This is a genomic window from Pseudomonas jessenii, from assembly GCF_002236115.1.
GTDB lineage: Bacteria > Pseudomonadota > Gammaproteobacteria > Pseudomonadales > Pseudomonadaceae > Aquipseudomonas > Aquipseudomonas jessenii.
Map to the genome: position 1 here is coordinate 1 of NZ_NIWT01000001.1, position 57,671 is coordinate 57,671.

Genomic DNA, 57,671 nt, shown 5'->3' on the forward strand with positions numbered 1-57,671 from the left:
CAGCTTCTTGATGGTTTCCGGGGTTGCAGCAACCCGTGTTTCACCGGTCTGGGTTTCGAGAGGAACACCAATGTGCACGTCAAATCTCCTGCGTGATCTTATTGAGTAAACCCATGCACTACGGATGAATGGGGCGGCAGGGACGTCCTGTCAGCACGATTGCGCCAAGTCGAAACGATCAATCATTCGAACACTGGCAAAAGTCGATTCGTTTCGTGCCTGGTCGAGCGCTGTCAGTGGTTTAGTTGATGACTGCTGCTTAGTCGCAAGCGTTGCCGGTTTGCGACTCATGTCAGAGCCGGAACGCTCGTCGCTTGGTGGAACACCAAAGTACTCGCGATAGCACTTGGAAAAGTGTGGTGTGGACACGAAACCGCATACATACGCCAGCTCAATGATCGACAATGATGTTTGCTTAAGCAGTTGTCGCGCTCGAACAAGACGTAACCTTAAGTAGTAGCGTGACGGCGTACAGTGAAGGTATTTCTGAAATAGCCGTTCCAGCTGTCGACGTGACAGATCCACGTATTCTGCAAGGTTATCCAGGTCGATCGGTTCCTCGAGATTGGCCTCCATCAACGCGACGATCTCCTGCAGCTTAGGCTGGTGAGTTCCCAGCACATGCCTGAGCGGAACCCGCTGATGGTCCTGTTCGTTGCGTATGCGCTCGTAAACAAACATCTCAGAGATGGCTGCGGATAGTTCACGACCATGATCGCGACCAATCAGGTGCAGCATCATGTCCAGCGGCGCGGTGCCGCCCGAACTGGTGAAACGGTTTCGGTCGAGGGTGAAGAGACTCGCGCTGATACTGACTCGCGGGAAAGCTTCCTGCATGGCAGCCAAGAATTCCCAATGCACGCTGCACTCGTAGCCGTCGAGCAGCCCGGCTTTGGCGAGCGCCCAGCTGCCGGTGCACACACCTCCCAACCGTCTGGATTGACGCGCCAAGGCTTGCAGCCAGGTAATGTGCTCGCGGGTAATCACGTTCTGGATTCCAACACCACCGCACACGATTACAGTGTCCGCCACTAATGGATTGTTCCACGAAGCATCCGGAGTGATCGGCACGCCGTCACTGGCCCAGACAGGCTCTCCATCGGGGCTGAACGTATGCCAGCGATATAGCTCTCGTCCCGACAACTGATTGGCCATGCGCAGTGGCTCTACTGCGGACGCCAGGGAAATAAGTGTGAATTTATCCAACAGCAGAAAACCAACGGATTGAGTCGTACCGTCGGATACGGTGGAGTTCGATGACATCGTGGTCATGTCCTCACAGAGAGCAATTACGGCCTGAGACGCAGGAGCTGGTAATACTCCCCAGCCTTGGCGTAGGGAGTAGGTTTGGTGCAAATACCTCCTTGGTTTATCCCACTGACGTCACCCTCGCAGCCTGCGCAGGGTGACGGGACGTCACAAGTCCGATAAAGGAAATCGCCAGCGCCAGTCCAATGGTTGTGCTGACTTCGGTACGGTGCTCCGGGGTGATCATCATGACTGCCAGCGCTGCGCAAATGAACGCAATCACCAGCCAGGTCAGCCATGGAAACAGCCACATGCGAAAGGTCAGCTCAATGTTTTGCCGACGCAACATCCGGCGCATGCGCAGTTGCGACACCGCAATGGCCAGGTACACCAGCAAGGCAATCGCGCCGGAGCTGGCCAGCAGGAAGTTAAACAGCCCGGCGGGCATGAAGTAGCTCCACACGGTGATCGCCGCGCCCAGCACGGTGCTGGCGATGACTGCTGTACGCGGCACGCCCTCGGAGGAGGTCGCCTTCAGCGACTTCGGCGCATCGCCACGACGACCCAGCGAGTACAGCATGCGCGAAGCAATGTAGATCGAGGAGTTCATGCAACTGGCCACGGCGATCAGCACCACCACGTCCACCATGAACTTGGCGTGGGGAATGTTCATGATTTCCAGTGCACGCTGGTAGGAGCCTACCTGGGCGAGCAGCGGATCGTTCCAGGGCACCACGGAGATGACCACGAAAATCGACAACAGGTAGAACACGCCGATGCGCCAAATCACCGAACGCGTGGCCTTGGCAATGTTCTGCGAGGGATTGTCGGATTCAGCGGCGGCGATGGTGACCGCTTCAGTACCAATGAAGCTGAACATGATGGTGATGAAAGCGCCGACTACCGCCGACAGGCCGTTGGGGGCAAATCCGCCATGCTCGGCCATCAGTCCGCTCAAGCCGCTGACTTCCCGATCGGGAACCCAGCCCATCAGCACGGCAAAACCCACGCCGATGAAACCGATGATCGCCACCACCTTGGCCATGGCGAACCAGAATTCGAATTCGCCGTACTTGGAGACACTGAACAGATTGGTGATCACCAACGCAATGATCGACACCAGGGCGAACAGCCAGGCATCGATCTGGGGAAACCACTGGTTCAACACATGGCCGGCGGCCAGTGCTTCGATAGGGATCACCAGTACCCAGAACCACCAGTACAGCCAACCGATGGTGAAGCCTGCCCAACGACCTATTGCCTGGTCGGCATAGGTGGAGAACGAGCCTGTGTCCGGGTTGGCCACCGCCATTTCACCGAGCATGCGCATGACCAGAACGACAAGCAGGCCTGAGAATAGGTAGGCCAGCAGGACGGCCGGGCCAGCAGCTGCAATGGCATGTCCTGAGCCAACGAATAAACCGGCGCCGATAATCCCGGCGATTGACAGCATTGTTACGTGACGAGGCTTGAAGCCCTGTGCCAATTGGCCATTCGAATCCTTGGAGCTCGGGCTAATCATCGGGTTTTTTTTCTCTGCTGATCGACATTTAAGCGAATTGATGGGGGCAACGGATCATCATCGTTTCCTGCTGCCGCTTCCTGAAAGTGGCACCCTTCAAACGCTGCCGTACTTATCAAACCCATCGTCGCGATGTGGTTTTTTCCATGAAAAGAGGCGCCACCTTACCCGGCTTGTTCGATAATTCAGTTACCTGTTCACGCCACCTCCTTGCCTGATATCGACACGTGCCAACTTAGCGTTCACAGCGAATACCAATCGGTCACGAATTGGCCAGGTGGAATCGTTTTGTTTTTTTGAGGATTCTGCTAAAGCAGCAACGAATGGGGATTGCCTGGAAGGTTTAAACGGCCGAGAAGGTTTCGGGCCGAGGGCCGCGAGATCTCTCCGGGAAGAGCGGATTGGACGATTACTGCCCGTCGCGACCGGCTAAATCCATAGCCGTTTACTGTCGGTCAAGAAGGTCAGCTGGCGACCTTTTCCCTGTAGCGGCGCTTTCAGCTTGGTCGAGGGGTTACCAAAAGGTTTTGTAACGGCTCTGAAAAGCAGCACCGATTCCCAAACCCCAGAAACGACAAAGCCCTGAATAATCAGGGCTCTATCGGTACAAATATGGCGGAGGCGATGGGATTCGAACCCTTATCATAGGTTCCCCCTCGTATCTGCAGATTTCAACAGTGCTTTGCCCGCCTATCTATCCTCGAAAGTCTATATAAATCAAGACTTTCACGCTAGCACCTCTTTCTGGCGAAAGTGTGCATCTGACTGCATGCTTGGCTTAACCTTCGGCGGTACCGGGCCAGCAGTTCCAGTGTCTAAATGCAGTACCTTTTACCGAGGTATTCACCGCGAGGCCTCGCTTGTCGCGCCCGGGACAAGAAGGGTGAGGATGATTGATTTTTACGCTCGGATGGTATCTGCATGGGCATCAACCGACAGCTCGTTGCCTAGGTGTCATCGTCAAGGTCGAATGTCAAAATGGAGTTTTTTGCGGCTCAGGAACACCTGTGGATGAGTGTAATCATCCCTACCGCGATTCTCGATGCAATCAATTTCCTAAAGAGCGAGACTAGGGATGAGCTTCGGGCGCTCCTCGGAAATCCCAGAATTGCCAATCTAGATCGGATATGAAGGCTTGTACTTTTCCGCCTGCGCTTGGCTTCGCCATGCTGGGGCTTAGGGTGCCAGCAGCGTGGTGGTAATCCGGGTTGCTTTTTCTGGATTCGAATTTGACCCCGTTGTGAGGCGCCTGCAATGTGGTGACGAACATCGATTTCCGGCCCTTTCCTGGAGGGTGCGGAGCACGTCGCGTTGAAATCATCTCGATTGCTCGGTGTTTTCACGGGTCTACCTCTTGCAAGAGGGGGTACCGGTTTCTAGGTCAGAGAGCTCGCTGGGGAAATCATCACCGGGATCGTCAGCCATACCTTTCGTCAGAGCTCACGAAGTAAAACAGCGTGTCTGGAGAGGAAGAGGATCGCGCGAAGGCCGGGATCAACCACCCCCACGACCAACCTTCTTTCCCTTTTTTTGAAAAAAAACCGCGCATCGAACAAATCCATGTATCGAAAAAAAACCGCTTGTCGAGCACATCTTGTTAGTCGAATAGGCCCCGTTTATCGAGCTGGTGATGATGCATGTACCACTTATGTATAGAAGTACACTCAGTGTACTAATCTTAATTTAAGGTCATAGAAAAAATACACTCAGTGTATAAGTGTCAAAATACACCGAGTGTACAACTAAGAAAGTACACCTAGTGTACTTAAAAAGTTAACGAAATTGCAAAATTTTGCTTGCGCAGATCAAAATTTTCATGGAATGATTGATGTAATAAATCGCAATAGGAATTTTCAGTTGTTAAGGTCGCCCACCGATAGCAAGCGCCTGTCGGCCCCACACGTAGATTTGTTGGAAACCGTACGTGACGGTCGAAGAACGTTTAGATTGCTCTCCGACGATAAACTTCAGAATACGTTCTTTGATAACTGGGCTTATCAACTAAGTCGTAAGCTTAAGTATAAGACGGTATCGACTTATTGTTATGCAGTTAAAACAATGTTGAATTACGTGGCTGAGGTGGCCTTTCAAAATGGCGGGCTTACCCCTGACCTTTTGGCGAATGCGCTGGAGACCTATGAGAGTTTTTTGGTATTTGGCACGTCTAGCAGTACCCAAATGGTTCAAAACGCGGCCCGAGTGTTGGGCGATCGAAAATTATCTGGCTCATCGGTAGTTACAAACTTTGCGGGCGTTAATCGTTTTATCGATGCAAGCGAGATGCTGCGGAGGGGACTGATTGAGTTAGAGGAGCGTGGAGCCATCACGTCAGCGTCCTTGTCGGGCTTCTCCCTGCAGACGACTGTAAAAATTAGCGCTCCTGAAAAGGTTCGTTCCGCAATTAAGTCAAGCAGTTGGTTGGCCGGGTGCATAGCCGGTGGCGCAAAGCGAATTAAGAGTGCCGGTTTGTCACCCATATCCAAGCCCTCAGAACTGGCGTTCACCGACGAGTTTGGCGGAGATGAATTAGCGTTCCCGATTGATAAATGCGTCGAGCTGATTAAAAAAGCTCCCAGTCTTCGGGACAAAGTCCTGTGGAGTCTGATTGCTGCCACAGGCTGCCGTGTTTCGGAAGCACTTACGATGCTGGTGTGCGATGTAGTGCCTAATGCAAAGGATTACGGGAGTAGTAAAGTATTTATAGTTGACCCAGTGACTAGGCATAATGTTCTGATCAACTACATGTCAGAGGAAGATATAAGCCAGCTTTCTCATAAAGGTCGAGCTCACACTGAAACATACATGATAGAACCTTTTGCTTCGATGTTTTGGATTGCATTGGCCGAGTACAAACAAGCAGAGCGGGAGAAGGAAAAGAAACGGCTGGCACCTGTGATCCATAAATTCTTGTTTCGTAATATGAAAAATGGCGATCCGATGCCTCTTTCCTATCAGACAGTCTATGAACGGTTTACGAAGGTAGCACTGGAAGTAACAGGTGAAACATATGGGTTTCATAGCTTGCGCCACATGTATGGATATTACCTGGTAAACCACTGTGTGAATCCTAATCAAAATAGTAGTCGACGCTATGGGTTGGATCTGCACCAGGTGCAAAAATACATGGGGCATAGTCAAGTTTCTACAACCAAGCGGTACGCCCGCCAAGACGCGCAGATGCTGCATGCCACTCTGGCTGCAATCAATTTGGCGAAACTGGGAGGAGGGCCTCGTACAGTTCGGGAGGCTCGCATTGCCTATCTGAAAGATGAACTCTCCATTCTCGAAAACCAGATTTTGGAAGCAGCATGATTAATTTATCGAAAACCGAAGCAATTTGGCTTGTACCAAAAGCAGAAGTAGTTTTTGCATTTGATGATGCAGTTAGCGTTGTAAAAGGTGTATATAGGAGAAGGTACGGTACATATTCTCGAAGTGCTTCCCACGTATTTTTGAAGAAACTGGATCATCTTGGGCCAGCAGTTTTTAGAAAGTGGGGGCTGGATAAAATATCGGGTGCCCTGGAAAGCTGTGCGCGGGGCGGAAAAAGCATTCGCACACTTGAGGAGTTTGAAAGTATAAATGTAGCTTTAGCTGGAGTTGCGCACACTTTCTTCAAATTGGTTTTTATTGTGCTCTGGTGTGAGCGGAAAGTACTGCTTCCGCCAAGTTTTACGGTACCTAACAATCAAGAAGAGATTGTTGACGAAATAACGCTTCGGTATGGATCCGAAACTCTTGCGTATACTCGCAGCGTAAATCCTTGCTCATTGATACCCTATAGAGGGGCGCTTGACTCAAAAAATCGTAGGCTTCGTGGAACATTTTGGTATCGATTAGTTCTATGCTCTACCATATACAATCCAGGCGATCTCACCGAGCAAGATATTAGTGATTTGCACTCGCACTGTGTAGGTACCAGTAATGTACTGCTGGCGCGTTTTTATGTCAGGGATTTTCTGCTGGTCATAGCTGAAAAGACTCCCATGCGAGCCGTGCTAAACGATTATCTCTCGGCTTATAGTGAGGAAGCCAGCGTGCAGCGGATGGTGACTCGCAAGAGTCGTAAAGAGTCAATCAAGACAAAAAATAATGCAGTAGCTGCGGAAACCGCCTTGAGCTTTCTGGAGGGGGATGATCATACCCTCCAAGGGCTTCTTCGTCATTATAGTAGTACAGCCATTATTCGAAAGTGCTTTGCTATTGAGGACGAGTCTCAATTGCCTGAAGGCTACAAGCATTTGCCTAAGAAAGTTATAGACTTCTGTGTGCAGATTGATCGGGTGTACAAATCATTCATTCGCTCCAAGCGTCTGCAGGAAGAAAAGAATGCCAGGACACCTCTGAATTTTATACTTTGTTACTGTGCAATGTATCTTTTCAAGTACTACATGAATCGGGATGGCCATTTAGGAAATTATCCGGCGACCTTGAATGATTTTTCCTGCTCGTTTTACGTGACCGCAGATGAGCTATTGCTTGAGGGTATTGCACAGTTTACAGCTAAGCCACCTCAGACTCTCCTTAGTTTTATCAAGGGAGTCTGTATGCGTAATTTTTGGAGTAATGAGACCCATTACCTTCGCATTCAACCGATTGATCATTTTTTTAGTTATATCGTCGAAAATAATTGCCGGCTGGTTGATGCCAATAGGGTGGAAAATACTTTTACAAGCGCGTGTTATCCTCGCGTTGCGAAACGTCATGGTACGGTGAAGAAACCAATTCCACGGGCTTACTTTGCAACATTCCTGAGTATGCTCTATTCATTAGAATATCTCGTGATGCATCTCAACGAGATGGCTGATGAAAAAGTTCCGGGTATCGTGGATGGAGAGTTGGTGTCCCCAAGTATCACGGAACTCAATGAACACCCTCATTGGTCAGGTATTTGGGGTAACGAAGGGCTCGCTTGTGAAAGCGTGAACCTGGGAGTTCTCAGCTACTCGCCGATTTTCTATCACGAAGACAAAATCCAACGATTCGAATACATCCCTCGTTTCTACCGTATAGCGGAGATGGAGATACACCATCGTATTGAACGCCGAGTGGTCATGAACGATATCCGGCTTAGTCAGCTTATGTGCGAAACCGGGATCCGGCAGAAGCATTTGATCTGGTTGGATAAGGATCAATATGACCGTTACCTGAATCGCGGCAGCAGGAGGGTTCTTGCGCCACTATTTGTGACTACAGACAAAGCGCATGGTGCGTGGAGTGCAATCACCTCGCGACATGTGATCGACCTGTTGGATCGCCAACGCGGCTGGTATGAGGCTTGCACAAGCGCAGATTACCAAGAAGACTTGTGGTATGGCATGAAAGAAGACTCCCAGTTTGGAAGGTTTAAACCACTTTTCCGCACGGCTGGTATTTCCAAGCACTGGGCGAACTACCGGAGCTTTCCATTACTGCTGTTGTGCCTGCAGTACTTTATTCGTGCTCAGCTGAAAGACTTCGATCTGCGAGACATTGTTTGGGAGCGAAACAGAGGCCAAGCGAAGGAATTTATTTCTGACTACCGATTAGAAAGCCTGGCGTCGTTGGCGGTGGCATCTATTCGAAGCGATGTGACGCCTCATGGGTTGCGAGCCGGCTTCGTTTCGGAGGCTATTAAATTCCTTCCTCCATCATTGGTGGGTCGATATTTTACTGGTCAGACCGAGGAGCTCGTCTATTACTATGCGTTGATTGATGATGATCCGGTTGTCAGCCATGAGCAACTGCTGTTTAGCGCGGTAATGAAGAACGTGGAGAAAGTCCAGCGAGGGGAAGCGCCACATCTGTCTGACGCTGTGTTCAATCTCAATAAGCGGCTTATGGAGGCGATTCAGCGAGACCCGGAGAGTGCGATCACAGAGTATCGGCTAATGAGTCTGGCGAGGGTCAAGGGCGCCAAGAGTGGCATTGATATCATTCGCGCTAGAGAGTCTGCGTCGCCTGCCTACAACGCTACCCATATATGCCCATTCAATAACATTTGCCCTAAAGAAGTGGCGGAAATGTTTGGGCTCACCAATGTCTGTGCTGTGTGTCCGTTTGCCATTCGTGGTGTTGACCACCTTCCCGCCATCAGTGCCGAGAAGGACAAGTACAAAGAGCTTATGGTGGGTGTCCTTCAAATGATCGCCGACTTGCTCCAGCGCAAGCCAGAAAATCGTAATGAGGTTGAGCTTGAGAAGCTGGAACGCGAGCATGACCATTTCGCACGCCAGGCTGTAGTCCTCGAAGCGATCGAAATGCAACTGGTGGAGATGGCCAATAGTGGCCAGAGAAACGCGCTGGTGGTTCAGAGAAAGGAAGAGGTCATTGGGCACTATCAACGGGTAGCTGTCGACGACAGCGAGAAGTTGCTCAAGCGGTTGATTGATGCTCAGAATTTCCCTGATCTCACCAGTCCTGATCTTGACTGCAGGCTTGCGTATCTTCGAGGGATGTTGCTGATGGAGACTGGGAATCTCAAAGAGCATTTGGGAATCCAGTACAGGTCGTCCGGGACGGTGGCTACGCAACTGGCGGGTCAAATTAGCAGTATGGTGGACGCAGGGGCAATTGATGTGTTTGATGTTTATCGCGCATTTGAGAATGAGCAAAGTCAACATCAGCTCATAGCAGAACCCGTGAAACTCATTTCACAGTACATTGCGTAGAACATGAACGTTAAATCGAATACTCATTCAACATTTGACCTATACTTGGCAGGGCGTTCGGCTCACATTGAGGCGATCATTGGCCAAGCCATGGGCACAATTGATGCGTCAAAATTCGGGCATTTCACAGATTACTGTATAACGCTGAGTGCAATAATTACAGAGCTTCGGGCGGCCAAATCGGTTAGCCCCAGCTCTCCCTATTTCAATAAGAAAGTGAAAGCGTTCAGCTATACAACGTTACTTCGCAATGCTTCCTATCGAAGGATTGTGGAAAGCCAGTTCAACAATAGTAGGTCGGTCGTAGAAATTGAGCCTGATGAGGATGTTGAGGAGCTAAAACTCAAGGTGGTTAGTCTTATGGCTCAAACTAATCTACTGAAAAGCAGGGTGGTCGAACTGGATGCGGGTAGAGGGCTCACGGCCATTGATAACGCTGAGGCGGAAAAAATTGTTGAAAAGCTCAACCAGAGAATCGAATTGCTAATTCGAGTGAACAGGGATGTTCTGGACTCAGTAAGTGGTGCGTTCAGGCTCATTCTAGAAGCCTCGGAGAAACAACCGGTGGCTGGTTTGTATGGGCCTAAGGGGTTGGTTGCAACTGTGGACGATATGAGGGAGATCGAAAAAGCGATGAAAGAGCATCCGGTTACGCTTTGAGTTTTTTGTCACTGTATTCTCTGATTCCAGCGTTTGGTGACATCTCAGCCAGCGGTCGGCTTTAGATGCCTTCTTCCTGCATCAAGCTTTTTCATTGAGTTAAAAATTCTTGAGTTGGCTTTTCATGGAAGTGGCAAGCGTCGATAGGGGGTATCTGTATTTAGCTAGCTTGAATTATCTTGATCAGTTTTGCAGAGAACTCAGCATACTCGAGTCTGTACTTACCCCGCGACCTATCATGGAAAGGTAGCTGCGGGTGTAGGCATGCTTCGCCATACCTTCTCAACCTGTGGCTCCGAGCATTCAGAATCGGCTAGCAGGCTGTCTCGAATGATGCCTTTGAGGCGTAGGTGTGCGAAGCTTTCCTTTGCCGCGTTGTACTTCATGCGGTTGATCTGATCGGCACTGAAGGCGCCCCGGGTTGAAATTGGGCAGTCGCGTTTGCCTTCTTCGTCGGGGTGATGACGAAAGTGAAAATGCCGTTGTTGTGTGCGTACAAGCATAATCGCGCCACCGCAAATTTGGCATACGAGCCAAGGGTGCTCGGCATCACGATTGTATCGAGCAGCAAGTTCGCTTCTGTCCTGGATGATCATGGCCAATTCGCTGCTCAGAAATTTTTATGGGTCAACAGTCTCACCGCTATCCAGATCGATGATTTCTGAGAGAAGCATTTGCTCGGTGGGTGTGGCGAGTTCGTGCGTGTACATCTCGCTGATTCCTTTCATGCCCGCAATCACCTTAAGTCAGGAAGTGGTGGCAACTCAATATAATGAGGCGTCTATCAGTAGTGTGACAAGTTTGGAGGTGCCGGCGAAGGAGAGGGCACTCCCAGGAAAATTAAAAGATGAATTCAATGACAGCCTGGTACATCACGCGATTCAGCGTGTGGCATACCGTCATGTCATTAAGTCGTTAACGGATGGTCGGTTGGAAGCCGCTGTCGACTACGAACGGTGACCGTACATCGCTGATTCATTGATTGGCATCGTGCTTGACTGTGGGCTGCTGGTTTCGTCCCTTGAGGCACTTGAGGGCGCAACTGATTTAATGTTCCGATTACGGACAAGGGTGCTCGTAGTGAAAGCGCCGATTTGTCACTGAAGGAGTTCTCAGCATGGGGTTAACGAATCGTAACGAGTCTGAGGTTTTTGCTGATCTTGTCACGCTCACGGCGCAACCTGGATACGTTTACGCGGTTGCGCAGATCTGCCATCGAGACACCCTAGTCACCTACCGGAATGAGTACACAGCCGATGACCTGAGCGACCTGTACGACCCCGAGCGCCTGATCCGGACGGAGATCAATACGTTGCTGGGACTGATGATGCGTCAGCCGCTCGACCTCACTCTGCCTGAGCCAAGCCAAATCAAAGCGTATGTCGCGCGCAGCGATGAGCTGATGGCCGAGTTGCACGATGCCATGAGCGGCTCAATGTTCGATACGCTGATAGGCAATGCAGCAAGCGACGCAGATCACGAAAACGTTTGGAAGGGCGCCATGATGCGGGAGCCCATCTTCTACGGCTCTGAGTCCGCCTACAGTTTTCAGTACCGCGACTTCTTCTTGGAAAAACACAGCTGCGATGATGACTGGCTTCGACAGAACAAGGGTTTCACGAGCCGTCAGGCACAGCAGGTTGCCCGGGCGATGTGTTCGAGCATGGACTCGCGTGCTTCCAAGCTGTACCTGGGTGACAAGGTCGCTAAGCAAGCTGCCGATGACCTTCTGGCTCATTTCGAGTTCACGGCAGAGCAAGTCAGTCAGAAAACCGGATTGGACATTGGCATCGTCCAGGCCGTGTTTGATGCCCTGACATTCAATGGTGACAACGCTGCGTTCCAGGAATTTGGTGATTTCAACAGCGTGGCCGCTACACCATTGCTTCCTACTGGTCGCGGTTCAGTGCTGCTCTTCATGCATTACGCAATCTACGAAGCGCTCTACGAGTCTCCTTTCTTCTGGATGAACGCTGACCCCCTTTACCGGCAACAGGCGTCCGACAATAGGGGGGGATTTGTCGAACAGTTTGCTTACAGACGATTGGCGGCAGTCTTCGGCGCCGACAACGTTTTCACAAACGTCAATCTCATAAAAAAAGATGTCGTCGCAGAGGCAGACGTTTTGGTCATCTTCGGCGATCGAATGATCATCGTTCAGGCCAAGGCGAAAAAACTCACTCTGGCCGCTCGTAAGGGCCACGACGGCCAACTCAAGATCGATTTCGCAGCTGCAATCCAAAAGGCGTCTGATCAAGCTTGGGAGTGCGCCACCGCCATCCTCTCCGGCACATGCCGCCTGGTCGATGACAAGGGGAGGGAGATAACTCCACCCCAGTCGATTAAGGAGATCTACCCGTTCTGTGTCGTCTCTGATCACTACCCCGCGCTGGCGTTCCAAGTCAGCCAGTACCTCAAGTACCAGACAACCGAGATCGTTCAACCTCCCTTGGTTATGGACGTCTTCCTGCTGGACGTTCTGACGGAAATGCTTGATACACAGCTGCGTTTGCTCAGTTATGTGCGGCTTAGGGTGAAGGCGGTCAAATCGGTGATGACGAGTCACGAGTTGACGGCGCTGGCTTACCACCTGCATCAAAACCTCTGGCTAGACCCAGACCTCAGCATGATCTCGCTGCATGACTCTATCGCGGGTGACTTGGATGTCGCCATGACGGTCAGGCGAGAAGGGGTGCCTGGCAAGCGGATACCGCCTGGCATCCTGACGCACATGCAGGGAACGCTCTACGAGCGGTTGATCATGCAGATCGAGCGCCGTGCTGATGTCGGTGTGCTGGAGCTTGGCTTTGAGCTGTTGTCTATGAACGATCGGTCGTGCCGGAACATTCACGAAGGCCTGGCCGGCATCACGGCCCTGGCAGCGAAGGACGGCAAACGGCATGATTTCACGCTGGTCGTTGATGAGGGCAAGACCGGCATCACGTTTCACTGCAATCCAAATCCCGATTCGTCAGCGATCAACGACCTGCAGTTGCACAGTGAGAAGCGTAAGTACGTTCAGAGGGCGAACGTGTGGTTTGGAGTCTCGCTAAGCCCGGCGGGTGATATTCAGTTCGGCATGACCTACGATGCACCTTGGGTTCGCTCCGCCGCGCTGGATGAGCTGACCAAAGGCATGAAAAGTCCCATGCGGATGGAGTCCGTGATCAAAACCCTAGAGAGGAGCTTGCGAGTCGAAAAGCCAGGTCGCAACGATCCGTGCCTCTGCGGGAGCGGGAAGAAGTACAAGAAATGTTGCTTATCCTGATTCCAAGGCCCTGGGGCACTTTGTGCCCCTTATGGGAGATTTCACTTGAGACGTGTCTTTCTCGACTCGCGAGCTCTGTCATTCCTACTAAATTGCCCTCCCACGAAGTCTGTTTTTCAATATCACGTCAGATTGACCGCGTGGGAGGTCAGTTAAGGCTGGACTTCAATCAGTCGCTCGATATCATTGCGCCACTAGACAGGAAGTGGCCATATGACATCGCTCGCAGTATCCACTCATGGGACTGAGATTCGCAAAAAGGCGCAGAAGGGCCTGAGCGCCAATTTGCTTCGAGCGATGCAGGTCGCCGGCAGCCGAGATGACGGCAAGCCTAAGAAGCTCAGTCAACAACTACTATCCGATACGTCCGGAGTAGCTCGCTCCACGATCAGCAAATACCTGACACAAGAGTCCGAAGCGAATCCTGACTTGGAGACCCTTTGCCGACTCGCGGCCACGCTCAACATCTCACCAGCACTTTTGCTGATGACTGAGGACGACTGGCTGCACCTGGCACATGGGTTGGTGACGGTAGCTCAGACACTCAATAACGAGCAGTTTGACTCGATTGCCCGTGAACTTGGGCAGGCTTCCCAGAGAAATCCTCTTAATCGAGCCGATGCTGTCCTGAAGATGGCGGAGCACATCGGCGTCAAACAGCGTCATGAGTTCGAGGTGGAAACACCAACCCAACGCAAGGTGAAGCAAGGCATTTTGACCACCGCTGCGTTACCCATGCATCCCAAATTCCAAGACGGAATCTATGCCCAGTTACTGCCGCTCTGCATCGTCATGGGCGCTCGTATTATCGACCAAGGAGATCAAGCATGAACCTGCAAGACGTTATCTCGACCACCGACATTGAAAAGCTTCTAGCTGTTTCCGATGTAGACGACATCAGCGCATTGGTGAACTACCTGACCGACAACGGCGCGGGTCGCCTTGCACTTGATGGTGATGTCTGTAAGCGCCTGGTTGCTGCGCGTGATACCGGTCGGTACTCGGCGGGGGATCGTGAATTGATCGCCAAAGAAATTCGGCTCTTTGGTGGCAATTCCATTCTCAACCTGTTCCGCAAGGACGGCGTTCCATATCAGGAAATCGTCGAAGACGTTGCCAATCATCTGAAAGTCAATTTTGGCAAAGACCCCATTAACGTCATCGAGCAGGAAATCCTCGGTAAGATTCTGTCCCGCGCGTTCGAGCAGATGTCTGAAGAAGAGCGCAAGATCATCCTGGATGAGTTGGGTGTAACCAGTTTTTCCACAGCTGGGCCCGCTGCCGCTATTGCCACGATCTGCGCTGCGAAAGCGGGTGGATTCGCAACCTACAAGCTCGCCGCTATCGTTGCCAACGCCATTGCAAAAGCCATCCTGGGTAAAGGTCTGTCCTTTGCCGTTACTGGCCAGATGATGCGGACAATCAGTGTCGCGATCGGCCCGATTGGTTGGGCTATCACTGCACTGTGGACGGCTGCAGATCTGGCAAGCCCTGCTTACCGCGTGACCGTTCCTTGTGTGGTGCAGCTCGCTTACATGCGCCAAAAAGCGATCATGGCTTTGAGTGCAAAAACGTGCGGTAACTGTAATGCCAGCATGGTTCGCACTTCTCGCTTCTGCTCCGAGTGCGGTGCTTCTGCTGCAGCCTGATCAGTGTGTAGGTACTGCACAGATTGCCCTGCGTTATCGAAACGGCCTACGGGCCGTTTTTTGAGGTGAGTGCCTGCATTGTCCTTTCTGGCTGCGACCGATCTGCCCCTGGCCATTGGGCCCGCTCGTAACTCTCATGAGCAACTAACGTCGAAACCTTCGGTGTGTTGGGGTATCCGGTAATCTTGATTCGCCGGATACACCATGGCATTGAAAACAAACTCCAAAAACATGCACAACATCCTAGCGAGGCTGACTTGAGACGAAACGATTATCTGCAGGGCGACGTTGCACGATTTTGCGAATGGCTATCCCAGCGACTGGGAGGGCAGTCCATTCATTTTTCGATCACGGGATCTCACAGGAAATTTTCAACGCTACTTGATGCATTGAACGCATACAGTTGGCCACTGAAAAAGGTCTCCGGTCGACCGAATCCAGATGGTAGTTATCCTTACATACACCCAACGGTGCCTACGCTAGCAGCGAACAGCACCTTGGCTGACAATACGGCCGTTCTTGACGTTATACAGAAGGCATTACGCACCGCGTACTTCAATGTCCCCGCGACAAGCGACACGCTCTCCGGGGCCGTCGCTGCCACCCTCCACTGGGGTGGCGTTTATAAAGCAACCAGGTATGGCGGCAACAAGCCCTGGCTTGCTCAAAACCACGTCAATTTGCTATCCATCCTTCAAAATGTGGTGAACGATCATGCGCTGGGTGACGATGAGAGTGGGGTCACCGCTCTACGCTTCAACGCCGGTATGACTAAGGTATATTCACTTCTCATTGATGACTTCATCATCTATGACAGTCGAGTAGCTGCGGCATTGGCTTGGTTGGCTTTGAAATGGTGGACGGCTGTCGAAGGCAAACCGCAAAATCAGTTGCATGAGCACCTTCGCTTCCTTTGCCTTCCTGGCAACGGAAAGGCGCTGAAGCTTCGCAACCCTGCGCCCTCGTTGTTCTCGACCCACGCAACCAAGCCTTATGAGCACTACAGATGGAACGTGCGAGCCAACTGGTTGCTACATCGTGCCCAGAAGTTGGCAGGCACAAACAGCCGCTTCAGGTCATTGCGCGAAATTGAGGCGGCGTTGTTTCAGATGGGGGAGAGGGTGGTTTAAAACACCGAGTGATCGAAGCGCGATATTCAAGGACTCGTGTGGTTATCACTAGATCCTTGAACGCTGCGCAAGAAACTCAGTGTGGTGATCGAGAAGGCGGTACACGAACTCGGGGTTGAGGTAGGGGGCAATTCACCTTACACGCTTACGTGCAAGTAGACAGGGCGGCCCGGGTGAGCCAAGGTGCGGCACGTGTCCATCCTTCAGCGAAAAGTGTTCATTCGGATGTGCCCGCACTTCCCACCAACCTCGCAATCCCCTGTTTGATATGCCCGGCGTTCTCACCAATCCTTTCAAGTGCGCCGCGCGCATTCTCACAAGCTTCGGATGATCCGCGTTGCTCCTCCAGAAGGACGAGCTCCATCAGCGCAGCTTCGATCGCCAGTTGGTTTTCATACATTCTTGCGAGTACGTCGGGGAGGGAATATTGCTCAGCCATAACTCGACTCCGGTCGGATGGAGAGCAGAGCATAGCAGCGGTTCGATATTGGCTTTGAATGACCGTTGAACAAAAAGTAAGAAGGGGGCAAAAAAAAGCAAAAATGCTCAGTCCGAACGATGCCAATGACGCTGAACCGTAGTTTTTGCCATCCCCAGCTTCCTCGCGATTTCAGCCTGCGAAAGGCCTTGTTCTTTGAGCGCTTGAACTTCCGACCTCATTTTTGCCGCAGCGGTAACGCGAGGATGAGGCGTCTCTTCAATTTCCAGTGGAATCGAAGCCTGCAGTAGCGCTATATCCTGGAGATCCTTCTCAGCGATTTTCAGGACGTCGCCAGCACTCACTTCGTCTTGTGCCGCGCACACCAGCGCCATGAGTGCAACAGGGCTGAGCCCCAAAACTCTGGCGAGCTCAATGATGGCTTCTAGGCTGGGGGAGGTCTTCTCATTTTCGATTTGGCTCACATGCGATTGAGTGAGGTTTTTGCTCAACTCAACCTGTGTGAGGCCACGCTTTGTTCGCAAAAGCTTTAGCGCTGCGGCGAATGCGATGCGCACAGACATTTTTCCGTTCCGTCAAAACAGAGTTGTATGCCGTGTTTGCTATGATCCACTCAAATCTATATATTTATACGAGTGGATCGACTGCTTCGTGTCGGCTTGGAGAAGACCGCGAGAATTCAGTCCCGTGCCAGTCTTCGGGCATTTCAATTTAGCTGTAAATCGAGATCGGGTCACAGATGAAGCTTTATGTGCTTTCAGATCTGCATAACGAATTTTTACCGTTTTCGCCTGCGCCAGGAGATTACGACCTGGTCATTTTGGCGGGAGACATTGACGTTAGGGCGGGAGGGGTGACGTGGGCAAACGAAGCGTTCACATGCCCCGTTATTTACGTTTGCGGCAATCACGAGTTTTACCGTGGCCACATCGATCACACGCTCCGAAAAATGAAGGAGGCGGCCTTACCGCACGTCCACGTCTTGGAAAACGAGGTCTTTGTTTGGAACCAAACACGGTTCATTTGTGCGACGAGCTGGACTGATTTTTCCTCGTCCGGGAATGTTGTTGCAGCGACCCAAATCGCATGGGATTGGATGAATGACTTCCGTGCAATCCGGATCGATAACAACTTTCGCCGGCTGCGTCCGTCCGATCTGATCAGTCGAAATCATGCCTCGCGCGACTGGTTAGCTAAGGAACTGGATAAGCCCTTTGCTGGCAAAACGGTCGTTGTGACGCATCACTCACCTGTTCCTGAGATCGCGGGAGAGAAAGGTGATGGTCATCTTAGCGCTGCGTACACGAACCGTTGGCACGCGCTGGTTGAGAACGCGGATCTATGGATTTTCGGGCATACCCACCGGGCAGTTGACGTGACGCTGGGACGATGCCGATTGATCTCCAATCCTCGCGGTTATCCAGGTGAGCAGACGGGCTTCGATCCTGGCCTCGTTGTCAGCCTTTCTTGAATGGGTTCTTAGCAGTTGGATGCCGGCCTAAAGTTGCTTCGTTCAGTGGAGCGAGCTTGGCGATCATCGACCTTGTGTTCCTACTTACAGGCTGTGAGCGGGCTTGGCGTTGCTTGATTTAGATGAGTGGAAAGACTGAATGATAGACAAAAAAATACCTGCCTCGGTTATGCCAGCGCATCTGAAAGGCGTGATGCGGGATGACTGAGCAAAAGCATGCGATTCCGGAAGCGGTCGCCGTTGCTATGGGAAAGGATTTCGGTGTGCCCATCACGGCGTTCTTGTTCGCAGCCGTCGACAGCCCTCCAATACTAGTGGGGACGGTCTATGGCGATTCCACGGGGCGATTTCGAGAGGGGGCGAGTATTCGCACTTCTAGGATAACGAACGTCAGCTTCATCGACGGTTATTCATTATTTCAGACCGTCGGAGGCAGTCTATACGTCGTGGTGAGTTGGGCGATTGGCGGCGGCAACATCTATATGAACCGGATTTACCACTGAGCGATTTGCGAATACGGATACGCGGCGCAAAAAAAGTTTTCGGGTTATCCAGGTGGAAACGGGGATTGGGAAAATGATTCCTGGTCTGGTACTCGCGGGAAGAGCAGGTTAAAGCGAGATTATGAATACAAGCGTCACAGATACAGACCTGTTAAGCGATCTGCTGTTTGGGCCAGCACAACCCCTAAGGGGTTCAAAACTTGGCGACGATGAGTTGATCGAGCTGGCTGCAGGCACCTTCGGAGAAAAGCCTTTTTGCATCGTCCGAGGTTGGATGTTGTTGGATGTCATGCTTCCGGACTTTCGAGAGCGAGAAATCAAAGCGCAAAGCCTTGAGGCAACTGTCCTATATGCCCAAGCAGCGGTGTTCGACAGCCAGAATAGACGCCAGCCTGGCGACAGCGTCCTCAGCGATTTTCAGCGGGATTTTGATGGCTGCATTTTTGAGAGCAACCACACGTTTTTCATTCTGGCCGGCCGAGGCGCGCGCAAGCATGTGAGCTTGCCCGCTGTGGAGGCAATAGCCGCTCAAATAAAGCGAGTAGGAGAACCCAATGGTTGAAAATCTGTTGCCGATCTTGCGGGATCGCTATCCGGAGTTTTTTTCAAGCGCGCCACTTCGCGAAATTGCGTGTTTGCCAGGTTGGCTGGATTTAATCGATGAGCTTTGTCGCACGCTGAAAACTTATATGGATGCTCACCCTGAGCTGCCGCCGATTCAGGTGCGTCAGGTCAAGGAAAAATTCGGGGGGTTACGCTTTTACTATTCTGGTGGTGATGCGGCGTGCCGTGAAATGGTTGCCTCTGCAGAAGAACGGTCGATGTCGACCTGCGAAGTTTGTGGACAAGCCGGGACTTTGGGAGGGGAGCACTGGCTCAGCGTACGATGCCTTGATCACATCAACTGGTCACCCTCAAGCGACTGCGCATGAACTCACGGAAAGCTCCTCGTTGAATCCATGAAAACAGACATTTGGGTCACTGTGAATTTGCCTACGCCGGGCACTGAACTTCACGATGTCATTAGGCGCCGTATGCCTTTTCCCTCATTTCGATTTCTAGCCGAGATGTTGTGTATCGATGAAGATCTGCTTGGTAAGCGCATGGGGATTTCTTCCGAACTCTTGTCGAACGCGACGACTGTAGGATTTTTTCCTTTGTGGGAGAGCCGACGCCTGTATGGATTGATCGTTGCTCTACAGGCGTCCTGCGAACTGTTCGAAGGCGATGTCCAGGCAGCCGGGGCTTTCTTACGCTCGCCGCTGCGTTGTTTTAACTCAAAGGCACCTTTGGAAATGCTCATTACCGAGGAGGGCGCGAGCGCCGTGATCGATCTGATCGGTCGGCTTGAGCACGGTATCCCCACTTGAATAGTTTCCTTTTTGCAGCGAGCGAACACGGCATTGGGAGGGGGTTGAACCCTTGAAAGAAGATTGTGCGGTACTCCAGATGCTGGATTTCTTGGCGGCTGACATTCTTCACCGACCCGAACAAGTGCAGCTTTTGAACTGGGAGTTGATCGCCCGCATCACCTCGCTCGTCGGTGATGTCGACGTTGACCTGAATCTACCGCTTGTGGTCGATGATGAATGATGCAGGCGAGCCTCTGATCCTCTTTAAACTTGGGTTTCACCGGCTGGGATTGAGGTCGAGGCCATCATGCGCCTCAAGGGAAAGCAAAAGACTGTGCCCCTTGTGGGGATCGACCTCGTTTTGTCTTCTCCCAACACTCGCTGTCCCTATTTCTCGGAAGCATCCTTGCTGAGGTGCTCGATCAGTACCTCTCGACGATCGGTAGGGCTAGGCAAAACCTTTGCGGCTTCAAGCCGCTGCTTTCAGATTTGACTTCAAATAACGGTTTTTTTTAAAAATACCCGTGTTGGACAACATGCCACGCAATGCCACGTGATAAGGGGGCGGTGATGTATAGGGAGCGTGAGTTAGCCATTTGGCGGTCAGTGTATGAGACATGTGGTGCCTCTACATTTGTGCGTCTGATTGAAGAGTCGCTCGACAGCTACAAGCGTGTACCTATCTATGATTGGCCCACTCGACTTCACGTATCCGAAGTCGGGTTACCGTGCGCCCAGGTATTGCTAGTCGTAGTGAGCAGTCGAGGTTTATATGCCAGCATCTCAAGGAATTACATCGAGATCGGCTCTCGTCTGACAAAGCATCTGGGTCAGCAGCTGCGATGGCATCTTGTGGTGAATGGCCTGGCCACCGACGACATGAAGGAGGATCAATTGGGCATGGATTTAGGTCTGTAACCAGACCACTTGCTGACGCGTCAGCCGTATTTTCGAGCCGATCTTTTTCATGCATGTCATTTACTTCAGCCCGCATCTGGAGGCTCGGGTAAAGCAGTCTTGCACTACCAAACCAGGTCAGCTTCCGGGACTCATTTTTTGTGTGCGACAGGCTGGCGGAGAGGAGGGGATAGTCGCCGTCGCGAACCAAGAGAAATTATGCGAGACGGTGAGCTGCCAGATGCTCCATGTCTCGAATCCAGACCCTCAGGAATCGACGCCAGTCATGGGCATAGCTTCCTTGCGAAAAACGTTCGGAGAGCGCATTGGCTGCTTCGAATCTGGTTCGCCAAACTTCAGGGATGTCCTTATCTAGAACGATCACGAAATGGTGGCCATCGCAGCTTTCGTACGGGGTTTCTGGAACTGAATCCCTCAATTCCTCAATCGTCTTTAACTGAAATTCCCCGTGAGGTTGTTCGAGATCCTGCCGATCAATTTCATCGAGAATACCCAGGTGAGGTTTTGCGCGGTCATCGCCGGGTCGCAATTCCTCCAGATCCCATAGAGCCGCCCGCCTTGCACGCTCACGCTGCCACAGGCTTTTCAAATCGACCGCCATCAAGGTTTCCTTAATACATTAACATTCTGCGCTAGCGCGTATCGGCAGGAGGGGATTCAATTTCAGCCACCACCTTCCTGGACGACCCAGGCGTTTCTACAGGAAGCGTAATTGTACGCTGTTGGACGTTTAGATCTGAATGTGCTCATCGAACACTCTTCAAGTAAAACGACCTTGGGGTCGTCGTGAATGCTTGTTGGGCAGTGTCAACAAAAATATTTTTTCAGAAGGCCCCTTGAAAATTTTTTTCAGCGACGGATCTTTATATTTGAGGGCAACAAAAAAGCAGCGATCTCGGCGCCTCACCTTCCGCCGATCCTGCTGGAAAAATGATGTAGGTTTTTGCTTTTGTAGTGCTCCTGCTTCTGGCCTTTTCTTGCGATTTATCCTGCTGACGCTGATGTGTGACTGCCCTATGGGCATAGCAAAATCGCCACTTCGCGGCGTAAGCCGCTGCTTTCCAGTTTGATTTCAAACAACGAGTCATTTTTTTAAAAAATACCCGTGTCGGACAACTTCGTGCGAGTGAAGTCCGCATATGAACTGGAGGTAGCAGATGGAAGATGAGCTTGAGTTTAAGGTTTGGCGTTCAGCGCAGCAGGCATGTGGCGCGGGAGCGTTTGTGCAACTGGTTGATGAGGGCGTCGGTTGTTTCAAGAGAGAGCCAGGGTTCGACCCTACCGTGCGGTTGCACGCGTCAGGGATCGGCACTGAGAGCATCAGGGTGCTGCGTCATGTCCTGAAACGTCGTGATATCTATGCAGGCCCAATTGCAGGCTACGTCGAGCTCAGGTCTAGTCTGAGAATGCATTTGCGCGATCATTTGCAATTGCACCTTATGAGGTTGGGGCAGGCCAGTGACGAAATGAAGGATGATCAGCTGGGGCGAGATCTGGGGCTGTAGAAAGCTCCGTTATTGCGCTCGGCCGCGTTCCATCTGTAATGGCGGTGGTAGTTCATCGCCTTTTCAAATTGAGTCTTGGTGCTAAGCTGCCATCATCATCCGAGGCTGTTCGTGGTCTGAAACCGCTCAGCCAATACTTCAAAGGAATGAGATATGGGCTGGAAAGGAACATTGCGTTCGATGCAGGCAGCTTCGCGCAAAGCTGATCGTAACGCCCAGCGTAGGCAACGTGAGCTTCAGACTCGCCAAAAAGAGTACGCCAAGATGGAGGCGCTGGAGCAAGCGGCCTACGAAGTCGAGGTCTACGAAAACCTAATTGATGTCCTGCTCTCCGTGCATAGAGAATGTGGGGAGGAAATATATTGGCAATCATTCGTTGAAAGGGCTGAACCCGTAAAGCCCGCATTCGCAGATACGAGTGAAGCGCATGCTAGAGCTCAAGAGCAAACCTATAAGCCTGGTTTCTTCGCAAGGTTGTTCAAGCTCGAAACGCGCCAACGTAAAAACTTATCTGCCGCCATTGAGACGGGGCGGCTACACGATGCTAAACAGCATGAGGCCGCTGTCGCGAAGTGGCGAGTCGAGCATGATTCTTGGCAGCAGGAACTCACGATCGCGCAAGGAGTTCTGAGCGGTTCAGGCAAGGCAAAGCTTGAAGCGATCAAGCTCGTCGATCCATTCACGGACATTTCTCATCTCGGCACATCGATCAAGTTCTCAATAGGGGAAACGGGCCTCGTGGAGGCTAGTCTTGGCGTTCATGGTGTTCGCGTAATTCCAGCTGAGATCAAGTCCTTGCTGCAGAGCGGAAAGCTTTCAACGAAGAAGATGCCGGCGGGAAAGTACAATGAGCTTTTGCAGGACTATGTGTGCAGCTGTGTTTTGAGGGTAGGGCGTGAGCTTTTGTCGATGCTCCCTGATGACCTTGTGATAGTGACAGCCGTCGACGATGTGCTGAACTCAGCTACGGGGCATATTGAAGAGTTACCTATATTGAGCGTAGCGCTCACTAGGCACACCCTGGAAGCATTGAATATGGATTCGATCGATCCTTCCGACGCCATGAAAAACTTCGTGCACGCCACATCCTTTAAAATGATGTCCGGTTTCCAACCTGTTAAAGCGCTTGATGCTCGACAGCTCGTCACCAACGCCTAACAGATAGACGGTATTGGTGAACCGCTTTTGCACGGGCAAATACCGCGGGCTCGTCTCTGGATCCCGTTATAAGATAGTGGTCATTTCTGGCGTCTACTTGCCGCGTTGAGCCCACTTACCTCGCTCCGCGTTCATGTGCGCCACCATTAGCAGGATAGGGGAAGCACATGGACGAGGCCGCAAAAATTACGGTTGAGCCTGAAGTAGAGCCAGTCAAAGTTGTAAGCATTCACAGTACCGTCGTTGCAAAGCTAAATCTCGCAGACTATCAAAACGCAGTTCCAGTCATTAGGGAGCTGAGAGTCGTCAATGAAACGTCCACCAAGTACAACGACTTGGTATTGACCCTGACCGCCTATCCCGAGGTTTTCAAACCCAAGACCTGGCGCATTGATGCGCTGATGCCGGATGCATTTATGCCCATCCCCGGTCATGACCTTGTACTGGATGGGGTGTTGCTCGGGCGCCTCACTGAAGCGGAAAACGCCACTCTCACTTACACGTTAACCGCATCGGATGCTTCTGCTGAAGATGGTCGAGCCGAAATTGCTCGCTTGGATTTGGCACTGGAGTTGCTGCCTCGCAATCAATGGGGTGGCCTTTCTCATCTGCCGGATATGACTGCGGCGTTTGTTCAACCGAATGATCTTGCGGTGGAGCGGTTGCTCAAACAGGCGGCTGAGGTATTACGTCAAAGCGAAAAGAGCTCTGCCCTAGATGGATACACCGGTGGAGCGAAAAGAGCCTGGGAGCTGACTTCAGCCATCTGGGCTGCAGTGGCACGTATGAAGCTGGATTACGCACTACCACCGGCGAGCTTTGAGCAAACCGGCCAGAAGGTGCGTAGCCCAAGCCACGTTACGGAACATGGCCTGGCGACGTGTTTCGATCTTGCATTGTTCTTTTGCGCCGCAATTGAGCAGGCAGGTCTTAACCCTGTCCTGGTGTTCACCAAGGGACACGCTTTTGCGGGCTTTTGGCTTAAACCTGAAGAGTTTTCCACGACCGTCATCGACGACATCACGGCCGTGCGCAAACGCATAAAGCTCAAGGAGCTGATGCTGTTCGAGACGACGTTTGCGACCCAGCATCCAGTGCCGCCATTCACGTATGCCACAGATCGTGGCGAACAACTGATCGCAGAAGGGCAGGACGAAAATTTCCACCTGCTTTTGGATGTCCGTAGAGCACGTTTGCAACGTATCAAGCCCTTGGCCAGCGCCGACACGCAGGTTTCAAAGTTACCGACGGATGATGATCTTGCCGATGGGTCGGAGCTATTAGTCGGTATTGCGCCGGCGCTTCCTGATGAGGCGGTTACGGTCGAGGTGGATGAGCGTCAGCTCGACCCAAAAGATCGCCTGGGACGGTGGCAACGCAAGCTACTGGACTTATCGCTTCGCAATAACTTGCTCAACTTCAAGGCCGGAAAAAAGTCGCTGAAGCTTGAGTCTCCCGATCCTGCAGCTCTGGAAGATATCCTGGCCAGCGGTAAGAAGCTGAAATTGCTGACACGTCCAGAACTGATGGATGGGGCTGATCCACGTGACCAGGCACTGTACGAATTACGTGAGCGAGAAGATGTTCGTCGTCTCCACGCCCTGGACGCCTTGAAACGGAATGAGGTGTTTGTCGGCCTCTCCAGCACTGAAATGGAAGCACGGCTGATCGAACTCTATCGGGGGGCTCGAACTGCCTTGCAAGAAGGGGGCTCTAACACTCTTTACCTTGCTCTGGGTTTTCTCAGCTGGGAGCGAGCGGACAAAGGCGGGCAGAAGTACCGGGCGCCGCTTGTCCTTGTCCCTGTGACGCTTGAGCGCAAAAGCGCGCGCTCCGGTTTTTCGATGGTGCTGCACGACGACGAACCTAGGTTCAACCCGACACTCATCGAGATGCTTCGCCAAGATTTCGAATTGAATCTCGGGTCGCTTGAGACCGAGCTCCCTCGGGACGATTCGGGCCTGGATATTGATGCTATCTGGAAAGCGGTGGGTCGCGCGGTTAAGGACATCGCAGGCTGGGAGGTCGTGGAAGACGTCGTCCTGTCCATGTTCTCCTTTGCAAAATACTTGATGTGGAAAGACCTTGCTGAGAATGCCGAAGCGCTTCGCGAAAGTCCGGTCGTTCGGCACCTGTTGGATACTCCGCGAGATGCCTTCCCATCCGACATTACGTTCCCCGAAGATCGACGTCTGGACATCGACTTCAACCCACGAGAAGTGTTCTGCCCTTTGCCATCGGATTCCTCGCAGCTATCCGCTGTGATGGCGGCTTCGAAAGGAAAAGACTTCGTCCTGATTGGCCCGCCCGGAACCGGGAAAAGCCAGACCATTGCCAACCTTATTGCGCAATCGGTGGCTCAGGGCAGACGCGTGCTTTTCGTCTCTGAAAAAATCGCGGCGTTGGATGTCGTTTACCGACGTTTGCGCGAAGTTGGCTTGGGCGAGTTTTGCCTGGAAGTCCATTCGAGTAAGGCACGCAAAACTGACGTCTTGGCTCAACTGCAGTCGGCCTGGGATGCGAAGGGGGTCGTTGATTCCGCAACGTGGCATGCCGAAGCTGATCGTCTTCAGGCTCTACGCGAGGGCTTGAACACTTACGTTGAGCGGCTGCACCAGCGTTACACGAACGGGTACAGCATTTACCACGCGATAGGCGTTGTATGTGGCGGTGCATCCATTGCACCAATGGATATGTCATGGTCATCGCCACATGCTCATACCCGGGAAGAAATAACCGCACTGCGGGAGCTATCTGATCGTCTAGAGGTGAATGCCCAGGCCATCGGATATGGAGCACTTTCGACCCATCCTTTAGGTTTGGTTGGTCAGGGAGAGTGGTCGCCTTCCTGGCAGCAACAGCTGATTCAAGCTGCGCGAGAGGTACTTCCTGCCGCGCAAGCGGCTATTCGAGCCGCGGAAAAATTCAGCACTTCCACGAGTTTGCCTATACCCACTTTGGTGCCTTCTGTTTGCAATGGTCTTTTACTCCTTTCGTCAACGCTGCCGCTTGCGGCGGGTCATGATTGGCGATTCGTATTGCGGCCAGACGGCCGCATGATTGCGCAACGACTGTCTGAGGGTAGTGAGCTGATAGAGAAGCATCGCTTGCTCTGCCAGCAACTTTCAGCGGTGTGGCCAATCTCGACAGTCAACTCTGCTGAAAAAGGCCTCAACCTTTTGGGAAGACGCCGGGCTTTGCTTTCGCAACTCAGCCCAGCCTGGCCAGTACAGACGTTTGAGACATTGAGCCAAGCAATAGAAATGCTCGACTGTATTGCGGAACTCAAACAAGAGCTCTCCGTGACTTACACCGATATCGTCGAAACACTTGATGTACGCGAATTACTCGGAGATTGGCAAAGCGCAGAGCAGTCGTTCTGGCCCAAGTCACTGTTGGGCACGCGCAAAGTCACAAAGACTCTCTCAACAGCCGTCTCCGGTGATGCAGAGCCCGATGTGGCGAAAGACCTGCTCGTCTGGATTCAGATCCGTGACCTGCGCGAGAAGCTCGACACAATGGAGTTGGGTGAACACTGCACGCAAATTTGGGACGGCTCACTATCGGTTGCGCAGCATCTTAAGGCTGTCATTCAATTGCGCCAGGCAACGCTGTGCGTGACGGTGGACGAGCCTTGGACGGATATCGGGTTTGATGTAGTCGCTGAAGGCCATTGTGGCGAGCAGTTGAAATCAGACCTCGCTCATATCCGCTCTATTGTCCTGCTTGACCAGGAGCTTGCACCCTATCTTCACTTGAGCGACCTCACAGAGGGATTATGGGCAGGGCTTAACACCGACTCGGAACCGCTGTTCGCTGCCATCGCGTTTCAAACCTCGCGTCGTCAAGTGGTCGAGCAGGGTGAGCTCGAGGGTGATCATGACCCAGTGGCAGCGGGTCAATGCGGCAAAATCATGCAGGAGGATCTTGCGTTACTCAAGCAACGACTTCTCGTTGAGAAAGCGCTGTCGGAATTTGATGATCTGGGTGCCGTTAGCTCGGGGCTGTGGACGGGCCTTAAAACCAAAGTAGGCAAGGTCTCGGACGCGGTCGCGTTCCAAGGCAAACTAGCGTCAGCACTCGCTCAGCTCGGTACGACACCTGAACTTGTATCTGCGTATCGCAGTGCAATACAGGTGTTGCTGGGCGACGCCAATTCACTGCTTGAACCCGAGGGCATGGTTTGCCAATCAGGTGCTGAATTGGGTCGGTGCTTTGAATTACTCCGTCAGCGAGTGGATGTGTTGGCGACAGCAGGGCACTTCTCAGAATCAGGACAAGCGGACATCCAGCAATTTACGCTGGATGCGCTGCTGCAGCATTGCGAGTCCATGGTTCGATCTGAGCCCGGTATTCGTGCTTGGTGTGCATGGCGCAAGGTGCGTGAAGAGGCAGTCGGCGCGGGGCTCTCGAGCCTTGTTCAGGCTATGGAGGGCAATCTTGTTAAAGCCGGCGAAGTCCGCCTTTCATTCGAAACCAACTATGCGCGGTGGTGGCTGAACGCAGTCGTCGATAACGAACCAGTCATTCGCGGTTTTGTCAGCGTTGAGCATGAACAACGAATTCGGGATTTCAGAGCCCTGGATGATCGTTTCACTGCATTGACCCGGGACTGGCTGCGAGCGCGTCTCTGTGCAGATCTACCTAATCCGGAGACTGTCACTCGCTCTTCGGAGTGGGGCGTACTCAGGTACGAAATGGGTAAGAAGACTCGTCATTTGCCGCTTCGAGAGTTGATGTCCAAGATTCCAGATGCGTTGACGAAACTGACGCCGTGCATGCTGATGAGTCCGCTGTCCATTGCGCAATACCTCACACCTGGCGCGAGTGCATTTGACCTCGTCATTTTCGACGAGGCCTCGCAAATTCCGGTGTGGGATGCAGTTGGGGCGATGGCGCGTGGTCGACAAGTTGTGATGGTCGGTGACCCTAAACAGTTACCTCCAACGTCATTCTTTGATCGCGCAGAGTCGACGGCTGATGATGAAGACGTTGAAGCTGATCTTGAAAGCATTCTGGATGAATGTATCAGTGCAAACCTTCCGACTCGTCACCTCAACTGGCACTACCGCAGCCGCCATGAAAGCTTGATTGCTTTCTCGAACCAGCGTTACTACGAGTCCAAGCTCGTGACGTTCCCATCACCCGTGACGAATGACCGTGCCGTCAAACTGCATGAGATCGCGGGCGTCTATTCCAAAGGTGGTTCAAGAACCAATCTGATCGAAGCGCGTGCAGTCGTCGCTGATGTGGTTGCGCGTCTGCGCTCACCAGGTTTCCGGGAGAGCAAGCTGACCATTGGGGTGGTGACATTCAACGGTGAGCAGCAGAAGCTCATAGAGGACTTGTTGGACGAAGCCCGTCGTAACGAACCTTCGCTAGAGGCTTATTTTGCGGACACCGAGCTTGAGCCTCTGTTCGTGAAGAACCTTGAGAGCGTTCAGGGGGATGAGCGAGACATCATCTACTTCTCGACCACCTATGGCCGTGATCCAGCAGGCGTCTTGGCGATGAATTTCGGCCCTATTAACCGCCCTGGCGGCGAGCGTCGATTAAACGTCGCAATTACAAGGGCCCGGCACGAGCTATGCGTCTTCGCTAGCTTGCAACCTGAACAAATAGATCTCACGCGAACCCAATCGATTGGTGTACGTGACCTCAAGCACTTTCTCGAGTTTGCACAGCGAGGGCCTCGAGCACTGGCCGAAGCGGTCACCGGAAGCGTCGGCGGCTTCGATAGTCCTTTCGAGGAAGCGGTGGCTATGGCACTTACCAGTCGCGGGTGGCAGGTGCACACTCAAGTTGGTGTGTCTGCATTCAGAATTGATTTGGGCGTGGTCGACCCTGATGCGCCTGGTCGATACCTGGCCGGCGTGGAGTGTGACGGGGCAACCTACCATCGCAGCGCTACGGCGCGAGATAGAGACAAGTTGCGAGAGCATGTATTGCGTGGGCTTGGATGGGAGATTCTGCGCATTTGGTCAACGGACTGGTGGATCAATGCTGTTGGCACCGCTGATCTTATCCATGAACGCCTGACCGCTTTGCTCGTGTTGAATCGAGCTCAACGCGCCGGGCATGAAGCTCGGGAGGAGGCCGCCCGCTTGCTGGTCGAAAATGCAGTAGTGGAGGTCATTGAGGTGATCGAGGAGGTGACAGGTTCAGTCACTGAACCGCTGACAACCGATAGTGACAATGACGAAGCAAATGCCCCTCAGAACCAGCAATACGCTGCAGTCGCCTTGGCACCTCAGCCGGTGAGCAGCTCACAATCGCATTACGTTCCGGCGGAGGTTGTTTTCTATAGAGAGTCCGATCCTGCTTCGATTGTCCAAGGGGTGGATCCGGATGCGTTTTTTGAGACGAGCTACTCAGCCGTTTTGCGCGCACTTATCGAGTATGTGATTAACGAAGAAGGGCCTATTCTCGATGTGATTCTTGCTCGGCGAATTGCCAGGGTTCATGGCTGGGTTCGTACGGGTTCTAAGATTCGAGAAAGAGTGTCGGCGATGGCACAGAGCGCGCATCGTATGACGATCGATGATGTTGGGGAGTTCTACTGGCCGAGCCATATTACTGATGTCTCTTCCGTTGTCTGTCGGCGTCCAGCAGATGAGGCGAGTATCCGATCGGTCGATGAGATCTGTGGCGATGAGCTGGCATCACTCGCTCGAGAGTTTCGTGCCAAAGGGAAAGCAGGGGAGGCATTACTGCATGCGATGGCTAGAGAGCTGGGACTTCAGAAACTGACGGCGTCCAGCCGACTGAGACTCGAAAAAGCTAGCCTATAGATCAGGAAAAATAGACTCGTTTTAGGCCCAGGGTTAATGCGGAGATGTTAACTCTGGGTACTCTCAGTCAAGCGGGTTTTCATAAAAACAGGTGCTGTTAAGAGCCGCACTTATCTGATTTTTTCCAGAGATCATTCTCCCTTTGGTGTTCTGGGGATTATGGCAGGTCGAATTCCCGTACAGCTCTTAACCTCACTTCCATTCCAAGCCATCTACCGCAAACTCCATCGTGCGATTGCCTTCCTGGTAGAACTGAGCCTCGATGTAGATCTTGTCGACCTTACGCAGCTCGCTGACGAAGCTGTTGTAACCCTTGATGAAGATGTAGGTGCTGTTGTTGTCACTCGGCTCGCCGGCAGAGAACCGCTTTGGCTTGCCGTTCCCGAAGCGCACCGACACACTGCATCCGTTGTATGAGTTGCAGATGAACTGGCCCTTTTGTATTTGCAGAATAACGTCCTGACCCCAACGCGGGTGCTTGCGCAGTTGGAGCATTGCCTGTTGCGCTCCGCCGTAAGGGAAGTCGAACGACAATCTGTTGGTCGACTTAATGAAGGCTGTCGTGACCGGCTTCTGGCTCATTGAATCCTGCGTGGTCTCATAATCCCAAGCCTCTCCAGCAAGCCTGCGCTGCTGAAACTCACTGGCCTTCTTGATCTCATGAGAAGCCGCCGCGAGTTTGTCCGTGTACTCCTTGTTGCCTGGGTAGAGCGCCAGCAGGGCCTTAAAGATCGTCTCCTGGCTGGCATAGTCATCCTTTCCCAGTTGCGCGAGCTTGGCCTTTAGAGAGGCGGTCTGCTCGTCTCTGGTGATCTCCTTAACCTTTGCATCGACTTTAGCGAACATAGCGTCCACGTCGGTATCACCCAGACCCTTGTACTTTTGCAGCAGATTCCTGGCTTCAACGATCTTCTTCGCATCCAGCAACTGCTGAAACTGGGTAGTGATAGCTGGCTTGTTTGCAACCAAGTAGTCCGTATCCGCCTTTTTCTGCTCGATCTTCTTTTGAGCCGCCACCGATTCCGCCGCCTTACTTTCTGCGGTGATTTCATTCCTCACGTGATTGGAGAACAGGAGCATCCCTGCAACCCCAAGCACAACGGCGCCGATCACACGAAAAGAGGGCTGGAGATCAAACTGAAACTTGACCATGAGCATGTTGCATAACGGTGGCAGCAACAAAACGGTCGCGATCAGTAGTGGAATGGCAGCCACCGGAGCCTGGAAGATGACCGTAAGCGTCCATAGGGCTAAAGTCAGACCGAAGACCCAGTAGAGCAATGTCCCAATGAACGACTTGGCCTTATCAGCCAATGGCATAGGTTTAGGGCCAGCCGGCTGCGCCGGAGCATCGACCTTCACCGGGCCTTCAACCCAGGAGATCGGCTTACCCTCAGGGGCATCCGTCTCGTCGATATCGAAAACCATTGGGGCCGGTACTATCAACGGCGATGCGCAATGTGGACATTTTCCTTGCTTGCCGGCCATCTCTTTCGAGACTTGTATCGGCTTGCTGCACTCATCGCATTTGAAATTGATCATGGTCATCCTTGAGTGGTACTAAACCCAACACTTCAGGTTAGATGATGGCTATATGCCGGTCAATTGAAGCTGTTTTTCGATTCCTTTCCAAAGTGTTACCCCCTGGGACTTATGTACATGGCTCATTAGGCGCTTACACCAATGCTTTCTGTATCGATTTCCCTATAGATGAGTCATCGCATGCTTGGATGGCGGTGCGCTATCATCGGGCAATCTGTGACGAGCACGCTTAGGAGACAGGGATGTTGAGTCGTATAACGGTTTTTTTTCGTTCCAAATATGAATCCGTCAGCGCTGGCATCCATCGTGTCATTGGGCAGTGCAAACGCTACTGGACAGCCCTCGTCAAAGCAGTGCAAGCCGCACGTGATTTTTTGGCAGTGCCTGGCAGTACAAATGTCTTCGAACCTCTGACCCCCGTTCTGTTGGAACCTCGGTTGTCGCATCGCTATGAGAGTGAGTTACTGAGCGCTCTAAGAAATGACCAGGTTCGAAATATTGCCATCACAGGTGAGTATGGTGCCGGTAAGAGCAGCGTGATTCGAACCTTTGTCGAACGCCATCCTGAACTGGAATTCGCGTTCATCTCACTAGCGGCCTTCGGCAAGGATCTGGACAAAAACGCTGACAGTAAAATGCGGTTGGTAGACGCCGCTGGCAGTGCATCCATTCCAATTGCTTCTGATCCAAAAAACTCGGAGAAGAAAGTCGACTCGGATCTTTTGACGCGAATTGAGGAAACTATCGTTCAGCAGCTGCTGTACGCGGTACCGTCAGAAAAACTCCCCAAGACGCGTTTGAAGCGAATCATCCAGGCGTCATTGCCTGTCATTTGGTTTCGAACCATTTTCTTCATCTTGCTGATCGTAGGCGCCCTGAGGCTGTACTTTCCAGCAGCTGAGAAACCACCGAAGTTCGTCCCGGATTGGTTGCTTGCGTGGCTTTCGATGATTCCGGATTGGCTGGCCGTGATCGTATTGGTGGGCGGTGGCTTATACATGATGTTCAATGGATTGAAGTTGATCTCGTTGTTCAGCATTGATGGTTTCACAATCAAGGGTGGAAAGCTGGAAACGACTCATCATGGCTCCGTGCTTCACAAGAATGTCGACGAAATCATCTACTGTTTTGAGCGCAGTAAGATCGATGTTGTGGTGATCGAGGATCTGGATAGGTTTGGTATTCATGACGTGTTCACGCGCCTGCGCGAAATCAATTTCATTATCAAGCAGTCACCGCAGATCAAGCGCCGTATTTACTTTCTATACGCGCTACGCGATGAGCTGTTTGCCGTGGGTGAGAAGACAAAATTCTTCGATTTGATCATCCCGATCATCCCTGTGGTCAACTCTGAAAATTCCCGCGAGAAGCTGCTTGAGCTGCTTCGCGAGCGCCAATTCAATGGTGCCGAGCTATGCGCAGGGCTTGATTATCCATTGCTCGAAACCGTTTGTTATTTCATTGATGACATGCGATTGATCAAAAATATTGTCAACGAATTCGACATGTTTTCCACCATTCTTGGTGCTGGCTCTGGCTTGAAGCTTGATCCGAACAAGCTGTTTTCGATCATCGCGATCCGCAACCTTCACCCTAGCGAATATGCCCACCTGGTAAAACGGCGGGGAGCTATTTACGAAACCATTCACGGTTTCGGTGAGTGGCGAATCCGGCAGTCCAAGCACTTAGAGAATGCCTACCAGGCTTTGCATGAGGAGCGAGAACGACGGGTGCAGGAGCTCGCTAATAGTACGGCTGAGCTTCGGGCATATGTTTGGCTTGAGCTTCTGAAAAGATCTGGTGTTTCCGGCGCAACGCATATTCAGCTGCCAAGCGGCACTCAATTTACGTTGAACGACTTTGTTAGCGATAATGTTTTTGAAGCAATTTTTGCTCAAAACACTTCGTTGACAATGGGCGCCATCGACCGGTATGGACAGTTCAACCATCCGTCAGCGGCTGTTGGTTCAAAGGAGTTGCTTGCATCGACGTCGTACGAAAAAAGGTACGAACTGCTCCAGCGTACGCTTGTTGATATTGACCATGAGATGGCCGAGCGGCGAATAGAGTCGAGCCGGATCAATCACCAGACTTTTCGGTCTGCCGCTAGAAAAAGCTACGGCGAAGTCATCATTGAAAAACTGAATGGCTTGGATGTCGTTATTTACCTGATGCGACATGGTTACTTCGATACAGATTACACGGATTACTTCGGTTACTTCTACGCAGGATCCCTCACATCTGAAGACAAAAACCTGATCCTGGGCCTCAGAGGTGGTGTCTCCCCAGACGTGGCGACTGTGATCAGTGCTCCAAAGATGGTCGCAGAAAAGCTCGATACAGATGACCTCAGCGATGGCAGGGGCACCATAGTTGCGCTGATCGATTACCTTGCTAGCTGCCCATACAACGAACCCAGCATGAAACATGAGCGCAACAAGCTCGAAACCATTCTCAGAAGTGGGCTTGAAATTCACCGGGACAGGATGGCCGAGGCGACAGAGATATTGATTTCGGGCCCGAATTCGACTCGATTTGTTCAGGCTGTTCATGCTATCGAGCCTGGATTGTTCCGTGCGCTGCTGGTGAAGGATGATCGCTTTGAGTCTGTGGTATCAAAACAGACTCTGATATGCGCGATCATGGACGGCTTGGAGGTTGCCCAGATTAGGCAGCTTGATCTTCAACCGCACACTCAAATACACGATGCTATTAAGGAACTTGAGGATGTTTCGCGCTTAATGCCGGGACTTGAGGTGGACGAGAAAGGGTGGTCTTGCCTCAGGGAGCGACCAATACGGTTTAGTAATTTAGGTGATGCCATTCACCTGGATGACCTCAAAAAGTTGATCAAGTGGCGTTGTGTTGAACTCAACCTGCACACGCTCTCATTGATTTGCCGAAAGGCCCAAGCTCCATACGCGGAAAAAGTCGAAGCTACCTATCTGGACAAGTCCGATCACGGTGCCAACCTCGTAACTTACCGCCGGCTCAAGGCGCTGGAGATTGAGGGCCTTGATGAACAGTTGCTCCAGATGCCTGAAGATTTAGCAGATACTCTGCTGGCTCAAGTGGGTGTGTTGGAGGAATCAGCCGAATCTCTTTCCACATTGCTGTGGGCCATCCACCAGACGTCAGAGTCAGAGTCAGAGTCAGACACTTTGGATCAGCTATTTGACCGCGCGGTATGCAGCTTCGAGTACCTCGAAGGGGTACCTCAGCCGCTATGGACGAAGGTGCTTTCAGCTGATCGAGTCTCAAAGAAGTCAGAGGCTGTTTGGACGTTCTTCGACAAAGTACTCTTGGCAAATTCAGACGAGAATGGTTGTGAGCAGAAGGACATGGATGCCTTCGCGAGCTATATCCAGAAGCATGCACAACAGCTACACAAGGATCTATGGGCAATAGAAGATTCTCTGCACCAGGATCTGCAGAAGTATCTACTTGCCTCAACCGGAGTCGATAACGAAACCCTCCAAGAGCTTTTCGCGGGGCTCGTTCTTAATGACCCAGCAATCCTGGACGGCTCATTCGGGTTGCTTCCGAAGGAGCGCTGGGAAATGCTGGCAAGCTCTACCTTCTTGGCTTTCACGCCCGAGATCCGCCAATCTATACAGGGCTACAATCCGGATTTGGATGTGCCTTTCCTTGTCGCGCATTGGGAGCAGGCACGTGAGCAAATTGATTTCTCGCAACTGCCGATCGACATGGTGCTGAAGCTCAGCAAGAGTCGTGCGCCGACTCTGGATGAGAAAATCAATCTGTGGGTGGGCTTATCGGCTGAGGCCTTTGACGCCTGCAAAGAGGCCGCCGAAGAAATTGCTAAAGTCTGCGCGTTGGCTAACCGACACACATCCAGCTTCCCCTTGTCGTTTGTTCCCTTGCTCAGAAAGCTTGCAGCTCTAGACGGGTTGTCTACGGATCAGCGAGGGGAAATGCTAATCCAGTGTTTACCGGCGAGCAGTTGGGGAGAAACGCAGTACCTTCTGGGTTTATTGCGTGATGAAGGCTTCAAAAGGCTCGTGCCAACCGTCAGAAGGATCGAGGTGCCCAACAGTGATCTCAATAGGCGACTGCTTGACGCTCTTCAAATAAGAGGCTTCGTTGGGACGGTGACTACAAAAGCTGACGTTTTCAACGCGACAACCAGACCCAGTGAAATGAAGGACTTGCTAGCTCCATAGTAAATTGGGTGGTAAATATTTCAAGGATGTGCTGATACGACTGTCGACGCAGCGAGCAAGTGAGAACGGCAACTATTGCCGCATCAGTGGAGGCGTGCCTGACTGGCGCAAGGTGTTTGAGCAATAACCGTCAACTAGGTATCAATGCGATAACCATATTCTTAATTAAATTTTGACCCTGAAGGCTAAATTATTTGACACAAGTACCCGTAAATCCGACCGACATTTCCGAACATAGACAAGTGAATAAAGTTGAGGGCAAACCGTATCGTACCGGATTTCTCAATGCATTTTGGGGTGGCTCCGATACCAGTGATCCTCGAGTATTACTTCGCGCTAGACGTGAAAATGTCCTCTCTAGCTCGCAGAGCCTTCATCACTACACTTCGCTCTCCGGATTAAAAGGTATCATTGAAGAAAATGGCTTTTGGGCTTCAGACAATCGGTTCATGAATGATGCCGAAGAAAGCTGGAATGGCATTAAGCTGGCGCGCGAAGTCTTGCAGCATAAGGCGAAGCGCTCCAGTGAGCCGGCGTTCGCAAGCATACTCCGGAATGTCGACGAGCTACTCGCTTCACCAAGGCAGTATGGTCATTTGGTCGCGTGCTTCTCAACTGCTCGCGACGACTTAGGGCAGTGGCGTGGCTATGGCGCGGGTGGCGTGTGCCTGTGCTTGGGTACGGTTGGCGAAGCAGAAGCCCCGCTTTTCTTTGGCCCAGATCATTTGCCGTACAAAGCGATCTACGATGACTTACGAAAGCGTGTGCTTCTGCTCTCAGTATTAAGAGGCTTTGAACGCGAGTACGCTCTTGATCGCATTGCAATGGCTTCCAAATGGCCGAACAATCACGATGAGCATTACACACAGCAGCTTCACTTAAAGATCTCTGGCTGCATTCTCGGCTTCAAGGATCGGGCCTTTCAAAACGAAGCCGAGGCTCGGATAGTTCTCTCGCATCAACAAGTCGATAGTTACGAAGGCGGCCTAAGGTTTCGCGTCAGTCCGCTTGGAATTATTCCGTATCTCCGCACTGGTGATCACCTCGCCATTAAGAAAGACGGTGGTCGGCTACCTTTGCGCGAAATCATTGTGGGGCCAGCGCCACACCAGGAACTGGTTGCTCAGAGTGTGGAGACCTTTTTAAGGCAAAGTGGTTACGCTAACACAACTGTCAGCCTGTCTCAGGTGCCCTACCGGACGCCCTAATCGCACGGACTTGAGCAAGTATCGAGCGATTTAGCAAGCTCACTCGCTCACCAAAATCACCAGTTGGTGACCGAGTCTGCTTTCAGCAACTTGGTCGACGTAATCGCGCGCGGGGGAATACCGTGTAAGCGTCTGGTGAAGGCATCCGACCCGGTTAGGTTAGGTGACTTCGCCGGACACTTACTGAAGTCGAGCGTTCGGTAATCTATCTCTAAGCGCTTCGTGGCGGTTACGGTTCAACTGCGAGGCAGGACGCTGACGTTAATTCAAATTATAGTTTTTGGTGTATTGTTAGGCGACTAACTACCCAGAGAACGACCATGTCAAAGCTCGCAGAATTCCGTCAACTCGAAAAACACCTCGCCGAACAGCTCGAAGCTCTCGAAGCCCTGAAAGGCGACGCTGGCCTCAAGAAAGAAATCGAATTTGAAACCAAGCTGCGCGCTCTGCTTGCCGAGTACGGCTACAGCCTTCTGAACGTGATCAACCTGCTTGATCCGAAGTCTGGTCGTCGCGCTCCAGCTGCCGAGTCCAAAACCGGTAGTCGCAAGCCTCGTCAGTTGAAGGTTTATAAAAATCCTCACACCGGCGAAGTCGTCGAAACCAAAGGCGGCAATCACAAAACGCTGAAAGAGTGGAAAGCAGAACACGGCTCCGCGACTGTTGAGTCCTGGCTGACCAAGTGATTTTGGTTTGAGTACAAAAGGGCCTGGAGGCCCTTTTTTATCGGCGCCTACAACTCATCTATGCATTCCCATCGCACGCCTAAGTACTCGAAGGATATCGAGTGCAGACTGGTCAGTAATGCAGCCCGGATTCTGGTCGAACATGTGTGGCGCGCCGGGGTAAACATGAAGCTCAACGGCTACACTAGAGCGAGACAATCGCATAGCAAACGCGACGTCCTCTTCGAGGAACAAATCCAGCGCCCCTACCGATAGAAAAGTGCGTGGCAAATCACTCAGGTCTGTGTGCAGGGCAGGCGAAAGCAAACCAATCCGCTCATCATCAAGCGCGTAATTTCCGCGCAAGCATCTCCAGCAAAACTGGTTGGCTTGGGGCTGCCAGCCAATTATCCCCGTGGTGCTGTTCTTGTGAGGCGAGTCTGCAGTGCCTGAGCGGTAATCCAGCATCGGATAGATCAAGACTTGTCCCGCGATGGGATATGCGCCTCGGTCACGAGCCAGAATAGCCAGAGCTGCTGCCAGGCCTCCACCGGCGCTGTGCCCCATGACGACTAATTTGCGGGTGTCGATATTGAGGACTTTTCGATTCTCGAATATCCAGCCAAGCGCCGTGTAGCAATCTTCAAGGGGAATGGGGAAGGGGTGCTCGGGTGCAAGGCGGTAATCAACAGCGACTATGAACGCCTCCAGTTCTTCGGCCAGATCGGCCAAATAGTCGTCTGCCATTTCAGGCTGCCCGAGTACAAAACCACCGCCGTGGATATACAGGATCACAGGAAAAGTTTTGCGCTCTGCCGCGACAACGGGCTTGTAAAGACAAAGGCGCAATCGCTCCCTGTCGTGAGCTGTTGTCCATACGGATTCACAACGCGTTTGTCCTGACGATTTGAACGTCGCATGGACACGATTTCTGATGGCAGGCAGCGTATCCAGCGTCCAGGCTTCTGCGCCAGGAGTCAAAAAGCTTCGGAACGCTGGATCAAGCAGTTCATGTGGTTTCAACGTTCCGCCCCTTTTTTCTCACGTGAGGAGGCGCCTCAATTCGAAGCGCTCTTCACGATGAACTACAACAAGATGGAGCTACAACCAGGCTTTGATTTGCGCACAAACGGCCGGTGTTGAGATGCCATACCGATCATGCAGCGTCGGTAGTGCGCCCGCGTCCAGGAATGCGTCAGGTAAAGCGATTTGCCGGAAGGTAGGCGTCACTCCATTACGCAGAAGTAACCCGGCAATAGCCTCGCCCAGTCCACCGATTATCGAGCTGTTTTCGGCTGTCACCACTAGGCGTCCGGACTTGCGGGCTTCGGCCAGGATGGTCTGTTCATCAAGCGGCTTGATGGTGGGTACGTGCAGCACTGCAACATCAATCCCATCCGCCTGAAGCTGCTTTGCCGCTTCCAATGAACGCATGGTCATCAGCCCCGTAGAGATGATCAGGACATCGTTACCAGTGCGCAGTGTCTTGGCTTTACCGATCTCGAATTTGTAGCCGTACTCGTCCAGTACCAACGGGACATTGCCACGCAGCAAACGCATGTAGACCGGGCCTTGGTGAGCGGCGATTGCAGGCACGGCCTGCTCTATTTCCAGCGCGTCGCACGGATCGACGATCATCAGGTTTGGCATTGCGCGGAAGATCGCCAGGTCGTCCGTGGCCTGGTGGCTCGGGCCGTACCCGGTGGTTAGGCCGGGCAAGCCGCAGACAATCTTGACGTTGAGGTTTTCCTCGGCAATCGCCATGCAGATGAAGTCATAGGCGCGACGGGAGGCAAACACGGCGTAGGTAGTGGCGAAGGGCACGAAACCTTCCCGGGCCATACCTGCAGCCGCGCTCATCAGCAACTGCTCGGCCATGCCCATTTGATAGAAGCGATCCGGATGAGCTTTGGCGAAGATGTGCAGGTCGGTGTACTTGGACAAGTCGGCGGACAGGCCGACGATATCCGGGCGTTGATCCGCCAGCGCAGCTAATGCATGCCCAAAAGGTGCCGACTTGGTGGCTTGGCCTTCGGAGGCAATGGAAGCGATCATCGCCGAGGTAGTCAGGCGCTTTTTGATCGGCTCGGCATTCGAAGTCGGCGTGTTAGCGGCGTTGCTCATTGGTCTTTTCCTTCTTCAAGGTAGCTCAGTGCCAGATCCCACTCGTGTTCTTCCACGCGGATGAAGTGGGTCTTCTCGCGGGTTTCCAGAAACGGCACGCCTTTGCCCATTTTTGTGTCGCAGATAATCACGCGGGGTTGGGCGGTTGGATGATTGCGCGCGGCATCGAAGGCGGCGACGAGAGCATCAAGGTCATTGCCATCGACGCGCTGAGTAAACCAACCAAATGCTTGCCAGCGATCGACGATGGGTTCGAACGACAGGATTTCACTGGAGTAACCATCGGCTTGTTGGTTGTTGACGTCGACGATCGCGATCAAGTTGTCGAGTTTCCAATGCGATGCCGACATCACGGCTTCCCATGTCGAGCCTTCATTCAGTTCACCGTCCGACAGCAGGTTGTAGACGAAGGAGGATGAACCCTTACGCTTGAGGCCCAGGCAGGCACCGACCGCGATGCCCAACCCCTGACCCAGCGAACCACCGGTGATCTCCATGCCAGGGGTGTAAGCGGCCATGCCCGACATCGGCAAACGGCTGTCATCCGAACCATAGGTTTCCAGCTCATCGAGCGGGATGATTTCGGCTTCGATCAAGGCCGCGTACAGCGCAATCGCGTAGTGACCGATGGAGAGATAGAAGCGATCTCGCTGTTCCCATTCAGGATCGTCAGGCCGATGGTTCATGGCGTGAAAGTAAGACACCGCCAGCAGGTCGGCAGCGCCGAGGGCCTGCCCAACATAGCCCTGTCCCTGGACTTGGCCCATTCGCAGCGCATGGCGGCGAATGTTGTGTGCGCGTTCAACCAGGGTCGTGGATGAAGCGAATGAAGGATTAGTAGTCATGATGAAACTCCGTTAACTCAACGATTGACCAGGGCGGCGGGAATGCGCAGTACCAGGGTGGCCCCGGCGAACAGGACGCCGGTGATCAGGTACATGCCGATGGCACTGGAGCCGGTCATTGTGGTGATCCAGCCAATCAGATAAGGCGAGCAGAAACCGGCGAGGTTGGCGAAGCTGTTGACCGCCGCGATGCCTGCCGCCGCCGATACGCCACCCAGCAGCGTGGTGGGCAGCATCCAGAACAACGACGTAGCGGACAGAATTCCGGACGCAGCCAGGCAAAGACTGAGGATGGACAGGGTTGGATTTCCGCCCATCAACGCCGCCAAGCTCAGGCCGATAGCACCGGCAATCATCGGAACAATGAGGTGCCAGCGGCGCTCGCGATGTTTGTCACCACTTCGTCCCACCAGAAGCATGGCGGCGATAGCACAGAGGTAAGGCAGGCTAGTCAGAAATCCGATGTGCAGAGGGTCGGAAACGCCTGAATTACGTACCAGGGTGGGCAGCCAGAAGGTGATTGCGTACTGCCCCATCACCACACAGAAATAGATGGCAGCCAGCAACCACAGACGACGATCACGAATGAATTCACCGACTGAGGCATGGGTGACTTTCTGCTGATCGTCTTCAGCCAACTCCCGAGTGATCAGGGCTTTTTCTTCGTCATTGAGCCAGGTGGCCTGATGCACTCCGTCTTTGAGGTAGCTCAGTACCAGAAGACCGACAACGACCGTGGGTACAGCCTCCAACACGAACATCCATTGCCAGCCTGCCCAGCCATGCATGCCGGCGAAGTGATTCATGATCCAGCCGGAGAGGGGGCCACCCACCATCCCCGACAGAGGAATGGCGATGAACCACAACACGGTCATGCGTGCGCGACGATAGGATGGAAACCAGTAGGTCAGGTACAGCAACAGGCCAGGCGCGAGACCGGCTTCGGCAATGCCTAAAAGAAAGCGAAGGGCGTAGAACTGCCAGGCGGTTTCGACGAAGGCGAACAGAGCGGAAACGATGCCCCAGGTGATCATGATGCGCGCGATCCAGACCCGTGCCCCGACCTTGTGCAAGATGATGTTGCTAGGCACTTCACAGAGGAAATAGCCGATGAAGAACATGCCGGCGCCAAGCCCGTAGACCGTTTCGCTAAGCGCTAGATCGTTCATCATTTGCAGCTTGGCAAAGCCGACGTTGACGCGATCAAGGTAAGCGCACAGGTAGCACAGCATCAGGAAGGGCATCAAGCGCCAGGCCGTTTTCCGGTAGGCGTTGGAACGCACGGTCGAAACCGCTTCGAGCGACAGAGTAGTCATGATGGTCTGATCTCTTGTTTTTATTGACTGCCAGGCCATGAGACCCGGCTACGTCATCGATCCAGAACCGCACGAGCCTCAAAGGCCCGCCCAGGCGTACTCAATGAATCAGCATGCCGCCGTTCACATCTAGAGTGATGCCTGTGAGGTAAGAGGATAGGTCGCTGGCCAGGAACAGGGCGGCGTTGGCGACATCCTGTGCTGCACCGAGTCGGCCCAGGGGAATGCCGTCGATGATCGCGTGGCGGCGATCGTCCTGCATCAGGCCACCGGTGATGTCGGTGTGAATCAAACCGGGGGCGATGGAGTTGACGCGAATGTTGTCCGGCCCCAGTTCGCGTGCCATGGCTTTGCCCAGACCCAGTACACCGGCTTTGGCCGCACTGTAATGAGGGCCTCCAAAGATGCCGCCGCCCCGCTGAGCAGAAACGGAAGACATGCACACAATGCTGCCGGAAGATTGTTGGCGCATGTGCGGAATCACGGCCTGCGACATCAGTAGGGTGCCGCGCAGGCTGACGTCCAGCACCTTGTCGTAGTCTGAAGGGCGGATGTCCAGAGTCTTGAGTGGCTGAGTAATGCCGGCATTGTTGACGAGGACGTCGATGCGGCCAAAGTGTTCGATGATTTTGGCAACGGCCTGCTGAACCTGCGATTCGTCAGCAACGTTGGCCGCAAGACCGAGATGACCTTCGCCCAAGGAAGCAGCGGCATCACGGGCAGCGGATTCATCCAGGTCAAGGATCACGACGTGAGCGCCTTGTTGCGCGAAAGTGGTCGCTGTAGCGCGGCCAATGCCACGGGCAGATGCGGCACCGGTGATGATTGCGACTTTGCCTTGGAGAAGCATGGAGGAGTACCTCAAATTGTTTTTATTGGGTCGATCCGTCAAGAACCGATGACTCAGCTTGTTCTCAAGGGATGGTCTGAGCAATAACGCGAATGTCACTCGATGCTGAAAAAAATTCAGCACTCGTCAATGCAGTTGTCAGGTGATTGAATGAAAGACAAATCCAATAATCGTAAAAATGCAGTGGGGGTGCCATGCGCACAGATGCTGATACACCAATTATCCTGCCACCGCTGAGAGCAATTCAGGCCTTCGAGCAAACGGCGCGCTTCGGGAATGTTGCCAGGGCGGCGGAAGTATTGGATTTAACGCCATCAGCTGTGAGTCACCAACTGGCCAAGCTTGAGGGGATGATAGGCAGGCAATTATTCGTTCGAGCGGCCCGTGGTGTCTCCCTCACTCCGGTGGGGGAGCAGTACCTGAAAGAAGTCTCCGGGATCCTACATAGCCTTGCAGTGGCAACCGAACGCGCGGCCAGCGATGTCAGTCTCGATTGTCTGCGGCTGCACTCATCGCCCAGCTTCGGCCTGCTCTGGTTGATGCCGCGATTGGAAGCATTCCGTGCAAGTCATCCCGATATCCAGCTCAACTTGTCATGTTCTTACGAGTCACTGCACTTCAGCCGGGACAAGATTGATGTGGATATCCGCCATGGAATGCCCAATTGGCCAAGCTATGAGGTTCGCACGGTTCAAAATGAAAAATTCGCCGTACTGACATCACCGAAATTGCTGACGCAACGACCTGTCCGAGTGGCGTCGGATCTACTCGATTGTGATTTGGTACTGTCTGAAGCCACACTGCTGAAGTGGCCACAATGGTTCGCCCAACATGGTTTGGCTCGACCGGAAAGACCCTACACGTTGAGTTTCGACCGATCCTATATGTCACTTGAGGCCGCCAGCCATGGGCTTGGATTCGCGTTGGAGAGTACGCTGCTCGCGCAAAAGTACCTCGCGTCCGGAGCGCTAGTAGAAGTTGCGCCAGAATCCCTCAGCGCTCCAGTGGCCGCTCACCATTTAGTGTTTCCAAAGGCGCATTCCGGCTTTCCGCGTGTGCGGCGCTTTTTAGAGTGGATGGAAAGTGAGTTGGGACATGAGTTCGCGTACTGAGCGGTGCCGAGATGGAACGCTAGAGAGGGATACTTCTTCGTCTTGGACTGAGCGTTGAAAGAGCATCAATTGTTGATCTCTCAGAGAGCCACACCATTCAGCAAAAGGTGTATTCAGCACTTTTCGCCTATGCGCGACCTGGCCTCACGTAGTGCCGCCTTCAGCTCGCCGACGAGGCATTCCCACGCCTCTTCACGTATTGGCTGCTGCTTAGCAATTTCCTGATTGCGTAGGTGAACCGCGATTAGCTAAACCACTAGCGCGGGGTGGGCTGAGTACCCTTGTCCTGTAATGTGAGACTGGTACTGCGAACTCCGGCATTGATGTAAAAATCATCTCCCATATTATGATATTCCTCCTAAGAAACTATGAGGGGTTTCCGATGGACGCAGGCAAAGGCACCGCATCATTAGAAAAAGCCTTTGATCTACTCGAAGCTATCGGGCTAGCACCTGAGGGACTCGATAGTCAGCTTCTTGCTGGCCGAGTAAATCTTCCGCGCTCAACGCTTTACAGATTACTTGGCCTACTGGTCGATCGCGGGATGGTTCGGCGCGATCCAACAAGTAAACGCTACCGTTTGGGTTTCCGTTATTTGGAGATGGTTCGGGGTGCTTGGTTGGAACCAGATTTGGTAGCCGCAGCTAGCTTCGAACTGAGATCGTTGCGAGACCTTACTGGCGAGACCGCATATCTTGCTATCCGAGAGGGAGATCAAGTTCTCTCCCTTGAACGTTGTGATGGTGCTCATACTCACCGCTCCGCCGCTGCCATGGGCCAGAGCAAGCCGATGTATTGCACAGGTCAGGGCAAGGCCATCCTGAGCGCCATGGGTGAGGGTGAACGCCGTGACCTCATCAAACGCATGCAGTTGGTACCCCTGACCCCTCTGACGATCACTGATAAACATCGACTCGCTATCGAAGTTGAAGTTACCCGCGCGCGTGGATATGCCATCGATGATGAGGAAATCGCGATGGGCATTCGGTGTGTAGCTGCCCCTGTCGTGGATGGTTCGGGTCAGGTACGTGGCGCGTTGAGCATCGCAGGCCCTGCCTATCGTCTGGATCGTGATCGCCTTGAGCTGATCGGCCCAGAGGTTGCGGCTTCGGCGCAGAGGGTTGGCAGTCAGTTGGCAGTGCGGCAAAACCCCTCGAATCCCGATGTCTTGCAGCCTCTCAGTGACCGGTGGGCTTTCCTGGGAGGGCTGCCGAGGTGGAGCGAGCGGGAGTCGTGTCTCTATTGGGCCGACAAGTTAGGGCCCGCGATTTATCGCCATGACGATAAAGGCACCGAGAAGATCTTTCAGTCTGAGCGGCCAATCAGCGGCATGGAGCTGACTTCCAATGGCCTGTTCGTGGCCGCTGACGAGGAGTTCTTCTTCATCGTTGATGGGGCAGTCAGATCCCGAGGTCACTACGGCTTCGGTGCCCCCGCGTGCATTTGCACTGATCGAGATGGCCGGCTGTGGGCGGCGACTAGAATGAGCGGCGGAGCGTGGAAGGTTGGCGAAGTGAAACGCGACGGAACGCTCAATAGCCATTGGCAATTTAGCGAAGCTGTCAGTGCACTTGCTTGGGATTCTCAGAATGGCCAGCTTTTTGCGCTGGCTGCCGATTCAGGGACGATCTTCCGACTGGAGCGCGCAGGGCAAGTCCGTAGATTTGCGACGCTTCCAAAGGGTTCTGGTTTGTTGAGCGGCCTGGCTGTGGATGAAAAAGGAAGCATCTGGACGGCGCTCTCTGGCGGTTGGAGTATCGTTAAATTCGACCGAGAAGGGAATCTGGAGCGGATGTTGGGCGTGCCTGTCTCGTCACCCACGGATCTCTGCTTTGGAGGCGTTGATGGTGCCTCCCTGTTTATCACCTCGGCGCGCCAGGCGGTCAGCCGTGATGCGTTAAAAACAGCGCCTTGGTCGGGCACTGTCATGAGCACGCCAGCAGATAGCCGTGGTACCCCAGCGGCTATCACGCGTGGGCCAGCTTGATCCTATTTCAGCGCGAACGTGTATGAAATGATGGCGCGATTCTCGTCGCGTCGTCCTGTGGCATCTCCCTGGATTTCAACGTTACGCAGGCGCAGTGCCAGGTTTTTTAGTGGGCCGCTTTGAATCACATAGCTCACGTCGATGTTCCGTTCCCATTCCTTGCCTGGCTGGCCCTTCACTTCGAAGTCCTCACCGTGCACATAGCGCGCGAATGCGGTCAGGCCTGGCACACCCAGACCTGCAAAATCGATGTCATAGCGCGCTTGCAAAGACCGCTCGCCAGCACGATCAAAGCGCAGCACCTGGATGGCATTGGCAACTCCTGGCAGGTCGGTGTCGTGAAGGAAAGGCAGAGCACTATCCCCCGCGTTGTATTGATAGCCTAGAGTGACCTTCTGAAAACCGTAGGCTGCGCTCACCAATCCAGATGCCATGCGGCTGTCCAGGTTACCGGCACGCGCAGTGCCACTTTCATCGCTGTCTAAATAGTTGAGGGTGCCAGACAGTCTCCAGCCGGCTACGTCTACGAACTTGGTTCCTGTGTAGAGTACTTGCTGATAAACATCTTCAAGGCGTCCGCCCCATATGCCGAGTGACATGCTGCTTTCGGGCGACCAGGTACCGCCGACGTAGTTGAAGCGATCGCTGGTGACGTTGAGGTAGTTGCCGGTCTGCATGGCGCGCGAACCGCTGAACTCTCGATAGTTGACCTGCCTCATCTGGCCGAGGCTAAAAGTGAAATGGTCGATCTCGTTGCTGTCGAGCATTGCACCTTCGAAAAACTGAGGAAGCAGCCGGGAGTCGCCGGCATAAACCAATGGGATCTTCGGAAAGAGTCCACCCACCTTCAGTTCAGTTTTGGATATCTTCATTTTCACTGCGGCTGTTGCTTCGGAGTACTCATCGACCGATCGAGGATCTGCGTTACGTGGCCCGCCCGCGCGATCGTAGGCACCCGGGAGGAGGGCGCTACCGCTACGATCCGGAGAAGAGTCCAGCTTTAGGCCCAGTCCTGCGTACATGTCCACCCCAAATCCAATCGGCGTGTCGGTGTAACCAGATTGAGCCTTGAAAATGAATCCTTGAGCCCACTCCTCTATTTTCGATTGTGCAGGAGCCGTCGAATCGCGCAGGTCATGGTTGTAGTAGAAGTTTCGTATCGTCAGCGCTGCTTTACTGTCGTGGACGAAATCCGCTTGGGCACAAGTAGGGATGAGCCCAGATGCAACCAGGGTAATAAGTGGAACGGAAGATGAGCGGAGCTGGCAACATTTCATTCTTATTATTTTCCTTAGGTGGTCGGCATTGCATTGCAGGTAAACCGGCAAATTCAGTTAGGTCGCCAAGTGAAATTCAGTGTTGCGGCCAAGGTTTCTCCGGGCCCTAGAACCTGCGTGCCTTGGGCAGCCCACTCACTCAGGGGACTGTTAAAGGCATCCGCAAGATGCGATACCGGCTCAAGGCAAACGTAAGGAGCGCCTAGCGGAGCGAATGCGACGAAGTGGGTCAGAGGCGCCTGCGTCTGCAAGGTCAATTGGCCTTCGGGATAGCTCACCTTCAGTTGGCCGTCCCAATCAGATCCATAAAGGGCGAGCTTTTCCTCTATGTCTTCACTGATCACCACCGATTGGTACCTGGAATGAGCCACTCCGGTTGGGAGGTAGGCTTCGTCGATCTCCCAAGATCGACCCAGGTTTAGCTCCATGTGCATCCCTGCATGGCGTTGCATATACGGGTGCAGACCCAAACCTGCGGGCATTGATGAATTCCCGAGATTTGTTACAGCTATTTCGATGTGTAACTGATCATCGTTGAGTGTGAATTGCTGTTCAAAACGCACAGGCCAAGGCCAATGCTCGCCGTCGTAGTTGCAGGTAAGCGTGGCATTGCGTTCGCTGTGGTTGACGACCAGCCACGGCAAGGTTTGGGAAACGCCATGCAGGGTGTGAGGAAGAACTGCAGGATGGGGAGGGAGGGCGTGAGTGATTCCACCATGCGCCAGTCGGGAATCCCGAATGCGGTTGGAGTAAGGCATGAGTGGATAGATCCCACCTTTTGGCCAAGCGACGGGATCAAAGGATTCCGAAGTGATCGGGGTCACGATATCCAATCCGGTTGCCTGCAGTAGCGCGACCCGACCGCCCCATTCGGGAATGAGTGCCAGAGACCAAGTTTTATTCTTGAGTTCAACACGTTTCATGGATGCTCCTGAAATCGGGCATGCAACGTCCCATCCGGCGCACTTTGCGCGCAGGAGGAAGTGGTTTAGTTCGTTAGGAGAAGGTGTTTAATTCTTGAGGAATTGCTCAAAAACGCCCAAGTTCAGATCAAGGCCCAGGCCGTGGCCGGTTGGGACTTGCATCGATCCACCATCCAATAGGCCTTTGACGTCGTAGAGCCAGCCATCCGTTTCAACGTAGTGGTACTCGACTAACGGCACCTCTACTTGCACGGCTGCGAGATGCAGCGTGGCTAACAAGCCCGGGCCGAAGTACGGGCTGTGAGGCAAGACTAGGGTGTCATATCGGCTTGCGAGTTTTGCGATCCGAAGACACTCACTGATGCCACCCACTTTGGTAACCGAGGGTTGAATTGAGTCGACCGCATTCAACGCCAAGGCGTTCTCGAATTGAACGGCGGTGCACCAATTTTCACCTGCCGAGATGGCAACGCCCTGGCCGCGCAAGCTGGAGAGCGTCGCGAAGTCTTCAGGCGGGAAGATTGGCTCTTCCAACCATGCGAGATTCAGCTCAGCCAGCGCTGGAAGCCACTCACGGGTGTCGTCGACAGTCCATGAGCAGTTGACGTCGGTGGCCAGCGGAACTTCGTCACCGATGGCATGACGGCAAGCGGCGATTTCTTCGAGTGAGTTCTCATGCAGCTTGATGGTGGTGAAACCCTCGCGCAGGGCGCGCTCGCACGTGGCTGGCCCGATAACGCTATCGTTGTACCGGACAAGGCTTGCGTACGCTGGAATCGAATCGCGTGCGGTTGTACCCAGCAATCCATGTAGCGGAAGTCCTTCACGGCGAGCCTTCAAATCCCACAGCGCCATGTCGACTCCCGATAAACCGAACATGGTGACGCCGTAGCGACCAAAAATGTGTAGCCGGAGCTGGGCGTTGAGGTTCCAGGCTGGAATATCGTTCACCGTTTGATCGACGATGAGTGGGGAGATCAGGCGATCGATCATGGCCTGCACTGAACTTGAAACGAAGTACCCAAAGGCCTCTCCCCATCCCACGTTTCCAAGCTCGTCCTCAACGCGAACTAGAACGTTCTCCAGCGTATGCCAGGTCAGAGGGGTGATGACCTTTTCCTTGCCGCCGTCATGGAAAGGGATTTCGACTACAAAGGTCTTCAGGCTCGTGATCTTCATGACTGCGCACCCAAAAGGCTCACCAGTTTGTTTCCTGCATAGGCGCCGCCAACATGATCACGGCCCGAGCATGCAGGATCCATTTTTTCATAGGCCAAATATCCTGAAGCAAGATTGTCTTTTGCATTGTCTTGAGGGCGGTAACCTAGAGCTCTTGCCTGACGATTGTGGAACAGCGGATTGGGGCTCTCTGATACGCCGTAGACAATTTCGTGTCGAATCTTGGGGTGCTCCAAGCCAATTCGGACTAATTGCGCGAGGTCGCGCGCACTCGTCCACATCCTTAGTCTACGGGCGTCAGCGACTTGAACATCTGCATTACCGATACGAATCACGAATGTTGCCAGATTATATCTCTGGGTAAATGCAGCGCAGGCCGCTTCGCCGAACACCTTGCTCATCGCGTAGTAGCTGTCGGGGGCCGGCGGCATGTCGTCGAAAGTCTCGGCAGCGTCGGTACGATACTGGCCGATTACATGGTGGCTGCTGGTGAAAATGAACCGCTTGACACCATGGCGATGTGCGGCTTCGAGTAGGTAAAGGGTTGCGTGGTAATTAGGTTCAACCGTGGTCTGGAATGCGATTTCTGTTCCATGAGCGCAGGCTAGATGGAGGATTGCATCAACACCTTCAACAGCGCGCTCCACTAGGGCAGGATCTGTTAAGTCGCCAACGATCTCTGTCTCGTCTGAGTGCAGCGAGCCCACTGAGCGACGATCCAGCAGTCTGAGCGTGTAGTGCTCACGCAGTAAGGGACGAAGGGCTGTACCAACGATGCCCGCAGCTCCGGTAATCAGCAAGGTTTGCATAAACTGTTTCCTCATTCTGCAAGGAGCTGAGCCAGGTTTAACGAGCTCAGCTTCTTGAATTCAAGCCGTTGCTAGCACCGGGTTTGAAACGGCCTTATTGGTGACAAAAAGCGCCACAATAACCGCCCCGATGACACCCAGAATGCCCGCAAGAGCAAACCCGCTACCGAAGGTTCCTGTGGACTGAATGATCATGCCTGTCGCTGTTGGCGCGACAATACCCGACAGGTTGGCGAGACCGTGCATGAAGCCGCCGGCGGTACCAACCTGATGATCGGGCACCGCGTCCTGAATCATCGACCAATAGGCAGGTGCAGATAGCATCAGGAATCCGACTGCAATGGTCATGACGACCACGGCGCTGGTCACGCTACTGAGCTGCCCGGTAAGTCCTACGCAAACCGCAGAGATGAGCAGACATGTCACCAATACGACCTTGCGCGAAAACAGGCGCCGACCTGTACGTTTGAATACCCAGTCGATCAAAAATCCGCCGCCGATGAATCCCAAAGTTCCTACGAACCAGGGAAGGGCGGTGACGATGCTCATGGACTTGAGATCAATCCCTTTTGCATCGATTAGATAGCTTGGGAACCAGGTCATGAAGAAGTAAAGGATGTAGTTGTAGCAGAACAGCGAAAGTCCCATGACGATCACCGCGCGCTGGCGAATCACATCAAGCACGGGCGTTTTGGGGGCCTCACTTGCAGACTGCACAGGAGCTTCACGATCAAGATTGATCAAAGCCAGCTCCTCTTGACCAACCTTGGGGTGCTCAACTGGGGTCGAAGTCGCCAAACGCCACCAAGCCAGTGCCCAGATGATGCCGAACACTGCGATAACGACGAACGCAACTCGCCACCCTAGCCATAAGGCCAAGAAGCCGACGATAGGCCCGGCGAGTGCGCCACCCAGCGGCCCACCAGCTTGGGCAAAGCCGATGGCACGTGCGCGTTCCTTGATCGGAAACCAGCTGTTGATGGCCTTGTTCGCGGTGGTACTGACGGGGCCCTCACCTACACCAAAAAGAGCTCTTACGATCAGCAGCGACCAAAAGTTAAACGCCAGGGCAGTAGACCCGCACAGCACCGACCAAAAACTCATCGACCAGATCAATACGCGTTTTGGCCCGAAGCGGTCAGCTAGGTAGCCACCGACGAAGCAGAACAACGCATACCCGAAGAAGAAGCTGCTGAAGATCAGGCCTTTTTCCGAGGGCGTCAGATGGTATTCCTGGGTAATGAAGGGCATCGCGATGGAAAGCGCAGCACGGTCAACGTAGTTGATGACCATCGCCACGAACAGCATTGCCAGTATCGTCCAGCGATAGGGCTTCTTATTTTTCATTTCTGTCTCCGCGCGCCTTCATTGAGGCGCGTCTGTTGTTATTGTCGCGAGCGTTAGGCGGTGTAGTCGACAGCCGCCCACTCGAAGTATTGCTTGAGGTCTTTCACTAACGCCTGGTGCGCCGGATGCGGCAGGTACCGCTCTACGGCCTCGGCGTTGTCGAAGCTGGAATCAAGCAGATAGTCCCAACAGATAGAGCGTTCGAGTTCGTTGGTCTCTACATGCCAGTCACGGATGAAATCGATGTAATTGGGCAGTGTTCGCATGCGCTCCACCAATTCGGCTTCAAGTTGTGGTTGAACTGGTACATCGGGTAGGCGGCGGAACATAACAATATGACGCATCATCAGGACGACCTCCTTACGCTTGTGCCCAAGCAGGGGCATCCTGCAAGGCAACTGGACGAAGGAAGCGCTCCAGTGACGCGTATCCAACTGACGTGGTCTGCGGCGCCGTCGACGAAGGCCATGGGCCGCCGTGGTTCTGAGCCGCACAAACGGCAACGCCAGTAGGAACTCCTTTGAACAACACTCGACCGGAGACGCGTTCTGCAGCACGCACCAAGGATCGATTAGCTGGAGTATCATCGCTGGCTCCCCAGAGCGTTGTGGTCAGGGTTCCACCGATTGCACCGAGTACCTGCTCGACCTCAGTTAGGCTGGAAGCTTCAACGATTACTGCAGCCGGCCCGAACATCTCCTCGCGAAGCTGTGAGCTTGCGATGAAGGCGATCGCATCAGTCCGATAAAGCCGTGGAGCCGGGCCTGGGCCAGCGGTACCGACCAACTGCGTCTTGGCGTGTTCTGCGACCACTGAGCTGGCATGTTCGAAGCCTTCACGCATGGATGGCGTGAGCATCGCGTGGGTTTGAATAGGCTTAAGTGCGTCGCCCAACTGCGAGATGAATTGCTCTGTGCTCCCACCCTTCAAAACCACGATAACGCCAGGGCTGGTGCAGAACTGCCCACACCCCATTGTGATTGAGCCGGCCAAGGTGTTTGCCAGATTCTGGCTGTCAGCCTCCAACGCTTCGGGCAATGCCACCAATGGGTTGATTGATCCCAACTCGCCGAAAAAGGGGATTGGAACCGGGCGTTCGTTGGCCAAGCGCCACAATGCTGTTCCACCCTGATATGAGCCGGTAAACGCTACTGCTTTGATCTCGGGATGCTGTACGAGATACCCGCCACTGCCCCGTGAAGCCCCTTCAATGAGGGTCAGCAGACCTTCAGGTAGTTGTTGAGCGAGAACTACTTGGCGGGCCAAATCGAAAACGGCCTTTGAAAGGCGAGGGTGCCCTGAGTGAGCTTTCACAACGACTGGACAACCTGCTGCCAAAGCAGAAGCTGTGTCTCCGCCAAGCACCGAAAAAGCAAATGGGAAGTTGCTGGCGGAGAACATTGCCACTGGCCCAACAGGTCGCAGGACGCGAGTCAGTTGAGGTCGGCCAGCGGGTGGTGCTCCGGCAATCGCTTCGTCCACGACGCGCTTGTGAGCGGCGCCCGCTTCAAGATGTTCTGCAAACCCACGCAGCTGAAACGCACTACGCGCAATCTCTCCTGTCAGGCGTGCCGAGCCCAGGTGGCTTTCTTCGTCAGCAATAGCGACCAAATCGGCCTTATGAGCTTCCAGAGCTTCAGCCAGTCCACGCAGTAGCGCAGCGCGAGTAGAGACACTGGATTCAGCCCAGTAAGGTGCAGCTTCGGCGGCCTGGTTCACTGCTGTATCGACTGAGGCATGGGTAGTGACTTGAGTCATGATCAGATCTCCTTGGCTTTGGAGTGAGCCAACGGCTCCAGGTGATAACCACGGCCTGCGTAGTCGAAGCTAATCAACTCATTGATGGTCACTTGTTTATCGGCGGGAGAGGCGTAGTAGGCCCGGATCTCTTTGATCAGGCCGCTATCTTCATCAAAGATGTACCATTCATCCCCGCGCAACGCCGTGCCCAGCTTGCTCTTCCAGTGAGTCCACTCAATTACGGCTTCATCACTGTCATGGCTGACCAGGATCTTCTCGATTGTCCACTGAGAGCCAAGGTTTTCCACACACCACTGCCACTTGCGAGCGATTGTGTCGGCGGTACGCCAAGGGATGTCGGGTAAGCCGTCTGGGAAGTAATGCACTGCATCGGTGGTGAAGCAGGCCACCAGCTTGTCGTAGTCCGCTTCATTGCAGGCGTCGAAGTAACGGCGAATAGTTTGCGCGTGCTTATGCTCTGCCATGGTCTCAATCCTTCTTGGTAATGATCGATGGGATGGCTGGACGGCCTGACGCAACCCAGTCTTGATAGGCCGCAACTGCATCTGCGCTGGGTGGATAGACACCCCACAGGGCCTCACCGGATGCAATTCGCATAGCAAGGTAATTTTCGATGTCGTCTTGCTCCAGGCAGACGTCTGCTAGCTCTTCTGCGAGGTAGGCCGGTACTAGAGTCAGGCCGTCGGCATCACCGACGATGACATCGCCGGGGTACACGGCAACACCGGCACAGCCAATCGGAACCTGTAGATCGGCAACGTGGTGGTAGGAGATGCGGGTTGTGGCAGTGATCTCACGTGCATAGGCTGGCAGAGTCATCGCCGTGATCTCGCTCCCGTCACGCAAAGCGCCGTCAGTCACGATGGCACGAGCGCCACGTGCGAGTAGACGCGTAACAAGGATATTGCCCGCTGATGCGGCTGCCGGATCATTGCGGCTATCGATTACCAGCACATCACCGGCCTGCACTTGCTCGATGCCCTGCCATTGAAGGTTGTCGCCATTAGGCTTGGTCGTCATGGTGCCGTAGGTATCGATATCTTCACGAGCGGGAATAAAGCGCATCGTGAAAGCGCGACCGGCGAAGGGCTTGGCCTGAGCGCACATGGCGCGAAGACCGACGAATGCCGGTTGACGAAAACCGCGTTTAAACAGCTGTGTGGTCAGAGACCCACTGGAACAACGGGAAAGTTTTTCGAGCGTCTCATCACTAACAGCAACATTGCGTTTCTCGCCGTTGTTGTATTCCTCGGCGTATTCATGGATTGCCATTCTTGTTCTCCAGACTGCATTGGATGGCTGGCTCGTTTGGCCGGCGACTGGTAGCTGATCCTATGGGCAGGTGCTGGTAGGACAAAATGAGATCGTCGTGAGAACCACTGCTGTGTCCCACATTGCGAGAATCACCAAAGACGAGCCGGTTAAGAGCAGCACCGGAACTCGGGGATCTCGCTAGGCTGGGCGGGACTTTCACATGGGGAATACCATCAATGGCCAATTACAACCTCGCCCCCGCATTGGCAGCCTACGTAAAAGAGAGTGCGGGCTTCGTCTCGAAAAGTGATGCAATCTCTGACCGCCGTGAGGCTTTCGCTGAAGCTTGTCGGTACTTCACCCCAGCTAGACCAAGTGGAATCAAACTTGAAGATGACGAAATCAATGGTCTGGCCATTCGCATCTACTCACCCGAAGCACCCGCACCATCAACAGGTTGGCCTACCTTGTTGTACTTCCATGGCGGCGGTTGGAGTATGGGAAGTCACGCAACTCATGATTGGTTTGCGTATGCGGTGCTACGTCGCATCCCGATAGCGATCGTGGCTGTGAATTATCGACTAGCCCCTGAGCACCCGTTCCCAGCCCCCCTTGAAGATGGGCTGGAGGTTTGGCACGCCTTAAGTCGCGGTGATTTCCCTCAGCTAGATCAGGACAGCCTTGCGATTGCGGGCGATAGTGCTGGTGGTTCATTGGCTGCAGGTCTGTGCGTGGCTCTAAGGGAAATGAATTTGCCGCAGCCCAAGCTCCAAGCTTTGGTCTACCCGGTTTTGACCGCTAGCGTCGAGCTGCGCTCTATGCAGACACACGCAGAGGCTCCCATGCTCACTACCGCAGGTTTGTTAGCCTCGCTAGAAAGCTACGTTCCCGGACAGGGACGCAAAGCCGACCCCCGAGCCTTCGCGCTGGAAATCGACAACGCGACAGGCTTGGCTCCGGCGTTCATTGGCGTCGCTGAGTATGACCCGCTGTTCGACCATGGAATTGCGTATGCGAAAGTGCTTCGAAAAGCGGGTGTGCCCGTTCATTTGCACATAGGCCGAGGATTAGTTCATGCAAGTCTTCGTGCTTCTGGAGTTGCTGAGGTGGAAGAGTTCTACGATGTCCTGGTCGAATGGATGCGTAATTCAATGGCCTGTTACCACCGTAGCTAATGGAAGCTCGCTGAAGTGCGTGACTGGTCAATTTCGGGCAGAAAGCGTGAAACGTGGCGGAGACCACTTGTTCGGAATTGACCAGCTGCAACAGCGTGATGCGTTCAGCTAGTCGACCAAACTCAAGACCTACTCAGTGGGATGTCCAAAGTACCGCCATCGTCATGTTGATAAAATTTTCGTTCCGGCTGATCGTCGCCTGCGCGCCGCGAACATTTCCAACCTCACCTGCGCCACGCTGTTCTACCCAAATACGTTCCTTCCCACCTATCTTCAAGCGCAAGGAAAGCGGCGCTGGGACGTCTGTTACAAAATATATTTTGCGCCCCCCCTTGAAAATGAAAAAACGAAACGGAGTTGTTATATTTGATACCAAAAAAAGCAGGGATCTCCATCCGCTCCGTTTTTTCAGATTTCCACAGGCTTTGGGGCAATCGACTCGAATGCTTCGCCGCAGCTTTCGCTTTTGCCTTGCCCTTCTGGAAATCTATAGTGAAGTGAGTGGAAGGGAAGAGCGGTAGGTAGCTTTACCGGCAGGGGCTGGGGGGAGATCGTTTTTTTGCGACGCAGTCGCGGCTAGCTTTTGATTTTAGAGTAACCGTGATTGCGCCTAAAAAATCGAAGGAACTTTGATTCCTAGGCATGCCAGCGAGGAGTCTTTCAAACTCATTATGAGTGTAGAGGTCAACCGATCACCACATTGCAGATGCGCGCAGCGCGCTGGGAGATCGGATGGACAATTATCACATCACCAAGACCGACAAGCTCTGGGCACTGACAAAGGAAGGCGCGCAAAGGGCGTCGAAGACGGCCTCGACCAAGGCTGAAATCACCGCGTTGGCGGGTGAGTTCCTTCAGGGCAAAACTGCGTCGCTGAAGATTCACAAAGAGGACGGGACTATTCAGGAAGAAAGAACCTTTCCTCGTAGTGTTGACCCGCGAAAATCCAAAGGCTAGTCAGTCATCCTGATGATTCAGTGCTGATGCGGACGGCAAGTCGAATTTTCGATTTGAATTACCTTTCCATTGCGCCAGGCATCAGCACCTGGGTCAATAGCAGGTACACGGATGTCGCCCGAGCGTTCTTTTTCCGGCTGCTATCGATGCCCAATCGCGCGATGGCCAACGAAGGATGGTATGTGAAGCAGTCGGCCACCTGTAGAGGTACTCATCATGCATCTGAGTCTTTTTGCCGTTTACACCTACGATGGCAAACCGCATCCAACCGAGCTTTTCCACTGTGTACGGGAACAGTTAGCCGATTGGGTTCTTCGATCCGGTCACCTTGGCCGACAAGGCTGTCGAACGAGCCATGCGCGCATTGATTCAAAATAGGTAACTGTATTGTCACCATCACCAGATCGCCGGCATTTGCCGGCTCATAGTGCTGTCTCACCACTACGTGATCCCGTCTCAGTCAGCTAACTTTCCAACAACTGTCCGGAGGCGCGAGCTGTACGGAAATCAGGGGCGGGCAAGTAGCAGCTTGAATCCAGCGGCTCCAAAGACTGTCGCGAGTGTACCCTCGATCCAGCGGCGAGCCTTCCGGTAACCCCGTACCATGGGGGCGGTAGAGAAGACGATGGCGTAACCACAGAAGATCGTGATGCTGAGCATGGCGCACCCCGCCAGAATTACTGCGACTGTCATAGAGGATGCTTCGGGGCCCAGCCCGAGCGTCATCGTAGCCACCCAACCCAGCAATGCTTTTGGGTTTGTGAGATGCATCAGAAGGCCGCGCTGATAGAGCTTGAAGCCCGTTACGCTAGGGGAAACTGCCACCTGCTCTGCAAGTTGCTTGTCGGTAGTCAGTGCGGATCGACCAGCTTTAATGGCCAGGAAGAGGAGG

Annotated in this window: 47 protein-coding genes (1 of these 47 running past the window's edge); 24 read left to right on the plus strand and 23 right to left on the minus strand. The window is 53.3% G+C overall.

Annotated elements, in window-relative coordinates:
• The 3 genes from PSJE_RS31465 to gabP all read right to left on the minus strand — a co-directional run.
• Positions 1–78: hypothetical protein (locus PSJE_RS31465; protein WP_223441004.1), on the minus strand; the 78-nt coding region annotated here is incomplete at its 3' end.
• Between the two features lie 72 nt (positions 79–150).
• On the minus strand, positions 151–1,263 hold the full coding sequence (gene gbdR / locus PSJE_RS00005; RefSeq protein ID WP_408003766.1) for a choline metabolism transcriptional regulator GbdR: 1,113 nt from the start codon (positions 1,261–1,263) through the stop codon (positions 151–153).
• A 106-nt stretch (positions 1,264–1,369) separates the two neighbouring features.
• Positions 1,370–2,770, minus strand: coding sequence for a GABA permease (gabP, locus tag PSJE_RS00010; RefSeq protein ID WP_090455991.1), 1,401 nt, complete (start codon positions 2,768–2,770; stop codon positions 1,370–1,372).
• A gap of 1,947 nt (positions 2,771–4,717) precedes the next feature.
• Between gabP and PSJE_RS00015 the strand changes: the two genes are divergently transcribed.
• From PSJE_RS00015 to PSJE_RS00025, 3 genes are read left to right on the plus strand one after another with little or no spacing between them, the layout of a single operon-like run.
• Positions 4,718–6,082 carry a tyrosine-type recombinase/integrase gene (locus PSJE_RS00015; protein ID WP_235863950.1) on the plus strand — a complete coding sequence of 455 codons (1,365 nt, stop codon included), beginning with the start codon at positions 4,718–4,720 and terminating at the stop codon, positions 6,080–6,082.
• Positions 6,079–9,420 (plus strand): hypothetical protein, encoded by a 3,342-nt coding sequence (locus PSJE_RS00020; RefSeq protein WP_139212721.1) that lies wholly within the window; start codon positions 6,079–6,081, stop codon positions 9,418–9,420. The genes PSJE_RS00015 and PSJE_RS00020 overlap by 4 nt, the downstream gene beginning before the upstream one ends.
• Before the next feature lie 3 nt (positions 9,421–9,423).
• On the plus strand, positions 9,424–10,080 hold the full coding sequence (locus tag PSJE_RS00025; RefSeq protein WP_090455985.1) for a hypothetical protein: 657 nt from the start codon (positions 9,424–9,426) through the stop codon (positions 10,078–10,080).
• A gap of 236 nt (positions 10,081–10,316) precedes the next feature.
• Here the strand turns inward: PSJE_RS00025 and PSJE_RS30110 are convergent, their stop codons facing one another.
• Entirely contained in the window at positions 10,317–10,676 is a 360-nt protein-coding gene (locus PSJE_RS30110) for a DUF7830 domain-containing protein (RefSeq protein WP_139212720.1), read from the minus strand.
• Here PSJE_RS30110 and PSJE_RS30115 point away from each other — a divergent pair.
• The 5 genes from PSJE_RS30115 to PSJE_RS00050 all read left to right on the plus strand — a co-directional run bounded on the left by PSJE_RS30115 (position 10,675) and on the right by PSJE_RS00050 (position 16,127).
• On the plus strand, positions 10,675–11,040 hold the full coding sequence (locus tag PSJE_RS30115; protein ID WP_139212718.1) for a hypothetical protein: 366 nt from the start codon (positions 10,675–10,677) through the stop codon (positions 11,038–11,040). The genes PSJE_RS30110 and PSJE_RS30115 overlap by 2 nt on opposite strands.
• Before the next feature lie 157 nt (positions 11,041–11,197).
• Positions 11,198–13,348 carry a nuclease-related domain-containing protein gene (locus PSJE_RS31875; RefSeq protein ID WP_090455981.1) on the plus strand — a complete coding sequence of 717 codons (2,151 nt, stop codon included), beginning with the start codon at positions 11,198–11,200 and terminating at the stop codon, positions 13,346–13,348.
• A 213-nt stretch (positions 13,349–13,561) separates the two neighbouring features.
• Entirely contained in the window at positions 13,562–14,179 is a 618-nt protein-coding gene (locus PSJE_RS00040) for a helix-turn-helix domain-containing protein (protein WP_167362870.1), read from the plus strand.
• Complete coding sequence (locus PSJE_RS00045; protein ID WP_090455979.1) at positions 14,176–14,997, plus strand: YaaW family protein; 822 nt, start codon at positions 14,176–14,178, stop codon at positions 14,995–14,997. Before PSJE_RS00040 ends, PSJE_RS00045 begins: the two co-directional genes overlap by 4 nt.
• Before the next feature lie 497 nt (positions 14,998–15,494).
• Positions 15,495–16,127, plus strand: coding sequence for a hypothetical protein (locus PSJE_RS00050; protein ID WP_090455977.1), 633 nt, complete (start codon positions 15,495–15,497; stop codon positions 16,125–16,127).
• 217 nt (positions 16,128–16,344) lie between these two features.
• On the opposite strand, the gene PSJE_RS00055 is transcribed toward PSJE_RS00050, so the two are convergent.
• On the minus strand, positions 16,345–16,566 hold the full coding sequence (locus PSJE_RS00055) for a hypothetical protein (RefSeq protein WP_090455975.1): 222 nt from the start codon (positions 16,564–16,566) through the stop codon (positions 16,345–16,347).
• 107 nt (positions 16,567–16,673) lie between these two features.
• Positions 16,674–17,129 (minus strand): helix-turn-helix domain-containing protein, encoded by a 456-nt coding sequence (locus PSJE_RS00060; RefSeq protein ID WP_090455973.1) that lies wholly within the window; start codon positions 17,127–17,129, stop codon positions 16,674–16,676.
• 176 nt (positions 17,130–17,305) lie between these two features.
• Here PSJE_RS00060 and PSJE_RS00065 point away from each other — a divergent pair, with 176 nt between their 5' ends.
• The 6 genes from PSJE_RS00065 to PSJE_RS30125 all read left to right on the plus strand — a co-directional run bounded on the left by PSJE_RS00065 (position 17,306) and on the right by PSJE_RS30125 (position 20,133).
• A complete protein-coding gene (locus tag PSJE_RS00065; protein WP_090455971.1) occupies positions 17,306–18,037 on the plus strand; it encodes a metallophosphoesterase in 732 nt (243 codons plus the stop codon).
• Positions 18,038–18,237: 200 nt separating this feature from the next.
• The gene (locus PSJE_RS00070) at positions 18,238–18,540 is read left to right on the plus strand and encodes a hypothetical protein (protein ID WP_235863949.1); all 303 of its coding nucleotides are present in this window, start codon (positions 18,238–18,240) and stop codon (positions 18,538–18,540) included.
• A gap of 121 nt (positions 18,541–18,661) precedes the next feature.
• The gene (locus PSJE_RS00075; RefSeq protein ID WP_090455970.1) at positions 18,662–19,102 is read left to right on the plus strand and encodes a DUF6957 family protein; all 441 of its coding nucleotides are present in this window, start codon (positions 18,662–18,664) and stop codon (positions 19,100–19,102) included.
• A complete protein-coding gene (locus PSJE_RS30120; protein ID WP_139212716.1) occupies positions 19,095–19,472 on the plus strand; it encodes a hypothetical protein in 378 nt (125 codons plus the stop codon). The genes PSJE_RS00075 and PSJE_RS30120 overlap by 8 nt, the downstream gene beginning before the upstream one ends.
• Positions 19,473–19,499: 27 nt before the next feature.
• The gene (locus tag PSJE_RS00080; RefSeq protein ID WP_090455968.1) at positions 19,500–19,910 is read left to right on the plus strand and encodes an antitoxin Xre/MbcA/ParS toxin-binding domain-containing protein; all 411 of its coding nucleotides are present in this window, start codon (positions 19,500–19,502) and stop codon (positions 19,908–19,910) included.
• Positions 19,911–19,962: 52 nt separating this feature from the next.
• The gene (locus PSJE_RS30125; protein ID WP_268876111.1) at positions 19,963–20,133 is read left to right on the plus strand and encodes a type II toxin-antitoxin system PrlF family antitoxin; all 171 of its coding nucleotides are present in this window, start codon (positions 19,963–19,965) and stop codon (positions 20,131–20,133) included.
• Positions 20,134–21,006: 873 nt separating this feature from the next.
• On the opposite strand, the gene PSJE_RS00090 is transcribed toward PSJE_RS30125, so the two are convergent.
• Positions 21,007–21,411, minus strand: coding sequence for a hypothetical protein (locus PSJE_RS00090; RefSeq protein WP_090455964.1), 405 nt, complete (start codon positions 21,409–21,411; stop codon positions 21,007–21,009).
• Positions 21,412–21,967: 556 nt separating this feature from the next.
• On the opposite strand from PSJE_RS00090, the gene PSJE_RS00095 reads away from it, so the two are divergent.
• The 3 genes from PSJE_RS00095 (at position 21,968) to PSJE_RS00105 (ending at position 30,264) form a co-directional block, all read left to right on the plus strand.
• Entirely contained in the window at positions 21,968–22,315 is a 348-nt protein-coding gene (locus PSJE_RS00095) for a hypothetical protein (RefSeq protein WP_090455962.1), read from the plus strand.
• A 153-nt stretch (positions 22,316–22,468) separates the two neighbouring features.
• Positions 22,469–23,473 carry a hypothetical protein gene (locus PSJE_RS00100; protein ID WP_090455960.1) on the plus strand — a complete coding sequence of 335 codons (1,005 nt, stop codon included), beginning with the start codon at positions 22,469–22,471 and terminating at the stop codon, positions 23,471–23,473.
• Positions 23,474–23,640: 167 nt separating this feature from the next.
• Positions 23,641–30,264 (plus strand): DUF3320 domain-containing protein, encoded by a 6,624-nt coding sequence (locus PSJE_RS00105; protein ID WP_090455958.1) that lies wholly within the window; start codon positions 23,641–23,643, stop codon positions 30,262–30,264.
• Positions 30,265–30,456: 192 nt separating this feature from the next.
• On the opposite strand, the gene PSJE_RS00110 is transcribed toward PSJE_RS00105, so the two are convergent.
• Complete coding sequence (locus tag PSJE_RS00110) at positions 30,457–31,806, minus strand: hypothetical protein (RefSeq protein WP_090455956.1); 1,350 nt, start codon at positions 31,804–31,806, stop codon at positions 30,457–30,459.
• 242 nt (positions 31,807–32,048) lie between these two features.
• Between PSJE_RS00110 and PSJE_RS00115 the strand changes: the two genes are divergently transcribed.
• The 3 genes from PSJE_RS00115 to PSJE_RS00125 all read left to right on the plus strand — a co-directional run bounded on the left by PSJE_RS00115 (position 32,049) and on the right by PSJE_RS00125 (position 37,884).
• Positions 32,049–35,990 (plus strand): YobI family P-loop NTPase, encoded by a 3,942-nt coding sequence (locus PSJE_RS00115; RefSeq protein ID WP_090455954.1) that lies wholly within the window; start codon positions 32,049–32,051, stop codon positions 35,988–35,990.
• Between the two features lie 242 nt (positions 35,991–36,232).
• A complete protein-coding gene (locus tag PSJE_RS00120; protein WP_139212712.1) occupies positions 36,233–37,198 on the plus strand; it encodes a hypothetical protein in 966 nt (321 codons plus the stop codon).
• Positions 37,199–37,518: 320 nt separating this feature from the next.
• Positions 37,519–37,884, plus strand: coding sequence for a histone-like nucleoid-structuring protein, MvaT/MvaU family (locus PSJE_RS00125; RefSeq protein ID WP_090455951.1), 366 nt, complete (start codon positions 37,519–37,521; stop codon positions 37,882–37,884).
• Between the two features lie 54 nt (positions 37,885–37,938).
• Here the strand turns inward: PSJE_RS00125 and PSJE_RS00130 are convergent, their stop codons facing one another.
• The 5 genes from PSJE_RS00130 to PSJE_RS00150 all read right to left on the minus strand — a co-directional run bounded on the left by PSJE_RS00130 (position 37,939) and on the right by PSJE_RS00150 (position 42,998).
• On the minus strand, positions 37,939–38,886 hold the full coding sequence (locus PSJE_RS00130) for an alpha/beta hydrolase (protein WP_090455949.1): 948 nt from the start codon (positions 38,884–38,886) through the stop codon (positions 37,939–37,941).
• Positions 38,887–38,964: 78 nt separating this feature from the next.
• On the minus strand, positions 38,965–39,987 hold the full coding sequence (locus PSJE_RS00135) for a transketolase family protein (RefSeq protein ID WP_090455947.1): 1,023 nt from the start codon (positions 39,985–39,987) through the stop codon (positions 38,965–38,967).
• Complete coding sequence (locus tag PSJE_RS00140) at positions 39,984–40,832, minus strand: transketolase (protein ID WP_090455946.1); 849 nt, start codon at positions 40,830–40,832, stop codon at positions 39,984–39,986. The genes PSJE_RS00135 and PSJE_RS00140 overlap by 4 nt, the downstream gene beginning before the upstream one ends.
• A 17-nt stretch (positions 40,833–40,849) precedes the next feature.
• Positions 40,850–42,148: an MFS transporter gene (locus PSJE_RS00145; RefSeq protein ID WP_090455944.1), complete on the minus strand. Its 1,299-nt coding sequence runs from the start codon at positions 42,146–42,148 to the stop codon at positions 40,850–40,852.
• Positions 42,149–42,248: 100 nt separating this feature from the next.
• On the minus strand, positions 42,249–42,998 hold the full coding sequence (locus tag PSJE_RS00150; RefSeq protein ID WP_090455942.1) for an SDR family NAD(P)-dependent oxidoreductase: 750 nt from the start codon (positions 42,996–42,998) through the stop codon (positions 42,249–42,251).
• A 194-nt stretch (positions 42,999–43,192) separates the two neighbouring features.
• Between PSJE_RS00150 and PSJE_RS00155 the strand changes: the two genes are divergently transcribed.
• Positions 43,193–44,110, plus strand: a complete 918-nt coding sequence (locus tag PSJE_RS00155; protein ID WP_090455940.1) for a LysR substrate-binding domain-containing protein — start codon at positions 43,193–43,195, stop codon at positions 44,108–44,110.
• Positions 44,111–44,492: 382 nt separating this feature from the next.
• Positions 44,493–46,097, plus strand: a complete 1,605-nt coding sequence (locus tag PSJE_RS00160; RefSeq protein ID WP_090455938.1) for an IclR family transcriptional regulator domain-containing protein — start codon at positions 44,493–44,495, stop codon at positions 46,095–46,097.
• 2 nt (positions 46,098–46,099) lie between these two features.
• Here PSJE_RS00160 and PSJE_RS00165 read toward each other — a convergent pair whose 3' ends face one another.
• The 9 genes from PSJE_RS00165 to PSJE_RS00205 form a co-directional block, all read right to left on the minus strand.
• Positions 46,100–47,374 carry an OprD family porin gene (locus tag PSJE_RS00165; protein WP_090455936.1) on the minus strand — a complete coding sequence of 425 codons (1,275 nt, stop codon included), beginning with the start codon at positions 47,372–47,374 and terminating at the stop codon, positions 46,100–46,102.
• A 53-nt stretch (positions 47,375–47,427) separates the two neighbouring features.
• The gene (locus PSJE_RS00170) at positions 47,428–48,297 is read right to left on the minus strand and encodes an aldose epimerase family protein (protein WP_090455934.1); all 870 of its coding nucleotides are present in this window, start codon (positions 48,295–48,297) and stop codon (positions 47,428–47,430) included.
• A gap of 87 nt (positions 48,298–48,384) precedes the next feature.
• Positions 48,385–49,476 carry a mandelate racemase/muconate lactonizing enzyme family protein gene (locus PSJE_RS00175; protein WP_090455933.1) on the minus strand — a complete coding sequence of 364 codons (1,092 nt, stop codon included), beginning with the start codon at positions 49,474–49,476 and terminating at the stop codon, positions 48,385–48,387.
• Entirely contained in the window at positions 49,473–50,285 is an 813-nt protein-coding gene (locus tag PSJE_RS00180) for an NAD-dependent epimerase/dehydratase family protein (protein WP_090455932.1), read from the minus strand. Before PSJE_RS00180 ends, PSJE_RS00175 begins: the two co-directional genes overlap by 4 nt.
• Before the next feature lie 60 nt (positions 50,286–50,345).
• Positions 50,346–51,632: an MFS transporter gene (locus tag PSJE_RS00185; protein ID WP_090455930.1), complete on the minus strand. Its 1,287-nt coding sequence runs from the start codon at positions 51,630–51,632 to the stop codon at positions 50,346–50,348.
• Between the two features lie 53 nt (positions 51,633–51,685).
• Positions 51,686–51,979 carry a Dabb family protein gene (locus PSJE_RS00190; RefSeq protein WP_090457919.1) on the minus strand — a complete coding sequence of 98 codons (294 nt, stop codon included), beginning with the start codon at positions 51,977–51,979 and terminating at the stop codon, positions 51,686–51,688.
• A gap of 13 nt (positions 51,980–51,992) precedes the next feature.
• The gene (locus PSJE_RS00195) at positions 51,993–53,390 is read right to left on the minus strand and encodes an aldehyde dehydrogenase (NADP(+)) (protein WP_090455928.1); all 1,398 of its coding nucleotides are present in this window, start codon (positions 53,388–53,390) and stop codon (positions 51,993–51,995) included.
• A 2-nt stretch (positions 53,391–53,392) separates the two neighbouring features.
• Positions 53,393–53,857, minus strand: a complete 465-nt coding sequence (locus tag PSJE_RS00200; RefSeq protein WP_090455926.1) for a nuclear transport factor 2 family protein — start codon at positions 53,855–53,857, stop codon at positions 53,393–53,395.
• Positions 53,858–53,861: 4 nt separating this feature from the next.
• Positions 53,862–54,665, minus strand: a complete 804-nt coding sequence (locus PSJE_RS00205; RefSeq protein ID WP_090455924.1) for an RraA family protein — start codon at positions 54,663–54,665, stop codon at positions 53,862–53,864.
• 218 nt (positions 54,666–54,883) lie between these two features.
• Here PSJE_RS00205 and PSJE_RS00210 point away from each other — a divergent pair, with 218 nt between their 5' ends.
• Positions 54,884–55,822, plus strand: a complete 939-nt coding sequence (locus PSJE_RS00210; RefSeq protein ID WP_090455922.1) for an alpha/beta hydrolase — start codon at positions 54,884–54,886, stop codon at positions 55,820–55,822.
• A 732-nt stretch (positions 55,823–56,554) separates the two neighbouring features.
• On the plus strand, positions 56,555–56,779 hold the full coding sequence (locus PSJE_RS00220) for a DUF2188 domain-containing protein (protein ID WP_090455918.1): 225 nt from the start codon (positions 56,555–56,557) through the stop codon (positions 56,777–56,779).
• Positions 56,780–57,286: 507 nt separating this feature from the next.
• On the opposite strand, the gene PSJE_RS00225 is transcribed toward PSJE_RS00220, so the two are convergent.
• Positions 57,287–57,671, minus strand: partial view of a LysE family translocator gene (locus PSJE_RS00225; protein WP_090455916.1) — the 3' portion only. Its footprint extends 254 nt past the window's final position; only the last 385 of its 639 coding nucleotides appear in the window; the start codon falls outside the window, past its right edge; the stop codon is at positions 57,287–57,289.

Excerpts from the sequence above, each read along its gene's own strand:
- PSJE_RS00110 (WP_090455956.1), bottom strand. The coding sequence starts at position 31,806 with ATGATCAATTTCAAATGCGATGAGTGCAGCAAGCCGATACAAGTCTCG.
- PSJE_RS00020 (WP_139212721.1), top strand. The coding sequence starts at position 6,079 with ATGATTAATTTATCGAAAACCGAAGCAATTTGGCTTGTACCAAAAGCA.
- PSJE_RS00070 (WP_235863949.1), top strand. The coding sequence starts at position 18,238 with ATGACTGAGCAAAAGCATGCGATTCCGGAAGCGGTCGCCGTTGCTATG.
- PSJE_RS00210 (WP_090455922.1), top strand. The coding sequence starts at position 54,884 with ATGGCCAATTACAACCTCGCCCCCGCATTGGCAGCCTACGTAAAAGAG.
- PSJE_RS00065 (WP_090455971.1), top strand. The coding sequence starts at position 17,306 with ATGAAGCTTTATGTGCTTTCAGATCTGCATAACGAATTTTTACCGTTT.
- PSJE_RS00095 (WP_090455962.1), top strand. The coding sequence starts at position 21,968 with ATGGAAGATGAGCTTGAGTTTAAGGTTTGGCGTTCAGCGCAGCAGGCA.
- PSJE_RS00125 (WP_090455951.1), top strand. The coding sequence starts at position 37,519 with ATGTCAAAGCTCGCAGAATTCCGTCAACTCGAAAAACACCTCGCCGAA.
- PSJE_RS00160 (WP_090455938.1), top strand. The coding sequence starts at position 44,493 with ATGGACGCAGGCAAAGGCACCGCATCATTAGAAAAAGCCTTTGATCTA.
- PSJE_RS00140 (WP_090455946.1), bottom strand. The coding sequence starts at position 40,832 with ATGACTACTAATCCTTCATTCGCTTCATCCACGACCCTGGTTGAACGC.
- PSJE_RS30110 (WP_139212720.1), bottom strand. The coding sequence starts at position 10,676 with ATGATCATCCAGGACAGAAGCGAACTTGCTGCTCGATACAATCGTGAT.
- PSJE_RS00075 (WP_090455970.1), top strand. The coding sequence starts at position 18,662 with ATGAATACAAGCGTCACAGATACAGACCTGTTAAGCGATCTGCTGTTT.
- PSJE_RS00190 (WP_090457919.1), bottom strand. The coding sequence starts at position 51,979 with ATGATGCGTCATATTGTTATGTTCCGCCGCCTACCCGATGTACCAGTT.
- PSJE_RS00060 (WP_090455973.1), bottom strand. The coding sequence starts at position 17,129 with ATGTCTGTGCGCATCGCATTCGCCGCAGCGCTAAAGCTTTTGCGAACA.
- PSJE_RS00155 (WP_090455940.1), top strand. The coding sequence starts at position 43,193 with ATGCGCACAGATGCTGATACACCAATTATCCTGCCACCGCTGAGAGCA.
- PSJE_RS00115 (WP_090455954.1), top strand. The coding sequence starts at position 32,049 with ATGTTGAGTCGTATAACGGTTTTTTTTCGTTCCAAATATGAATCCGTC.
- PSJE_RS30120 (WP_139212716.1), top strand. The coding sequence starts at position 19,095 with ATGGTTGAAAATCTGTTGCCGATCTTGCGGGATCGCTATCCGGAGTTT.
- PSJE_RS00025 (WP_090455985.1), top strand. The coding sequence starts at position 9,424 with ATGAACGTTAAATCGAATACTCATTCAACATTTGACCTATACTTGGCA.
- gbdR (WP_408003766.1), bottom strand. The coding sequence starts at position 1,263 with ATGTCATCGAACTCCACCGTATCCGACGGTACGACTCAATCCGTTGGT.
- PSJE_RS00195 (WP_090455928.1), bottom strand. The coding sequence starts at position 53,390 with ATGACTCAAGTCACTACCCATGCCTCAGTCGATACAGCAGTGAACCAG.
- PSJE_RS00185 (WP_090455930.1), bottom strand. The coding sequence starts at position 51,632 with ATGAAAAATAAGAAGCCCTATCGCTGGACGATACTGGCAATGCTGTTC.
- PSJE_RS00205 (WP_090455924.1), bottom strand. The coding sequence starts at position 54,665 with ATGGCAATCCATGAATACGCCGAGGAATACAACAACGGCGAGAAACGC.
- PSJE_RS30115 (WP_139212718.1), top strand. The coding sequence starts at position 10,675 with ATGGCCAATTCGCTGCTCAGAAATTTTTATGGGTCAACAGTCTCACCG.
- PSJE_RS00165 (WP_090455936.1), bottom strand. The coding sequence starts at position 47,374 with ATGAAATGTTGCCAGCTCCGCTCATCTTCCGTTCCACTTATTACCCTG.
- PSJE_RS00145 (WP_090455944.1), bottom strand. The coding sequence starts at position 42,148 with ATGACTACTCTGTCGCTCGAAGCGGTTTCGACCGTGCGTTCCAACGCC.
- PSJE_RS00200 (WP_090455926.1), bottom strand. The coding sequence starts at position 53,857 with ATGGCAGAGCATAAGCACGCGCAAACTATTCGCCGTTACTTCGACGCC.
- gabP (WP_090455991.1), bottom strand. The coding sequence starts at position 2,770 with ATGATTAGCCCGAGCTCCAAGGATTCGAATGGCCAATTGGCACAGGGC.
- PSJE_RS00040 (WP_167362870.1), top strand. The coding sequence starts at position 13,562 with ATGACATCGCTCGCAGTATCCACTCATGGGACTGAGATTCGCAAAAAG.
- PSJE_RS00150 (WP_090455942.1), bottom strand. The coding sequence starts at position 42,998 with ATGCTTCTCCAAGGCAAAGTCGCAATCATCACCGGTGCCGCATCTGCC.
- PSJE_RS00220 (WP_090455918.1), top strand. The coding sequence starts at position 56,555 with ATGGACAATTATCACATCACCAAGACCGACAAGCTCTGGGCACTGACA.
- PSJE_RS00135 (WP_090455947.1), bottom strand. The coding sequence starts at position 39,987 with ATGAGCAACGCCGCTAACACGCCGACTTCGAATGCCGAGCCGATCAAA.
- PSJE_RS00055 (WP_090455975.1), bottom strand. The coding sequence starts at position 16,566 with ATGGCTGAGCAATATTCCCTCCCCGACGTACTCGCAAGAATGTATGAA.
- PSJE_RS00170 (WP_090455934.1), bottom strand. The coding sequence starts at position 48,297 with ATGAAACGTGTTGAACTCAAGAATAAAACTTGGTCTCTGGCACTCATT.
- PSJE_RS00105 (WP_090455958.1), top strand. The coding sequence starts at position 23,641 with ATGGACGAGGCCGCAAAAATTACGGTTGAGCCTGAAGTAGAGCCAGTC.
- PSJE_RS00180 (WP_090455932.1), bottom strand. The coding sequence starts at position 50,285 with ATGCAAACCTTGCTGATTACCGGAGCTGCGGGCATCGTTGGTACAGCC.
- PSJE_RS00090 (WP_090455964.1), bottom strand. The coding sequence starts at position 21,411 with ATGGCGGTCGATTTGAAAAGCCTGTGGCAGCGTGAGCGTGCAAGGCGG.
- PSJE_RS00175 (WP_090455933.1), bottom strand. The coding sequence starts at position 49,476 with ATGAAGATCACGAGCCTGAAGACCTTTGTAGTCGAAATCCCTTTCCAT.
- PSJE_RS00080 (WP_090455968.1), top strand. The coding sequence starts at position 19,500 with ATGAAAACAGACATTTGGGTCACTGTGAATTTGCCTACGCCGGGCACT.
- PSJE_RS00100 (WP_090455960.1), top strand. The coding sequence starts at position 22,469 with ATGGGCTGGAAAGGAACATTGCGTTCGATGCAGGCAGCTTCGCGCAAA.
- PSJE_RS00045 (WP_090455979.1), top strand. The coding sequence starts at position 14,176 with ATGAACCTGCAAGACGTTATCTCGACCACCGACATTGAAAAGCTTCTA.
- PSJE_RS31875 (WP_090455981.1), top strand. The coding sequence starts at position 11,198 with ATGGGGTTAACGAATCGTAACGAGTCTGAGGTTTTTGCTGATCTTGTC.